Source organism: Aureimonas altamirensis (assembly GCF_001463885.1).
In the GTDB taxonomy this organism is placed as follows: domain Bacteria; phylum Pseudomonadota; class Alphaproteobacteria; order Rhizobiales; family Rhizobiaceae; genus Aureimonas; species Aureimonas altamirensis.
The window spans coordinates 1-56795 of sequence record NZ_BBWQ01000015.1 but is presented as its reverse complement, the minus strand read 5'-3'; the positions used below and the strand labels follow the sequence as shown (position 1 = coordinate 56795).

Annotated in this window: 53 protein-coding genes and 1 tRNA gene (1 of these 54 running past the window's edge); 24 read left to right on the top strand and 30 right to left on the bottom strand. The window is 64.8% G+C overall.

Translation table 11 applies throughout. The features are described 5' to 3' along the window. From AUL31_RS11630 to AUL31_RS11620, 4 genes are all read left to right on the top strand, one after another. Nucleotides 1-266 carry the 3' end of an NAD-dependent epimerase/dehydratase family protein gene (locus AUL31_RS11630; protein WP_060606375.1) on the top strand. It extends 691 nt beyond the left edge of the window, so the window shows 266 of its 957 coding nt (coding positions 692-957); the start codon falls outside the window, past its left edge; the stop codon is at nt 264-266. Beyond that, complete coding sequence (locus AUL31_RS20505; protein WP_192842523.1) at nt 263-430, top strand: hypothetical protein; 168 nt, start codon at nt 263-265, stop codon at nt 428-430. The genes AUL31_RS11630 and AUL31_RS20505 overlap by 4 nt, the downstream gene beginning before the upstream one ends. Nucleotides 431-520: 90 nt before the next feature. Then, a complete protein-coding gene (gene hemA / locus AUL31_RS11625) occupies nt 521-1801 on the top strand; it encodes a 5-aminolevulinate synthase (protein WP_409359964.1) in 1281 nt (426 codons plus the stop codon). A 41-nt stretch (nt 1802-1842) separates the two neighbouring features. Next, entirely contained in the window at nt 1843-3486 is a 1644-nt protein-coding gene (locus AUL31_RS11620) for a Na+/H+ antiporter (RefSeq protein WP_060606371.1), read from the top strand. Nucleotides 3487-3504: 18 nt separating this feature from the next. Here the strand turns inward: AUL31_RS11620 and AUL31_RS11615 are convergent, their stop codons facing one another. The 3 genes from AUL31_RS11615 to mscL all read right to left on the bottom strand — a co-directional run bounded on the left by AUL31_RS11615 (nt 3505) and on the right by mscL (nt 6471). Further along, nucleotides 3505-4626: an AbrB family transcriptional regulator gene (locus tag AUL31_RS11615; RefSeq protein ID WP_244489390.1), complete on the bottom strand. Its 1122-nt coding sequence runs from the start codon at nt 4624-4626 to the stop codon at nt 3505-3507. Continuing rightward, complete coding sequence (locus AUL31_RS11610) at nt 4623-5792, bottom strand: pyridoxal phosphate-dependent aminotransferase (protein WP_060606851.1); 1170 nt, start codon at nt 5790-5792, stop codon at nt 4623-4625. The genes AUL31_RS11615 and AUL31_RS11610 overlap by 4 nt, the downstream gene beginning before the upstream one ends. A gap of 202 nt (nt 5793-5994) precedes the next feature. Then, a complete protein-coding gene (mscL, locus tag AUL31_RS11605) occupies nt 5995-6471 on the bottom strand; it encodes a large conductance mechanosensitive channel protein MscL (RefSeq protein ID WP_039189432.1) in 477 nt (158 codons plus the stop codon). 277 nt (nt 6472-6748) lie between these two features. Between mscL and AUL31_RS11600 the strand changes: the two genes are divergently transcribed. The 4 genes from AUL31_RS11600 (at nt 6749) to AUL31_RS11585 (ending at nt 10143) form a co-directional block, all read left to right on the top strand. Next, on the top strand, nt 6749-7753 hold the full coding sequence (locus AUL31_RS11600; protein ID WP_060606368.1) for an alpha/beta hydrolase: 1005 nt from the start codon (nt 6749-6751) through the stop codon (nt 7751-7753). 25 nt (nt 7754-7778) lie between these two features. Continuing rightward, nucleotides 7779-8132 carry a DUF952 domain-containing protein gene (locus AUL31_RS11595; protein WP_060606846.1) on the top strand — a complete coding sequence of 118 codons (354 nt, stop codon included), beginning with the start codon at nt 7779-7781 and terminating at the stop codon, nt 8130-8132. After that, nucleotides 8129-9244, top strand: coding sequence for a quinone-dependent dihydroorotate dehydrogenase (locus AUL31_RS11590; RefSeq protein ID WP_060606365.1), 1116 nt, complete (start codon nt 8129-8131; stop codon nt 9242-9244). The genes AUL31_RS11595 and AUL31_RS11590 overlap by 4 nt, the downstream gene beginning before the upstream one ends. 62 nt (nt 9245-9306) lie before the next feature. After that, on the top strand, nt 9307-10143 hold the full coding sequence (locus AUL31_RS11585) for a histone deacetylase family protein (protein WP_082646915.1): 837 nt from the start codon (nt 9307-9309) through the stop codon (nt 10141-10143). Between the two features lie 2 nt (nt 10144-10145). Here the strand turns inward: AUL31_RS11585 and AUL31_RS11580 are convergent, their stop codons facing one another. From AUL31_RS11580 to AUL31_RS11560, 5 genes are all read right to left on the bottom strand, one after another. Continuing rightward, nucleotides 10146-10991, bottom strand: a complete 846-nt coding sequence (locus tag AUL31_RS11580; RefSeq protein ID WP_060606359.1) for a DMT family transporter — start codon at nt 10989-10991, stop codon at nt 10146-10148. Further along, entirely contained in the window at nt 10988-11260 is a 273-nt protein-coding gene (locus AUL31_RS11575) for a DUF6460 domain-containing protein (protein WP_060606355.1), read from the bottom strand. Before AUL31_RS11575 ends, AUL31_RS11580 begins: the two co-directional genes overlap by 4 nt. Before the next feature lie 85 nt (nt 11261-11345). After that, a complete protein-coding gene (locus tag AUL31_RS11570; RefSeq protein ID WP_060606352.1) occupies nt 11346-12989 on the bottom strand; it encodes a cisplatin damage response ATP-dependent DNA ligase in 1644 nt (547 codons plus the stop codon). A gap of 13 nt (nt 12990-13002) precedes the next feature. Next, a complete protein-coding gene (locus AUL31_RS11565) occupies nt 13003-13830 on the bottom strand; it encodes an exonuclease domain-containing protein (RefSeq protein WP_060606350.1) in 828 nt (275 codons plus the stop codon). Between the two features lie 43 nt (nt 13831-13873). Next, on the bottom strand, nt 13874-14893 hold the full coding sequence (locus tag AUL31_RS11560) for a hypothetical protein (RefSeq protein WP_073469322.1): 1020 nt from the start codon (nt 14891-14893) through the stop codon (nt 13874-13876). A 155-nt stretch (nt 14894-15048) separates the two neighbouring features. Here AUL31_RS11560 and AUL31_RS11555 point away from each other — a divergent pair, with 155 nt between their 5' ends. Beyond that, entirely contained in the window at nt 15049-16011 is a 963-nt protein-coding gene (locus tag AUL31_RS11555; protein ID WP_060606345.1) for an NAD(P)H-dependent flavin oxidoreductase, read from the top strand. Nucleotides 16012-16096: 85 nt separating this feature from the next. Continuing rightward, nucleotides 16097-16172 (top strand) — tRNA-Thr (locus AUL31_RS11550). Nucleotides 16173-16182: 10 nt separating this feature from the next. On the opposite strand, the gene AUL31_RS11545 is transcribed toward AUL31_RS11550, so the two are convergent. From AUL31_RS11545 to AUL31_RS11530, 4 genes are all read right to left on the bottom strand, one after another. Then, nucleotides 16183-17793 (bottom strand): TerC family protein, encoded by a 1611-nt coding sequence (locus tag AUL31_RS11545; RefSeq protein WP_060606340.1) that lies wholly within the window; start codon nt 17791-17793, stop codon nt 16183-16185. Nucleotides 17794-17849: 56 nt separating this feature from the next. Further along, nucleotides 17850-18503 (bottom strand): DedA family protein, encoded by a 654-nt coding sequence (locus AUL31_RS11540; RefSeq protein WP_060606337.1) that lies wholly within the window; start codon nt 18501-18503, stop codon nt 17850-17852. A gap of 143 nt (nt 18504-18646) precedes the next feature. Continuing rightward, the gene (locus AUL31_RS11535; protein ID WP_060606334.1) at nt 18647-19423 is read right to left on the bottom strand and encodes an anti-sigma factor family protein; all 777 of its coding nucleotides are present in this window, start codon (nt 19421-19423) and stop codon (nt 18647-18649) included. After that, nucleotides 19413-19952 carry a sigma-70 family RNA polymerase sigma factor gene (locus tag AUL31_RS11530; RefSeq protein WP_060606330.1) on the bottom strand — a complete coding sequence of 180 codons (540 nt, stop codon included), beginning with the start codon at nt 19950-19952 and terminating at the stop codon, nt 19413-19415. The genes AUL31_RS11535 and AUL31_RS11530 overlap by 11 nt, the downstream gene beginning before the upstream one ends. Before the next feature lie 438 nt (nt 19953-20390). Here AUL31_RS11530 and AUL31_RS11525 point away from each other — a divergent pair, with 438 nt between their 5' ends. The 3 genes from AUL31_RS11525 to AUL31_RS11515 are packed head-to-tail and all read left to right on the top strand — an operon-like array spanning nt 20391 to nt 23781. Then, entirely contained in the window at nt 20391-21344 is a 954-nt protein-coding gene (locus AUL31_RS11525) for an ABC transporter permease (RefSeq protein WP_060606843.1), read from the top strand. A 2-nt stretch (nt 21345-21346) separates the two neighbouring features. After that, nucleotides 21347-22162, top strand: coding sequence for an ABC transporter permease (locus tag AUL31_RS11520; RefSeq protein ID WP_060606328.1), 816 nt, complete (start codon nt 21347-21349; stop codon nt 22160-22162). Then, nucleotides 22159-23781, top strand: a complete 1623-nt coding sequence (locus AUL31_RS11515) for an ABC transporter ATP-binding protein (RefSeq protein WP_060606325.1) — start codon at nt 22159-22161, stop codon at nt 23779-23781. Before AUL31_RS11520 ends, AUL31_RS11515 begins: the two co-directional genes overlap by 4 nt. 2 nt (nt 23782-23783) lie before the next feature. Here AUL31_RS11515 and AUL31_RS11510 read toward each other — a convergent pair whose 3' ends face one another. Beyond that, nucleotides 23784-24254: an Lrp/AsnC family transcriptional regulator gene (locus AUL31_RS11510; RefSeq protein WP_060606840.1), complete on the bottom strand. Its 471-nt coding sequence runs from the start codon at nt 24252-24254 to the stop codon at nt 23784-23786. Between the two features lie 283 nt (nt 24255-24537). Here AUL31_RS11510 and AUL31_RS11505 point away from each other — a divergent pair, with 283 nt between their 5' ends. Together AUL31_RS11505 and AUL31_RS11500 are read left to right on the top strand one after the other, a co-directional pair. After that, nucleotides 24538-25797 carry a trans-sulfuration enzyme family protein gene (locus tag AUL31_RS11505; RefSeq protein ID WP_082646914.1) on the top strand — a complete coding sequence of 420 codons (1260 nt, stop codon included), beginning with the start codon at nt 24538-24540 and terminating at the stop codon, nt 25795-25797. 111 nt (nt 25798-25908) lie between these two features. Then, nucleotides 25909-26805: a homocysteine S-methyltransferase family protein gene (locus tag AUL31_RS11500; RefSeq protein ID WP_060606837.1), complete on the top strand. Its 897-nt coding sequence runs from the start codon at nt 25909-25911 to the stop codon at nt 26803-26805. Nucleotides 26806-26864: 59 nt separating this feature from the next. Here the strand turns inward: AUL31_RS11500 and AUL31_RS11495 are convergent, their stop codons facing one another. From AUL31_RS11495 to AUL31_RS11455, 9 genes are all read right to left on the bottom strand, one after another. Next, a complete protein-coding gene (locus AUL31_RS11495; RefSeq protein ID WP_060606833.1) occupies nt 26865-28064 on the bottom strand; it encodes a M20 metallopeptidase family protein in 1200 nt (399 codons plus the stop codon). Between the two features lie 65 nt (nt 28065-28129). Next, nucleotides 28130-29695 (bottom strand): ABC transporter substrate-binding protein, encoded by a 1566-nt coding sequence (locus tag AUL31_RS11490; protein WP_060606321.1) that lies wholly within the window; start codon nt 29693-29695, stop codon nt 28130-28132. Between the two features lie 175 nt (nt 29696-29870). Then, on the bottom strand, nt 29871-31163 hold the full coding sequence (locus AUL31_RS11485) for an NAD(P)/FAD-dependent oxidoreductase (RefSeq protein ID WP_060606319.1): 1293 nt from the start codon (nt 31161-31163) through the stop codon (nt 29871-29873). Between the two features lie 65 nt (nt 31164-31228). Further along, entirely contained in the window at nt 31229-32545 is a 1317-nt protein-coding gene (locus AUL31_RS11480) for an NAD(P)/FAD-dependent oxidoreductase (RefSeq protein ID WP_060606317.1), read from the bottom strand. Next, on the bottom strand, nt 32545-33684 hold the full coding sequence (locus AUL31_RS11475; RefSeq protein ID WP_060606314.1) for an NAD(P)/FAD-dependent oxidoreductase: 1140 nt from the start codon (nt 33682-33684) through the stop codon (nt 32545-32547). The genes AUL31_RS11480 and AUL31_RS11475 overlap by 1 nt, the downstream gene beginning before the upstream one ends. 145 nt (nt 33685-33829) lie before the next feature. After that, nucleotides 33830-34420 (bottom strand): exopolysaccharide biosynthesis protein, encoded by a 591-nt coding sequence (locus AUL31_RS11470; RefSeq protein ID WP_073469324.1) that lies wholly within the window; start codon nt 34418-34420, stop codon nt 33830-33832. Nucleotides 34421-34444: 24 nt separating this feature from the next. Beyond that, entirely contained in the window at nt 34445-34897 is a 453-nt protein-coding gene (locus AUL31_RS11465; protein ID WP_060606308.1) for a DUF1284 domain-containing protein, read from the bottom strand. After that, nucleotides 34894-35466 (bottom strand): biotin transporter BioY, encoded by a 573-nt coding sequence (locus AUL31_RS11460; protein ID WP_060606305.1) that lies wholly within the window; start codon nt 35464-35466, stop codon nt 34894-34896. Before AUL31_RS11460 ends, AUL31_RS11465 begins: the two co-directional genes overlap by 4 nt. A 132-nt stretch (nt 35467-35598) precedes the next feature. Continuing rightward, nucleotides 35599-36474, bottom strand: a complete 876-nt coding sequence (locus AUL31_RS11455; RefSeq protein ID WP_060606303.1) for an MBL fold metallo-hydrolase — start codon at nt 36472-36474, stop codon at nt 35599-35601. Nucleotides 36475-36597: 123 nt separating this feature from the next. Between AUL31_RS11455 and AUL31_RS11450 the strand changes: the two genes are divergently transcribed. The 3 genes from AUL31_RS11450 to AUL31_RS11440 all read left to right on the top strand — a co-directional run bounded on the left by AUL31_RS11450 (nt 36598) and on the right by AUL31_RS11440 (nt 39337). Continuing rightward, on the top strand, nt 36598-37062 hold the full coding sequence (locus AUL31_RS11450; protein ID WP_060606301.1) for an Lrp/AsnC family transcriptional regulator: 465 nt from the start codon (nt 36598-36600) through the stop codon (nt 37060-37062). 144 nt (nt 37063-37206) lie between these two features. Then, a complete protein-coding gene (locus AUL31_RS11445) occupies nt 37207-38643 on the top strand; it encodes an aminotransferase class V-fold PLP-dependent enzyme (protein WP_060606830.1) in 1437 nt (478 codons plus the stop codon). A 94-nt stretch (nt 38644-38737) separates the two neighbouring features. Further along, complete coding sequence (locus tag AUL31_RS11440; RefSeq protein WP_244489389.1) at nt 38738-39337, top strand: DUF2076 domain-containing protein; 600 nt, start codon at nt 38738-38740, stop codon at nt 39335-39337. A 45-nt stretch (nt 39338-39382) separates the two neighbouring features. On the opposite strand, the gene AUL31_RS11435 is transcribed toward AUL31_RS11440, so the two are convergent. The 3 genes from AUL31_RS11435 to AUL31_RS11425 are packed head-to-tail and all read right to left on the bottom strand — an operon-like array spanning nt 39383 to nt 42010. Beyond that, entirely contained in the window at nt 39383-40750 is a 1368-nt protein-coding gene (locus AUL31_RS11435; RefSeq protein ID WP_060606298.1) for an APC family permease, read from the bottom strand. Between the two features lie 54 nt (nt 40751-40804). Then, a complete protein-coding gene (gene gph / locus AUL31_RS11430; protein ID WP_060606295.1) occupies nt 40805-41491 on the bottom strand; it encodes a phosphoglycolate phosphatase in 687 nt (228 codons plus the stop codon). A gap of 24 nt (nt 41492-41515) precedes the next feature. Further along, nucleotides 41516-42010, bottom strand: coding sequence for a MaoC family dehydratase (locus AUL31_RS11425; protein WP_060606292.1), 495 nt, complete (start codon nt 42008-42010; stop codon nt 41516-41518). Nucleotides 42011-42158: 148 nt separating this feature from the next. Between AUL31_RS11425 and AUL31_RS11420 the strand changes: the two genes are divergently transcribed. The 3 genes from AUL31_RS11420 (at nt 42159) to AUL31_RS11410 (ending at nt 46966) form a co-directional block, all read left to right on the top strand. Next, the gene (locus AUL31_RS11420) at nt 42159-43934 is read left to right on the top strand and encodes an N-acetylglutaminylglutamine amidotransferase (protein WP_060606290.1); all 1776 of its coding nucleotides are present in this window, start codon (nt 42159-42161) and stop codon (nt 43932-43934) included. Nucleotides 43935-43939: 5 nt separating this feature from the next. Continuing rightward, complete coding sequence (gene ngg / locus AUL31_RS11415; protein ID WP_060606288.1) at nt 43940-45730, top strand: N-acetylglutaminylglutamine synthetase; 1791 nt, start codon at nt 43940-43942, stop codon at nt 45728-45730. A gap of 69 nt (nt 45731-45799) precedes the next feature. Beyond that, on the top strand, nt 45800-46966 hold the full coding sequence (locus tag AUL31_RS11410; protein ID WP_060606284.1) for an osmoprotectant NAGGN system M42 family peptidase: 1167 nt from the start codon (nt 45800-45802) through the stop codon (nt 46964-46966). Nucleotides 46967-48168: 1202 nt separating this feature from the next. On the opposite strand, the gene fdhD is transcribed toward AUL31_RS11410, so the two are convergent. Further along, a complete protein-coding gene (gene fdhD, locus AUL31_RS11405; RefSeq protein WP_060606281.1) occupies nt 48169-48969 on the bottom strand; it encodes a formate dehydrogenase accessory sulfurtransferase FdhD in 801 nt (266 codons plus the stop codon). A gap of 133 nt (nt 48970-49102) precedes the next feature. Between fdhD and AUL31_RS11400 the strand changes: the two genes are divergently transcribed. Both AUL31_RS11400 and ribB read left to right on the top strand, forming a co-directional pair. Then, entirely contained in the window at nt 49103-49738 is a 636-nt protein-coding gene (locus AUL31_RS11400) for a TerC family protein (RefSeq protein WP_060606279.1), read from the top strand. Between the two features lie 32 nt (nt 49739-49770). Next, nucleotides 49771-50892 carry a 3,4-dihydroxy-2-butanone-4-phosphate synthase gene (gene ribB / locus AUL31_RS11395; RefSeq protein WP_060606277.1) on the top strand — a complete coding sequence of 374 codons (1122 nt, stop codon included), beginning with the start codon at nt 49771-49773 and terminating at the stop codon, nt 50890-50892. A gap of 19 nt (nt 50893-50911) precedes the next feature. Here ribB and AUL31_RS11390 read toward each other — a convergent pair whose 3' ends face one another. Both AUL31_RS11390 and trhO read right to left on the bottom strand, forming a co-directional pair. Next, entirely contained in the window at nt 50912-52240 is a 1329-nt protein-coding gene (locus tag AUL31_RS11390) for an MFS transporter (protein ID WP_060606274.1), read from the bottom strand. A 62-nt stretch (nt 52241-52302) separates the two neighbouring features. Further along, on the bottom strand, nt 52303-53184 hold the full coding sequence (gene trhO, locus AUL31_RS11385; protein ID WP_060606827.1) for an oxygen-dependent tRNA uridine(34) hydroxylase TrhO: 882 nt from the start codon (nt 53182-53184) through the stop codon (nt 52303-52305). Nucleotides 53185-53250: 66 nt separating this feature from the next. Here trhO and AUL31_RS11380 point away from each other — a divergent pair, with 66 nt between their 5' ends. Further along, entirely contained in the window at nt 53251-54225 is a 975-nt protein-coding gene (locus AUL31_RS11380; protein ID WP_073469325.1) for an MBL fold metallo-hydrolase, read from the top strand. Here the strand turns inward: AUL31_RS11380 and AUL31_RS11375 are convergent. Further along, the gene (locus AUL31_RS11375; RefSeq protein WP_060606270.1) at nt 54155-54988 is read right to left on the bottom strand and encodes a DUF1499 domain-containing protein; all 834 of its coding nucleotides are present in this window, start codon (nt 54986-54988) and stop codon (nt 54155-54157) included. The two genes, AUL31_RS11380 and AUL31_RS11375, sit on opposite strands and share 71 nt — an antisense overlap. Nucleotides 54989-54994: 6 nt before the next feature. Further along, on the bottom strand, nt 54995-56795 hold a 1801-nt coding region (locus AUL31_RS11370), incomplete at its 5' end, for a putative PEP-binding protein (protein ID WP_060606267.1).

Sequence of the window (56795 nt, the reverse complement as noted above, 5' to 3'; positions counted from 1 at the left end):
ACGACGCCCCGACGACGCTGTCGGAGCTGGTCGCGGCCATGCGTGGTGCGCGGGGCCGGTCGCCCGGGCTGTTCGCCATGCCGGTGGGCCTGCTGCGCCTTGTCGCGCGGCTGGCCGGCAAGTCCGAGATCACCGACAGGCTCTTTGCCGAGTTCGTGGTGGACACGGCCAAGATCCGCCTGCGCACGGGCTGGCGGCCGCGCCTGTCCACGCATGAGGCGCTGACGCTCTACAACCGTGCCGACGACAGGGGCAATGGCGGATGAGTTCCCACAAGCCTATCGAACCCGGCAAGGTGCAGCGGCAGAAGCGGCTCGAGGAGCAGCTTCGCGACAATCTGAAGAAGCGCAAGGCGCAGGCCAAGGCGCGCCGGTCTCTGATGGACGAGCCGGATGACGCGCAGGACGAGGCCCGCCCAGAGGCGGATTGAGCCGTATTGGACAGAATGTCCAAGGCACCGTTCCGGGCATGGACTTGGCGCGCTCAGGACCTTAGAACCCTTCTTACGAAGGAGTTCCGGATGATCGATTATCAGAGCCACTTCAGGTCCGCCATCGAGGCGCTCCACGCCGAGAAGCGTTACCGCGTCTTCGCCGACCTCGAGCGGATCGCGGGCCGTTTCCCGCAGGCGATCTGGCGGCATGACGGCAAGGCAGAGGAAATCACCGTCTGGTGTTCCAACGACTATCTCGGCATGGGCCAGCACGATGCGGTCGTCACCGCCATGCGCGAGACAGCCGGCATCATGGGCACCGGCGCGGGCGGCACGCGCAATATCTCCGGCACCAACCACCCGCTCGTCGAGCTTGAGCAGGAGCTGGCAGACCTGCACGGCAAGGAGGCCGCGCTGGTCTTCACCTCCGGCTTCGTCTCCAACGAGGCGTCCATCTCCACCATCGCCCGCCTGCTGCCGGATTGCCTCATCCTGTCGGACGAGCTCAACCACGCCTCGATGATCGAGGGCGTGCGCAAGGCCGGCGGCAAGAAGCAGATATTCCGCCACAACGACGTGGCGCATCTGGAAGAGCTGTTGAAGGCGGCAGAACCCGGCCGCCCCAAGCTGATCGTGTTCGAGAGCGTCTACTCGATGGATGGCGACATCGCGCCCATCGCGCAAATCTGCGACCTCGCGGATCGCTACAACGCGATGACCTATATCGACGAGGTGCATGCGGTGGGCATGTACGGCGCGCGCGGCGGCGGCATCTCCGAGCGTGACGGTGTCGCGGCCCGCATCGACGTGATCGAGGGTACGCTGGCCAAGGCTTTCGGCGTCCTCGGCGGCTACATCACCGGCTCGCAACATCTGATCGACGCCGTGCGCTCCTATGCGCCGGGATTCATCTTCACCACCGCCCTGCCCCCCGCCCTCGCAGCGGCAGCGACGGCCTCCATCCGCCATCTGAAGCAATCGCAGGCCGAGCGGGACGGGCAACAGCGGCAGGCATCGCGCGCCAAGGCCGTTTTTGCTGCCGCGAACCTGCCGGTCATGCCGTCGGACACGCACATCGTGCCGGTGCTGGTGGGCGACCCCGACCTTTGCAAGCAAGCCAGCGACCATCTGCTGACGCGGCATGGCATCTATATCCAGCCGATCAACTACCCCACCGTGCCGCGTGGCACCGAACGCCTGCGCATCACGCCGACGCCGCTGCATGGCGACGCGCTGATCGATACGCTGCGCGATGCGCTGGTGGAAACCTGGATCTCGGTGGGCATTCCCTTTGCCGGCGACCGGCCCGCACAGGGCGAGGCAGACATGCCGGCAACACCACTGGTCGTATCCAAGGCAGGCGGATAAGCTGCCGCCGCAAATGCGGCATCGCCTGTCTGGATAGTTGAATGGAATCGGTTCTACCCGTACTTGTCCTGCTCGTCGCCGTCGCGATCAGCGGCACGATCACGCGGGCGCTGCCGCTACCCATACCGTTGCCGCTGGTCCAGATCGCGCTTGGCGCCACGATCTCGGCAAGCTTCGATTTCGGCATTATCCTGCAGCCCGAAATCTTCATGCTGCTGTTCCTGCCGCCGCTCTTGTTCCTGGACGGCTGGAGAATTCCCAAGGACGGCCTGTTCCACGACGCCAGAACCATTCTGGCGCTGGCCTTCGGCCTCGTCGTCTTCACCGTGGTCGGCCTTGGCTTCTTCCTGAACTGGCTTATCCCCTCCATGCCGCTGGCCGTGGCCTTTGCGCTGGCCGCGGTCGTCTCCCCGACCGACCCGGTCGCCGTGTCGGCCATCGCGTCGCGGACACCCATACCCACGCGGCTCATGCACATTCTGGAAGGCGAGTCGCTGCTCAACGATGCCTCCGGCCTCGTCTGCATGCGGTTCGCGGTCGTCGCCGCCGCAACGGGCACCTTTTCGCTGGCAGATGCTTTCGGCAGCCTTGTCTGGATGTCGGCCGGCGGGCTGGCGGTCGGCATCGTGCTCACCTACGCGATCACGCGGGCCAAGCGCTTCACCTCGCTGCGCTACGGCGAGGAAACGGGATCGCAAATCCTCATAAGCCTGCTGACGCCCTTCGGCGCCTATCTCCTGGCGGAGCATCTCGGATGCTCCGGCATTCTTGCCGCCGTGGGCGCCGGCATCAGCATGAGCTATGTCGAGCAGTGGGGCCAGGCGCTTGCCATGACGCGCGTTCGCCGCGCCTCCTTCTGGGATACGGTCCAGTTCGCCGCCAACGGCATGACCTTCGTGATCCTCGGAGAGCAGCTTCCGCGCATCGTCGATGGCGCCGCTGGAGTCGTCCGCGACACGGGCCACCACCAGCCGGCATGGCTGGCCATATACATCCTGGCGATGACCGTGGGTCTGGTGCTTCTTCGCTTCGTCTGGACCTGGACGGCGCTTCGCTTCACCATGTTTCGTGCGGCGCGGCGCGGCCATAGCGTGACGGCGCCCAACTGGCGCCTGGTGGTTGCCACGGCGCTGGCCGGCGTGCGCGGCTCCATCACGCTTGCCGGCGTCATGAGCCTGCCCTTGCTGCTGCCGGACGGCTCGCCGTTCCCTGCGCGCGATCTTGCCATCTTCCTTGCCGCCGGCGTCATCATCCTGTCGCTGGTGATTGCCAGCATCGGCCTGCCGACGGTGCTGTCCGGGCTGCATCTGCCGCCGGAACCGACCCACCGGAAAGAAGAAGACCGTGCGCGGCTGGCAGCCGCGCAGGCCGGCATGAAGGCGGTGGAGACGGCGCAATACCGCCTCAGCGGCAAAAGCGCAGACGAAGCCGACATCTATGCGGATGCGGCCGCCCATATCATGGACGTCTATCGCCTGCGCCTGCAGCGCGGCACCTCTACCGGCGAAGACGCGGAGGCGATGCGCAGGATGGAGGCGATCGAACGCGATCTGCGGCTGGCCGGCATCGAGGCCGAGCGCAACACTTTCTACCACCTGACGCGCACGCACCGCCTGCCGGAAGACATCATGCGCAAGCTGGTGCGCGAGCTCGACCTTCTGGAAACGCGCCTGCGCGGCGGCTGACGCGTTGTGCCGGCCGGTTCAGTGCTCGCGGCCCGTGGCTTCGGTATCGTGGGCGGCCGATGGCAAGGTCGCCTCGGACCGCACTGCATCGGCCAAGGTGGGGGCACGGCGTGGCAGGCGGCGCGCCAGAACGGGCACCAGCAGCACAATGCCGACGAAGCGCACGACATGGTGGGCGGCAACATAGGCGGGGTCGATGTCGAACTGGTAGGCCAGCACCGTCAGCGCCTCGAGCGCGCCGGGCGCATAGGCCAGCGACACGCGGCCGATGTCGAGCCCCAGGGCCCAGATCGCGGCAAGGCCCGACAGCGTCATGATCGACAGTCCGATGACGAACGCGCCGATCGAGGCCGGCAGAAGCTGCGGCAGCGCACCCCTGTCCTCGCGCTGCAGCCGGGAGCCAATCAACGCCCCCATGGCGACAAGACCCGGCGTCGCAATCAAAGGCGGCACGCCCACCGTCACCACGTCCACGCCATGCAGGACGGCGCTGCCGACGAGCGCACCGAGAATGAGACCCCCTGGCACACGGCTGCGGACGCCGGCCCACGCAGCGACCGCGCAGACGACCACCAGAAGCGGATATTGCCACACGGCATCGCCATGGGCGGCCATGGCGGGCACTCTCGATTCATCGCCTTCCAGCCATCCCAGCAGCGGCACCAGCACCGCGATCAGGAAAAAAAGCCGCACTGTCTGCAGCACCGTGATGCGCGTCATGTCGGCGCGCGTCTCGGACGCTGCCGCAAGCACGAAGGACAGCGCCCCCGGCAACGACGAGAAGAGGGCCGTTTCCCTGTCCCATCCGAAGGCGCGCTCCAGAAACAGCATGGTGACCAGCGCTACCACCACCACGCCCGCCATCTGGATCGCGAAGGATAGCGGCCAGAGGGCGAGCTGCTCGATGACCGCAGGGGTGACGCCGGACCCGGCCTGGATGCCAAGGATGAAAAAGGTGATGTCGCGCAGCCAGTTCGGCAGCGATGGCTTGAAGCCGCACAGCACGCTGGCCAGCGTTGCCAGCATGGAGCCCAGCAACCATCCTGCCGGCATTCCGGCCAGATGCGCGACCGCCCCTCCCGCCGCACCGAACAGGAGCGTCAGGGGCAGTCGGGCCGCTTCCGGCATTCCGGACGTCACGCCGCCTGCCGCACCCAACGGGCGATGCGGGCGGCGGCTTCCTCGACTTCGTCCAGGCGCCGGTTGAAGCAGGCGCGCATATAGGGTGCCGCGCTATTGCCGAAGGCGGCGCCCGGCGCCAGTCCGACGCCGGCCTCATCCACGATGCGGATGGCCGCGGCCCGCGCATCGCCGACGCCGTCTATGGCGAAGAAGGCATAGAACGCGCCGGCCGGCATGGTCAGCGCAACACGGTTGGTGGCGCGCAGCGTCTCGCAGAAGATGTCGCGTGCCGTCCGGGCGCGGGCGACCTGGCCTTCCACGAACGCCTCGCCCTCGCGCAGGGCCGCGATGGCGGCCCGCTGCATGAAGGGGGCGACGCCGGAATTGGAGTATTGGACAAGGTTCTCGATGACGTCGCCGAACTCGGCCGGCGCCTCGATCCAGCCCACCCGCCAGCCCGTCATCGCCCAGTTCTTGGAGAAGGAGTTGACGAAGAGGATCGCATCGTCCGGCTGCATCACGTCGTGGAAGGACGGCGCCCGGCCGCCCTGATAGAAGAAGCGCCCGTAGATTTCGTCGGCGATGATGAAGATGCCGGCCGCCCGCGCCATGTCCAGAATGGCGCGCAGCGTATCGAGATCGGCCGTCCAGCCCGTGGGGTTGTTGGGGCTGTTGACGAAGATCGCCTTTGTCCGTGGCCCGATCGCCGCCTTGAGGCGGTCGAGGTCCAGCGACCACATCCCGTCCCGCTCATCCAGGAGCACCTCGACGGCCCTGGAGCCGGAAAGATCGGCGGCGGCCGCGAAGTTGGGCCAAAGCGGACCGATATAGACGAGTTCGTCGCCGGGGCCGGCCACGAGATCGACGGCGATCTGGATGGCGTGCATGCCGGAGCCGGTGACGAAGAAGCGGTCGGCGGTCGGCTCGAATGCGTACAGGTTACCGACATAGTCGGCCAGCGCCTGCCGAAGCTCGGGCAGGCCCCGCTGCCAGGTGTAGAAGGTTTCGCCCGCATCCAGGCTGCGCCGGGCGGCATCCGCGATGAAGGATGGTGTGGCGAGGTCCCCTTCGCCGACCCAGAGCGGAATGAGCCCCTCGCGGCCGCGCGCATAATTGACCAGCGATACGATACCGCTCTCCGGCGCCGCCAGGGCGCTCGTGCTCAGCTTTTGAAGAAGTGTCATGTCCGATGCCCCGGGGCGCAGGATGCCGCTTGAGCGGCCCGATGGTTTGCCATGGGCAGTGCGCCAAACGAGGGTGTCCGTCAAGGGATTTGGATTAATTGCGCGCATGCCGTCAGCCCGGGCGGCAAGCACGCCGTGCCGGCGTCGGGAACCGGCATCCGGATGGCGGGGGGAGCCGCTCGGCTCCCCCAACGGTCGTGGATCAGAAGTCCGTACCCGGAATGCGGCCCGAGCCCGGCGTCGTGCCCGGCCGGTTCGGGTTGCCGGCGGCAAGGATGTCGCGGATCTCTTCGAGAAGCTTTTCGTCGCGCGGGACTTCGGCGGCCTCCGGCGGCTTTGCCTCTTCCTTGCGCTTCAGCCTGTTCATGCCCTTGACCACCATGAACAGCACGAAGGCGACGATCATGAAATTGATGAGCAGCGTCAGGAAGGCGCCATAGGCCAGCACGGGCCCCTGTTCGCGCGCCTGCGCAAGACCGGCCGCCGTAACGTTGCTGGACAGCGGAATGAAGAGGTTGGAAAAGTCTACGCCGCCACCCGTGAGCAAACCGACGAGCGGCATGATGATATCGGCGACGATGGAGTTGACGAGGCCCGAAAAGGCCGCACCGATGATGATACCGATGGCCAGATCGACCATGTTGCCCTTGAGGGCGAACTCCCGAAACTCCTTGAGCATGCGTACCCCTCTTCAGCCCCTGCACTACGCGACACGCCGATGTGATCGGCCGTTGAAGATGAGACAATGTTCTCCGATGCCGACGGATGCAACTCGAAATTGCGTCGCAATACGCTGCGCGGCCCTGCCGCAGCTTGCCAGCGCGCACCGCAATGGTTAAACGCAGCCGCTTTCGCGTGAGACGGCACGCCGGCGCCTCGATGGGCCGGGCGGCGCTTCCCCTGCGGCAGGAAAGGCTTTAGAACGTGCAGACTTGGCGTATGGCGCACGAGGACAAATGACGGGCCAATCGATCGTCATCAACCGGGCAATGTTCGATAAGGGGCTTGTTTCCGACGAGTTGGCGGAACTGAATGCCTCTATCGTCGCATTTCAGAAAACGCGTCCCAGCCCATGGGATTTCCCCGAGGAGGTCGTCCGTGAGGCGCGCCGCGAGGGGAAAGGCGTTTTCCCGCCTGTCGCCCCCGATCCGGATGCGATCACGCGCAGAGTTCGCGGCCGCGACGGCAACGACATTACGCTTCGAATCCTGATGCCGGCAGGCGGCAAGCCGCGCGGCACATACCTGCATATCCACGGCGGCGGCTGGGTATTCGGCGAAGCGGTCGAAAGCGATGCTGCCCTGCGGCGGCTGGCCGACGCGACGGGCCTTGCAACGGTGTCGGTGGATTACCGGCTGGCGCCCGAACATCCCTTTCCGGCCGCGCCCGACGATTGCGAGGATGCCGCCCTTGCCCTGGTGCGCGGCGAAATCGAGGGAGCGCCGACGGATTTTCTGGCGATCGGCGGCGAATCCGCCGGGGCGCATCTCAGCGTGCTGACGCTGCTGCGGCTTCGGGACGGGCATCGCCTGGTGCCGTTTTCCGCCGCCAACCTGAATGCCGGCTGCTACGACCTGTCGCTGACGCCCAGCGTGCGCAATGCCGGCACGGAACGGCTTGTCCTCAACACCGAGGACATCAAGGAATTCGTCATGCGTTTCGTGCCCGAGGCGTACAGCCTGCGCGATCCAGCGATATCGCCGCTTTATGCGGACCTGTCCGGGCTGCCGCCGGCGCTCTTCACCGTCGGCACACAGGACCTTCTTCTCGACGACTCGCTGTTCATGGCTGCACGCTGGATGGCCGCCGGCAACGTATCGGACCTTTCCGTCTGGACGGGCGGCTGCCATGTCTTCCAGGCATTCGGCCGGAAGGCCGGTGAAACCTCGATGAGTGAAATGTCGAAATTCATCGGCGGCATCGCCGATGTCGCGCTGGCCGGTTCGACCGCTGCCCGATGACGTCCCCTTGCATTTCGGACAACCGATGAACCGCAACGAACCCATCTATAAGCTCGTCCCGGCCCAGATCTGGGCACAGGCCGAGGAATCCGGCCGCTTCACGGGCCTGCCCGTCGACCTGCAGGACGGCTTCATCCATTTTTCGACCGGCTCCCAGCTACGCGAAACGGCGGAAAAGCACTTCAAGGGCCAGCGCGACCTGCTGTTGGTGGCTGTGGACCCGCGCCGGCTTGGAGCGGAACTGCGCTGGGAACCATCGCGCGGCGGCGCGCTTTTCCCTCATCTCTACGGCGACCTTGCCATGGACAGCGTGATCTTCGCCACCGAGATTGGGCTGTCCGAGGATGGTCGCCACGCATTTCCGGAGTCTATCCGATGAGCGTCGCCTATCGCTGGGCCAAACCATTGCTGTTCCGGCTGGACCCGGAGCAGGCCCATACATTGTCCATCCGCGCCCTGAAGACCGGGCTGCTGCCGCGCATCGAAGTGCCGACAGACCCGCGCCTGAAGGTTGAGCTGGCCGGGCTGTCCTTCCCCAACCCGCTGGGGCTGGCGGCAGGCTACGACAAGAACGGCGAAGTGCCCGACGCCATGTTGAAGATGGGGTTCGGCTTCATCGAGGTCGGCACCGTCACGCCGCAGCCGCAGGAAGGCAACCCGAAGCCACGCATCTTCCGCCTGCCCGAGGCCGGCGCCATCATCAACCGGCTGGGCTTCAACAATGACGGCCACGCCGAAGTTGCCGCCCGCCTGAAGAAGCGCGTGCGCAAGGCGGGTATCGTCGGCGTCAACATCGGCGCCAACAAGGACAGCGGCAATCGCATCGCCGACTATGTCGCCGGCGTTCACTGCTTTGCGCCGCTGGCCAGCTATCTGACCGTCAATATCTCGTCGCCCAACACGCCGGGCCTGCGCACGCTGCAGAAGGGCGACGAACTGGTCGAGCTGATGCACGCGGTGGCCGCAGCGCGCGACGGCGCGGCCGCGCTGGCCGCCGTGCCCCCCTGCCCGATCTTCCTGAAGGTGGCGCCCGACCTGTCCCTGCCGGAAATCGGCGCCATCGCCGACACGGTGCGCAAGTACAAGCTGGATGGCCTGATCGTGTCCAACACCACCCTGTCGCGCTACGGCGTGGAAGGGCGCGAACACGGCGAAGAATCCGGCGGCCTCTCGGGCCGGCCGTTGATCAGCCGGTCCAGCTTTGCGTTGGCGGCTTTCCGCAAGGCGCTCGGGCCGGACTTTCCGCTGATTGGCGCGGGCGGCGTGGAAAGCGCCCGCACCTGCCTGGCCAAGATGGAGGCCGGGGCAGATCTCGTGCAGTTCTACACCGCCCTCGTCTATGCCGGGCCTCGCCTGCCGCTGCGCATTCTCAACGGCCTCGTGCACTATCTCGACAAATCGCGCGCGCCGAACCTCAGGCGTATCCGCGATACGCGCGTGGATGAAATACTGGAGCGCGGGCCGCCACCCGCCGAACAGGTCGGCAACTGACGCCGCCATTCATCCACCATCCTGCCTATGATGCCCTTTTCGATACGGGGCACCGCTTCCCGATGTCGAAATTCTCCAGGATCGCGCAGATCCTGCGGGAGGACGGGGTCGTCGGGCCCGAGGGGTTCCACCCTGCCGCGCCGGCTCTGGAAAGCTGGCTGGAGCGCGCGCACGACCCGGGCTATGTGCAACGCATCGTCACCTGCACCACCACCCCGCAGGAAGACAAGGCCATCGGCTTCACCGTGGACGAGCGCGTCGCCAGGCGCTCTCTGCACGCCACCGGCGGCACGGTGATCGCGGCGCAGCTTGCGCTGGATGTCGGCCTTGCCTGCAATACGGCGGGCGGCAGCCACCATGCCTCCCGCAGCGGCGGAGCGGGGTTTTCCGTCTTCAACGATGTGGCCGTCGCCGCGGCCACCCTTCTGGCGGATGGTGACGTCGCCCACATCCTCGTCTTCGATTGCGATGTCCACCAGGGTGACGGAACCGCCCGCATCTTCGCGGATGATGACGCCGTCTTCACCCTGTCCATGCATGCGGCACGGAACTATCCTTACGAAAAGGCCGTCTCCGACCTCGATGTCCCCCTGCCGGACGGCATGGTGGATGCCGCCTATCTGGCGATGCTGCCGGCCCTTCTGGACGAAGCGTTGCGCCGCGCCCGCCCCGACATCGTCTTCTACAATGCCGGGGTGGACCCGCATGCCGACGACAGGCTTGGCCGCCTGGCCCTCAGCGACAATGGCCTTGCCGAACGCGACCGGCGCGTCATCGGTTTTTTCCGGCAGCGGAACATACCGGTGGTCGGCGTCATCGGCGGCGGTTACAGCCGCGACATCGACACCCTGGCACGCCGGCACACCATCCTGCACCGCGTGGCGCGCGAATTTAGCTGACGCTACTTGGCGGCCCGCAGCAGAAGAACGCCCATCAGCGTCACGAAGGACGAGGCGATGCGCCGCCAGTCCATCCGCTCGCGCAGGATGAAGGTGCCGATCAGGATTGCGAAGACGATGGAAATCTCGCGCAGGGCGGACACCATCGCGATAGGCGCCTGCGAGAAGGCCCACGTCACCAGCGCATAGGCGATAAAGGACACCGGCCCGCCGATCAGCAGCGCCCGCCGCCCGGTGGTGAAGCTGTTGCGGATGGCGGGCGGATGCCGCCAGCCGATATAGGCCGTCAGCAACACCGCGTTCAGCGTAGCGGATGCGCCATAGAAGGCGAAGCTGTTGCCGGCCAGGCGCGCGCCGATGCCGTCATTGACGGAATAGGTGGCGATGATGGCGCTGGTGGCCAGCGCCCAGAGCAGGCCGGCGCGCGTCAGCCGACGGCTGCCCCGGCCGGCAAAGACGAGGCTCATGACGCCGCAGGCGATGACCATGACCGAGGCCGTCTGCAGCGGCGTCAGCACCTCGCCGACCAGCAAGGTGCCGGCAATGGCCGTGATGACGGGCGCCGCGCCCCGCGCGATGGGATAGACCTGCGTAAAGTCCGCCGCGCGATAGGCATTGAGCAGGCAAACGAAGTAAAACGTGTGGATCAACGCGGACGAAGCGACATAGGGCCAGCTTTCCGCCGCTGGAAGGCCCGCGGCCAGAAGGCAGGCCACGGCCAGCGGCACACCGCCGACCGAGACACCGAGCGCGCCGGCATATTTGTCGCTTTGCGTCTTCAGGAGGGCATTCCACAGCGCATGAAGAAGCGCCGCGGCAATGACCGCCGTAAAGACGAGTGGCGTCATGAGCGCTTGCCCATCTTGGCAAGCCGCGAGATCAGGAAGATCGGCACCACGATCACCGCGCCGAGCAGGAAATAGTCGATGGCGCGGTTGAGCGAGCCGAAGACGGAATTCCAGAGATAGCGCCCGAAATCGACCACCCAGTCGACGAGTTCGACGGGCCGGATGTCGAACCAGCTCATCAGGATACCGACGAGCAGCGACAGGATCGCCAGCCGCACGATGACCGACAAAGGCGATCCACCCAGAAAATTGGAAACTGAACCCGGCATGGACACCCTCGTCTGTCTGTTCGGCCTCACTTATGCGTGCCTTGCGGCAGAGGCAAGGCGATCTACCGCGCGAAACCTTTCGTCATCATTGCAGCATCGCCTGCAACGTATCCAGCCGGTCGGCCTCGAAGGCAGGCTTGTCCCAGCGCAGGCGCGAGACGCGCGGAAAGCGCATGGCCACGCCGGAGCGATGGCGGGCCGACTTCTGCAGCCCCTCGAAGGCGACTTCGATGACGAGGCCATGGTCGGGCTCTGCCCGGACGGATCGTACCGGGCCGTAGCGCTCTATCGTATTGTCGCGGATGTATTTGTCGAGCCGGCGCAACTCCTCGTCGGTGAAGCCGAAATAGGCCTTGCCGACCGGCACCAGTTCCGGCGCATCCTCCGGCCCCGTCCAGACACCGAACGTGTAGTCCGAATAGTAGCTGGAGCGCTTGCCATGGCCACGCTGCGCATACATCAGCACGGCATCGATAAGATGGGGGTTCCGCTTCCACTTGAACCATGGCCCCTTCGGGCGCCCCGGCACGTAGGGCGAGGTGAGTTGCTTGAGCATCAGCCCCTCGATCACGCTGTGGGGCGGCTCTGCCCGCATCGCCGCCAACTCGCCCAGGCTGCTGTAGGCGACCTGGTGCGACAGGTCGAAGCGCGTCGGCTCCAGATGGACCAGGAACGCTTCCAGCCGGCGGCGCCGCTCGGTATAGGGCAGCGCCCGTATATCCTCCGCGCCATCCTGCAGAAGGTCGTAGGCACGCAGGAACACAGGATATTTGCGCATGACGGCGGCGGACACGGCCTTGCGGTTCAACCGTTGCTGGAGATCGGAAAAGCTCGCCGCAACGATACCGCCGCCTTCGACAGCCGGCTCGTCGGGCAAGGCCGCGCGCGCCACCAGAAGCTCGCCGTCCAGCGTGCCGTCATAGGTCATGTAATCGACAAGATCCGGAAACGAGCCGGAGATATCGTCGCCCGTGCGTGAATAGAGCCGTCTGACGCCGCCATCCACCGTGGCCTGCACGCGGATGCCGTCCCATTTCCACTCGGCGGCATAATCCTCTGGCTTGATACGGGCCTGGTCGCCATCCTCCAGCGGCTGCGACAGCATGACCGGGCGAAACGGCGCGCGGGCCGCCGATGCCGGCTTGTCCGCCCGCCCCTCCAGCCATGCGAACAGATCCTCGTAGGGCGGTGTCAGCCCGTGCCACAACTCCTCGATTTCGGCGACGTCGCGCGTTCCGAAATCGGCAAGCGCCTGCTTGGCCAGCCGCGAGGAAACGCCGATGCGCAACGAACCGGTGACAAGCTTCAGCAGGGCATATCGCCCCTGCGATTCCAGGACGTCCAGCCACGCTTCCACCAAGCGCGGGCCTTCCGCACGCGTGGCGCCGTCCAGCGCGTGGATCACCTCCGCCAGACCGGGTGGCGCAGGCAGCGGCCCCGAAGCACCCGCCGGCTCCCGCTCGGGCCATGCCAGGGCGATGGTTTCCGCCAGGTCGCCGACATAGTCGTAGGAATAGCCGAACAGCACCTCGTCCATCCGCTCGGCCATCAGCGCGCGCAGCATGGCGGGCTTGACGCTTCGTATGTCCAGCCCACCGGTGATGGCCGCCAGCGCATAGCCGCGCTCCGGGTCCGGCACGTGCCGGAAATAATCGACGAGGAGGCGCAGCTTGCCGTTACGCTGCGGTGTCAGGAGCAAACGGTCGAGAAGCTCGGCGAAACGCTCCATCCCGTCGCGGCCTTCAGGACGCGATCGCGGCGATGACGGGGCCGCGCGCGATGCGCTGAAGCTGCTCGGCCTGCCGGCGCTTCAGATGGTGGCGGGCAGTATAAGCGGCGTCCGCCTCCATGTTGGGCTGCATCACCACCCATTCCAGATAGTCGGTCGGCACGTTGCCGAGGGCGATGCCCTTGTGCTTGCCGAAGCGGAAACGCGCCAGCAGCGCCGGCTCCAGCGTAACGCGCTCCGCGCGCTCGATAAAGTCGTCGAGGCCCTGGCAGAACGGCAGGAGCTGCTCCGAAATCCGCCGCATCAGGATGGCCGTGCACAACGCATCGTACAAAGCGCGGTGCGGATGCAGCCCCTCGAGCTGGCCCTGCACTTCCGACAGATCGAGAGGCAGGTATTTCACCAGGGATTGCAAGCCGTGCGATCGCACGTCCGGAAAGGCGCGCAGGGCAAGCTTGTAGGTGCAGAACCAGCGTCCGGTGAAGCGCAGCCTGTCCCGGTCGAAGCTGGCACGCTGCGCGGCATAGGTTTCGACCCCTTGCGTAAAGGGTGCGGCGGCCTCGGCAAACGGCGGGGCGCCGACCAGCATCTCATCGGTGATTCGGTGCACGCGCCTTGCGTGCTCGGTGATGATGACGCCGCCCGGGTCTGCCAGGGTCTGCATGGGGTTGAAGATGCGGCCGGTGGCGAGGTCGAGGTCGACGGAGCCGATTTCGATGACGGCATCCTCGGCCACGCGTGCCTGACCGGCCGTCTCCGTATCGATCACCCGAACCACCGGGTTGCCCGGTTCGGCGAACAGCGACAGCGTCTTTTGCGAGGCGGGGAACAACTCTTCCATCGCCTCACAAAATGGGGAGATGCCGGCACGAAGGCAAGTAAAATCAGCCTCCTACGGTCAAGGCCCAGAAGAATGTCGGGTCTTCCTGCTGGAAGCCGCGCTGCTCGCTGGAGAAAACGTAGAGACGGCCGTTACCTGCTGTCGCCAGGCCGACCACATTGCCGAAATTGTCGTTGCCGGCATTGGCCGGGTTGGCCGAATCGTACTGCCGCTCTTCCTGGTCGGCCAGGAAGTTGCGGCCGATGACGGCGGAGAAGCCGTCGGTCAGCGGGCGCAGTTCGGCGCGCAGGCGTTCGCCCGTGGTCTTCTCCAGAAGCAGGCCGCCGCCTTCCAGCGCCGAAACGGTGCAGGTGTGGTTTCCAACCAGCTTGGCCGGCTCGTTCATGAAGCCGTAATAGTAGATCGAGCACGGCACCTTGCCCGGCATCGCGGAGCGCGGGGCCGCCAGGGTATCGGAGGGGGTTCCGGCCACCAGCTCGCTGAAAGACAGCGCAACATCGCGCACGCTGTCCACACCGGCGATGCCCGTGCCTTGGGGATGCTCGAGAATCGTCTGGGCGATCACCTGCGGAAGCCGCGTGACCTTGCGCTGGTCGCCCGCATCCAGCAGCGACAGGGTCGCCTCGCATTCTTCCGTGCATTGGCCGCCGAACGGCGCGACGACGCCGGCGCTCGTCCCCCGGTCGACACGCGCGGATTTGCCGGTTTCCTCGGCAAGGCCGGGCGCTTCGCTTGTGGCAAGGTCCAGCGGCGCGCTGACTTCTGCCGTCCGGGATTGCTTGTCGAAAACGCAGACCACCGAGCGCACATTGGCAGAGCCCTTTTCCATGCCCGTCATCAGTGCGTATCCGAAGGTTTCCGAGCCGAACGGGTCGATGACGATGGCCGGTGTTTCCACCAGTTCTTCGCCCTTCGTCAGGCACGTCTTGCGGACATCGGCACGGAATTCGTCCCATGCCTCCTCGCTTGCCGCCATCGCCGCCCCAGCGCTCAACACCGCACCGGCCAACGCGCCGGCCCAGACTGCGGTGCGGCGGCTGCGCCCGTAGAACCTGCAATTCATGTAACCAGTCCCCTCTCGTCACCTGCCCGACAGAAACCTTGGCCGGGATCGACGGTTCCAGTGTTGACCATGGGAGATGGGCAAAGTCTTGACCTTTCGGGCCGCGATCGATTTGGTGGCCTGGCAACTTACGTTTACGTCAATCGGGAGGAACGATGTCATTGCCGGCCAGCATGCAAGCGCTGAGGTTGCCCGTCATCGGCGCACCCCTGTTCATAATATCCAATCCGAAGCTGGTTCTGGCGCAGGTGACTTCCGGCATCGTCGGGGCGTTTCCGGCGCTGAATGCCCGGCCGGAATCGCTGCTGGACGACTGGCTGGACGAGATCGCCTCGGGAATCGCCACCCATGATGCAGCCAATCCCGACCGGCGCGCGGCCCCTTTCGCCGTCAACCAGATCGTCCACCGCTCCAATACACGGCTGGATCGCGATCTGGCCCTTTGCGTCAAGCACCGCGTGCCGATCGTCATCACGTCGCTCGGCGCGGTGGAAGAGGTGAATCAAGCCGTGCACGGCTATGGCGGCATCGTGCTGCATGACGTGATCAACGACCGCTTCGCGCACAAGGCCGTGGAAAAGGGCGCCGACGGCCTGATCGCGGTGGCGGCGGGCGCCGGCGGCCATGCCGGGCAGCTATCGCCCTTTGCGCTGGTGCAGGAGATCCGCCGCTGGTTCGACGGGCCTTTGTTCCTGTCCGGCGCCATCGCGACCGGCGGCGCGGTGCTGGCGGCGCAGGCCATGGGCGCGGACGGCGCCTATATCGGGTCTGCCTTCATCGCGACGGAAGAGGCCAACGCCTCCGACGCCTATCGGCAGGCCGTCGTCGACGCGCATGCCAGCGACATCGTCTATTCCAGTTACTTCACCGGCGTATCGGGCAATTATTTGCGGGCTTCCATCGAAGCGGCCGGAATGGACCCGGATAACCTGCCCGAGGCGGACAAGAGCAAGATGGATTTCGGCGCTGCCGCCGGCGGCGACAAGGCAAAGGCCTGGAAGGATATCTGGGGTGCGGGCCAGGGAGTCGGCGCGGTCGATGCGGTCGTGCCTGCGGCCCGGTTGGTGGACAGGCTTGCCGGCGAATACGAGGCGGCGCGCCGGCGGCTGGCGCTTTAGCACGGCCGAGGGGGCTGGTTTCGCAAAATAAGGCTTGAACGGCGCCCGGATGGGATGTATCAGGGCGCCGTTCCTACAGGAACCAGCCGCTTTAGCTCAGTTGGTAGAGCACATCATTCGTAATGATGGGGTCAGGTGTTCGAGTCACCTAAGCGGCACCACTCATCCCCTTCACATTGCTGTCGATGCCTGCACCTGGAGCGGCTGGGTTTCCACCTCCTGCGCTGCATTGCCGTCTGACGATGCCTCCCGAATGCCCACCTTGCCGATGGTCCGGCCCGCGAGGGACCGCACAGTGAAGACAAGGCCGCCGTCCTCGAACGTCTCGCCGACGCCCGGCAGATGGCCAAGCCGCGTCAGGACGTAGCCCGCCAGCGTGGAGTAGCGGTTGGCGTCGTCGACAAAGTCGCGATCGAGGATGCCGGAAAGCTGCCGGATGTCCATGAAGCCATCCACCTCCCAGGATCCATCGTCCTGCCGCAGGGCGACGGCGGGCGCTTCGTCGGTGTCCGGGAACTCGCCGGCGATGGCCTCGAGAACATCGGTGGGTGTCGCGATGCCGTCGAAAGATCCGTACTCGTCGACGATGATCGCCATCTGCACCGGAGAGGCGCGGAGCTGCTCCATGACGCGGAGGACATTGGTGCGCTCGTGGACCACTACGGGCTGGCGTGTCATGCGCGGCCAGTCGATCGGCCGACCGTCCGCCAGCGCCAGCAGCAGGTCCTTCACAAGCGCAACGCCGACGAACGCGTCGACCTGGCCACGCGCCAGGATCACGCGGCTGTGCGTCAGGGCTCGAATGTCTTCGGCAAGCTCTTCGGCGGTACCGTCCAGATCCAGCCACTCGACCTCGCCGCGTGGACTCATGATAGAGGCGACCGGGCGTCCACCCAGCCCCAGCACGCCGCGGATCATCTCCTTCTCCTCGGTCCGGAAGATCTCGCCGCCGGCGGTCTGTTCGGCGATGACGTCGATCGTCTCCGACAGCGCCGCATCGTCCGAGCGACCGCCAAGCAGCCGCAGGACCGCCTGCGAGGTGCGCTCGCGAAGATCGTTGGTGGTGACCACCTTCTCGCGGTTGCGGCGCGCGAACTGGTTGGCCGCCTCGATCAGCACCGAGAAGCCGATGGCCGCATAGAGATAGCCCTTCGGGATGTGGAAGCCGAAGCCCTCGACGACGAGCGAAAAGCCGATCATCAGCAGGAAGCCGAGACACAGGATAACCACGGTAGGATGCTTCGAGACGAAGGCCATCAGCGGCTTCGAGGCGAGCAGCATGACGGTTATCGCAACACAAACCGCGGTGATCATCACCCAGAGCTCGTCCACCATGCCGACGGCGGTGATGACGCTGTCCAGCGAGAAGACGGCGTCGAGCACGACGATCTGCGCGATAACCTGCCAGAAGACGGCGTGGACGACCTTGCCTTCCTTCGGCTTGTGCACGCCCTCCAGCCGCTCGTGCAACTCCATCGTGCCTTTGGCAAGCAGGAAGACACCGCCGAAGATCAGGATCAGGTCGCGTCCGGAGAACGCCCAGCCGGCCAGCGTGAACAGCGGCTGCGTCAGCGTCACGATCCAGGAGATCGAGAACAGAAGGATGATGCGCATCACGAGCGCCAGCGACAGGCCGATGACGCGCGCCTTGTTGCGTTGGTGGGCCGGCAGCTTGTCGGCGAGGATGGCGATGAAGACCAGATTGTCGATCCCGAGCACGACCTCGAGCACGATCAGCGTGGCAAGACCGATCCAGATTTGGGGATCAGCGAGGAATTCCATGGTGGTTGCGTCCTGAAAGTGGCGAAGGGCGATAAGAGGAAGTGGATGTCAGGCCGTCAGCGGTCGATGCCGGCGCGAATGCGGCGCGGCCGACGGCTGGTGAGGAAGCGCTTGCCGCCCCATACGGTGGCAACGAGCGTGATGGCGAGAGCGAGCGCGACGATGCCGAGGCCGCCCTCGCCTGCAACGGTTCCGACTTCGCCCGCGCCACGCGCTCCGAGATAGCCGGGCGCCAGCATCAGCGGCGCCCAGAGGACGGCCGAGGCGACGTTCGCCAACTGAAAGCGGGTCTGGCTCATGGCCATCATTCCGGCGACGAGCGGCACAGTAGAGCGGATCGGCCCCAGGAAGCGGCCCAGGAACACGGCGGCAAAACCATATCTGCGGAAAAACAGCCGCGTTCTGGCGATGGCGTGCCGGTATCGCCGCAGCGGCTTGCGGTACACGACACCCGGCCCCAGCCAGCGGCCGATTCCATAAGAAAGGATGTCTCCGAGAATCGCGCCGAGGATCGCGCCGCCCAGCACGGGAATGGGATCGACGACGCCCGCTCCGACCAAACCGCCGAGCAGGAGCATGATCGCCGTGGCGGGGATCAGCAGGCCGGCGAGTACGAGAGACTCACCCAGGCTGATCAGGGTGACGATGGGGAACGCCCAGGCCTGATGCGTGCGGATAAGGTCGCCGAGGTCGGCAAGAAAGGAGTCCATCGAAGTCCCTGTCATGATTCATGAAACCGGCCGGAACCAGTGGTTCGGGCCCCTCCGTGTCGCCTTGCAAGGCCGGGCACGAAGTGAAAAGGAAAGTGGAAGGATGCGCACAAGCAGCGCTCAAAGCGTCGTTCATGGGTCGCTCAGCGGAGCCCGGCCGCGATGCGTTCGCCCTCGTACTCCAACGCATCGCGGGTGACGCCGCGGCTCACCAGCGCATAGGCGACCTCGCCGACCTGCCAGTAGGCGGCCGTGGCGTTGCCTTCCACGAAGGCGCCGACCGGCAATCTGTCCACCGTGCCGGGGCGGGTAGCGAACAGAGAGACGTTGCCGAGCTCTGGCGAGCCGAGCGCCATTTCGAGGCTCGGCCCGAAGGTCGACGGAAAGACCTGCACGTCCAGCACCGTCCAGTCTTCCGGCAGGTCGGGCACGCGTATGGCGGTAGCCGAAAGGATTTCGACCGGGTCATAATCGGCGGTCTCGACCTGGGAAACCATGGCCGCACGGATCGCGCTGGTGCCGTGCGAGCGGATCGCGTCCGCGACGAAAGGCGGTGGCGGCGCAGAGGCAACGCTTTCCCGGATACCGAGCGCGTTGAATTCGGCATGTGCAATCCAGCCGATGCCGAGCATCAGTGCCAAGGCCGCAACACGCGAGAGACGGCGCAGGATGCCACGCCGCGCCATCGACCGCCCCAGCCAGGCGGCCTCCTTGTCCATGCGCGGGTCCGAGCGAAGCGGGACGGACGAGATCGCGATGCGAAGCTCGTCGCGGGTCCGCAGCTCGTCCATCATCTTTGCCGCCTCTTCCGGGCGGCCAGCCAGATAGGCCTCGACATCGATCCGCCGATCGACCGGAAGCTGGTCGTCGACATAGGCGGCAAGGTCGAAATCGGTGATCGGATCGACATCAGAGCGCATCGCGTCGTCCTCCGGCGGGGAACGGCAAGACCCGGACGTCGGACGGCCCGTCCTCCAGTTCGCGCAGGCGGGCGCGGCCCCGCGACAACCGGGAAACCAGCGTGCCCACCGGAATGGAAAGCGTCTCGGCCGCCTTTTCGTATGAAAGTCCCTCGACGGTAACCAGGTGCAACGCGGCGCGTTGCTCTTCCGGCAGGGTCAGGAAGGCGCGATGGACGTCCGCGAGCCGTGTCGACCCTTCCTGCCTTCCGCTCACCGAAGGTTCGATATGCAGGGCGATGGCCTCGTCGCGATGGCGTTCCGATCGCTTCCGGCGCGCCTGGTCGACGAAGCGATTGTGCAGGATCGACATCAGCCATGGCCGCAGACTGTGCCCGGATTTGAACTGGGCGCGCTGCTCGAAGGCACGCAGCAGGGTATCGTGGACGAGGTCTTCCGCCTCACCCACGTCGCGCGTCAAAGACAGCGCGTAGCGCCGCAGGGGGCCCAGCAGCCCGATGACATCGTTGTCGCGCTTATCCTTGCTCATGATCGGTATACGAACGGCAGCGTGTTTCCATCCCTTCGCCTTCCGATTCTTTTTCGAGCGCCGATCAGGTTCCGCCCCCGGTACGATGCCCGTTGCCGGGCGGGCGGCAGGCGGGACTGCGCACATTGACTATCGCGCCGTTCGTGACATTAACGCTACTCCTCGGGTGCCAAGGCGCGGAGTTGCGGCAGGCGGACGACATTTTCGCGGAAATTCTGCGAAAAGGGTTTTCTACTGTTCTTCACTCGCTACACGGAACGACGCCCACTGCGGGTACTGCCAGGCCGAGGAGCGGTTCAGACACGGCGACTGCCGTCGATGCTCCGACATCGCGCCTTGATTCTGGAAGGTATTGAAGACCCAATGTCAGACCAACTCTACAGTGCAGGACCAACCGAGCTGGAGCTGGCTCCAGAGCGCGTCAGCCGCCTGGCCGGCATGACCCTGGGTGACATCGTCCTGCGCCGCGTGATGTTTGGACTGATCCTCCTTCTGGCTGCGACGCTGGTCATCTTCCTCGGCACGCAGGTGCTTCCGGGCGACGTCGCCACGGCCATCCTCGGCCAGCAGGCAACGCCGGAAGCGGTGCAGAACATCCGCAACGCGCTGGGGCTCGATCAGCCGGCGATGCTGCGCTACCTCCAATGGCTGGGCGGCGCTCTGACCGGCGATCTCGGCACCAGCTACTCCAATGGCCAGCGCATCGCGGACGGACTGTTTCCAAGACTGGCCAACACGCTTTCGCTGGCGGCCATGGCCGCAGCGGTTGCCGTTCCCACTGCGATCATACTGGGGGTCATCTCCGTTCTCTACCGGGACCGTCTGTTGGACAAGGCGATCAACATCGTCACCCTCGGCGTCATCTCGCTTCCGGAATTCTTCGTCGGCTATCTGCTGATCACCTACGCCTCCGTCCAGTACGGCCTGGCGCCCAGCAGCGCCGTGGTCCATGACGGGATGTCCTTCGGCGAACGGCTTTGGACCATGGCCCTCCCCTGCGCAACCCTGGTCATGGCCGTGCTGGGCCACATGATGCGCATGACGCGCGCCGCGCTTCTCAACGTCATGGAAGCCCCCTTCATCGAGACGGCACAACTCAAGGGCCTTCCCGCCTGGCGGATCCTTTACCGGCATGCCTTGCCGGCAGCGCTCGGCCCCATCATCAGCGTGGTGACCCTGAACCTCGCCTATCTGGTCGTGGGCGTCGTGGTCGTGGAGGTCGTCTTCGTCTATCCGGGCCTTGGCCAGTACATGGTCGATCATGTCGCCAAGCGCGACATACCCGTCATCCAGGCCTGCGGGGCGGTGTTTGCCGCCATGTACATCTTCCTGAACGTGCTGGCGGACATCGCGATCACCCTGGCCAACCCCCGCCTCCGCTACAGGAGATGAGCATGCGCGCGCAGAGCCCCTTCACCATCGCAGCGGCCGTCATCCTGGCCGGCTTACTGGTCATCTCCATCTTCGCGGGCGTCATCGCGCCCTACGATCCGACGGCAGCCGTCGGCTCGGTCTGGGAGCCGCCATCGGACATGTACAGGCTGGGCACCGACAGCATCGGGCGGGATATGTTTTCCCGCATCGTGTGGGGTGCCCAGATCACCTTTCTCGTTGCCATCGCGGCAACGCTGCTGGCCTTCCTGATCGGCGGCACGCTCGGCTTCATAGCGGCGGTCCGGGGCGGATGGGTGGATCAGGTGCTGTCGCGTCTCAACGATCTGTTGATGGCGATCCCGACGCTCATTCTGGCACTCGTGGTGCTTGCGGTTCTGCCGAAGACGATCACGGTGCTGATCCTGGTGGTCGCGACATTGGAATCCACCCGCGTCTTCCGCGTCAGCCGTTCGATCGCGTCAGAGATCGCCGTCATGGATTTCGTGGAAGTGGCCCGTGCGCGCGGCGAAGGCTGGACCTACATCATCGTCCAGGAAATGCTGCCCAATGCGCTGTCCCCGCTTCTCGCGGAACTCGGACTGCGTTTCGCATTCTCGGTGCTTTTCCTTTCCTCCCTGTCGTTTCTCGGGCTCGGCATTCAGCCGCCGCTTGCCGACTGGGGCATGCTCGTCAAGGAAAACAAGGACGGCCTGATGTTCGGCATCGCCACCGCGCTCATCCCCGGGGCGGCCATCTCGCTTCTTGCCATTTCCGTCAACCTCGTCGTCGACGGGCTCATCAACCATACCTCGCGCCTGAAAAGGAGAAGCGCATGACGCCAGCTCCCCTCCTCAACGTGCGCGGCCTGACTCTTTCGGCCGGGCCGGACCGCGCCGGTGCCGCGACCATCGTCGACAACGTTTCCTTCAGCCTGGAACCGGGAAAGGTCATCGGCCTGATCGGGGAAAGCGGAGCCGGCAAGTCGACCCTGGGCCTGGCTTCGATCGGCCATCTGCGGAGCGGCATCCACCACGTCTCCGGCTCGGTCGAACTGCAGGGACAGGATCTTTACGCCCTGTCGCCGCGCGCCCTGCTCAAGCTGAAGGGCGACACGGTATCCTATGTCGCCCAGTCGGCGGCCGCCGCCTTCAGCCCCAACCACCGCTTGATCGACCAGGTCATAGAGGCGGCGGTATGGCATGGCACGTTGACGCGTCAGCAGGCGCTGGCCCGGGCAAAGGAGCTGTTCGCGCTTCTAACGCTTCCCGACCCCGAAAACTTCGGCAACAAATATCCCCATCAGGCCTCGGGCGGACAGTTGCAGCGGGCAATGACGGCCATGGCGCTGTGCAGCAATCCGGCGCTGGTCGTGTTCGACGAGCCGACGACCGCTTTGGACGTGACCACACAGATCGACGTTCTTCTGGCAATCAAGAACGCGATCAGGATCACCCGCACCGCGGCGGTCTACATCACGCACGATCTGGCCGTGGTTGCGCAGATCGCCGACAACATCATGGTGCTTCGGCACGGTAAGACCGTGGAATACGGCTCCACCGAGGACATCATCGAAAGGCCGCGTCAGGACTATACGCGCGCGCTCGTTTCGGTGCGGCGGCATCGGCACGATGCGTCCGACACCTCGGCCTCGAAACGCCTTGAGATTTCCGGAATCGCGGCAAGCTACGGCAAGATGCCTGTTCTCCACGATGTCAGCGTCTTCGTCGAAGAAGGGCGCACCTTGGCGATCGTGGGGGAGTCAGGCTCCGGCAAGTCTACCCTGGCGCGGGTGGCCATGGGCCTGATGGAGCCGACCAAGGGTCACATCGTTCTGGATGGCAGGCGTCTGCCGGCATCGGTGACGAAGCGCAACCGGGACGATCTGCGCCGGGTCCAGATCATAAACCAGATTCCCGATGTCGCCCTCAATCCGCGCCATACGATCGAGCGGATCATATCCAGACCCCTTAAGCTCTATTTCGGCATGCGCGCGGCCGAACGGCGCGCCCGTGTGCGCGACCTCCTCGCCGAGATCGAGCTGCCGGAATCGATTGCCCATCGCTTTCCGGCCGAGCTTTCGGGCGGCCAGAAGCAACGCGTGTGCATCGCGCGGGCCCTGGCCGCGCAGCCCGACGTCATCGTCTGCGACGAGCCCACCTCCGCACTCGATCCGCTCGTGGCCGATGGCGTTCTGAAACTGTTGCGCAAGCTGCAGGTAGAGCGCGGCGTCTCTTACCTTTTCATAACGCACGATCTGGAGACGGTGGAGGCGATCGCCGATTCCATCGCGGTGATGCGGGAAGGCCGGCTCATCCGGTTCGGAAGCAAGCAGGCCGTCCTGTCGCCCCCCTTCGACAGCTACACCGCGCAATTGCTGGAGTCGGTACCGAAGATGCAACGCGGCTGGCTCGAGACCGTGCGGCCGTCACCGGCCCTCGGCGCCGTGCCGGCATAGGATCAGTCCGGTACGGGTACGAACAGGCCGACCTTCAGCTCCTTCAGGACGACATTGGTGTGCATGCGCTTGATCTGGGGGTTCTCGGCCATGATATGGGCCGCGATGGCGTCATACTGCATGACATCTTCTGCGGTGATGATGGCGATCAGATCGAAAGTGCCCGTGACGTAATAGACCTGCTGGATATGGGCCTGCCGGTCGGCCCAGAGCCGGAATCTGGAGAGCGCATCATAGTTCTCCCGCTCGATTTCCATGCCGGTGATGAAGGTCATGAACTTGCCGATGGCCTTGCGGTCGACCACCGCAACCTCTGCGGCGATGATGCCCGCCTGCCGCATACGCTTGAGCCGGCGTTGAATGGCAGAAGGAGAAAGGCCGACCATGTCGGCAATCGCCTCGGCCTTGAGCTGGCAGTCCTTCTGAACGATCCTCAGGATCTCCCGATCGAATTTGTCCAGTTGCTCCGTCATCGGCATCTCCATGGCTTGTATTCGTCACGATAACGGCAAAGCATGCGGCCGTCCCGCATCGCGGTGCCATGTGCCGCGGATTCCCTCTCAAGGACACTGCCCGGCTCTGGCGGCCCCGAACGGTGTGGGCGCTTGCCGGAACCGCGAGCCGGTTTGCGTGCCGCCAACCCGCATGCCTGCCGCCGCGCAAAGGTTTTTTCTCCGTCACACGTGCCCAATTGGCCGAAGATCCTTCGTCTGCCTCGGCTAGGTTCGACGCGCAAACCTGCTTGAAGGGCAAGTCATGTCTGAACGATTATCCCGTGCCGCTGTGGTGCCTGGCTCCGATACGGGACAGGTTCGCCCCCTGCACGGGCAAACGCTGGCGCTCGATGGCGGGCTGACGGCCGATCCGTTCACCAGGGCAATCGCACCGAACATCTCGATGTCGGTGAACAACGTGCTGACGCCGGGCGACGGCGCCTTCTCCGCCGATGGCGTCGAAGACCTCGCGGATCTTCCATTTCTCTACGCACGATGGACCAATCCGACCGTACGCCAGCTCGAAAACCGCATGGCCGCTATCGAGGGAACGGAAGAATCCCTTGCCACGGCAACGGGCATCGCCGCCATTGCGGCGATATTCTTCACCTTCCTGAAAAGCGGCGACCACCTGATCGTCAGCGACGTCTGCTATGCCGGTGCCAACGAACTTGCGAGACGCATTCTTCCCGACTACGGCATCGAAGTGACAGCCGTCGACATGTCGGATCATGAGGCGGTCGCGGCGGCGTTTCGTCCCAATACCAGGGTCGTTCATTGTGAAACGCCCTGCAATCCGATCCTGCGCATCACCGACCTCGCCTTCGTCACCAGGCTCGCCCATGCACATGGCGCGCTCGTTTCCGTGGACTCCACCTTCGCGACGCCCGTCGCCACGCGTCCGGCCGAGTTCGGCGCCGATCTGGTCATGCACTCGCTGACGAAGTTCATCAACGGACACGGCGATGCGCTCGGCGGCGTGGTCTGTGGCAGCAAGCATCTGATTGCCCGGATTCGCGCCCGCGCGGGCGTCTATCTCGGCGCCTCGCTGTCGGCGCAGAATGCCTGGCTGATCATGCGCGGTATCGATTCCCTCTATCCCAGGATGAAGACCATCTCGGACAGCACGCTCATCGTCGCCCGGGCGCTCGCCTCGCATCCCGACGTGACACGCGTCATCTATCCCGGGCTGGAATCCCATCCGCAGCATGCGCTGGCCAAGCGGCAGATGGATGTGGGCGGCGGCATGATCTCCTTTCAGGTCCGCGATCCCCGCGCCACGGCGTTGCAGCTCTCGGACCGGCTGAAGGTCATTCATTACGCCTTCTCGCTCGGCCATCAGCGCAGCATCGTCGTGCTTCTCGACACGGAAGAGATGATGCAATCGACCTATCGGCTGGAGGGCAAACAGCGCGAGGCTTACCGCGCGTTCGCGGGGGACGGCATCTTTCGACTGTCGATCGGACTGGAAGCCCCGCAGGACCTGGTCGCCGACCTCGGCCAGGCACTCACCGGCCGATGACGCCAGCCTCGCCACGGCGATCATCCAGGGTTATGGGGATGTCCGCCACGGGCCGCATTCGATCGATGGACCACCAGCGCCCAGCGCGGACAAAACAGCATGGAGCATGCGATGACTGAAGTGACGATCCTCGACGGTGGCATGAGCCGCGAACTTCAACGGCTCGGCGCTCGGCTGCGCCAGCCCGAATGGTCGGCGCTGGCCCTGATCGAAAGCCCGGACATCGTCAGAAACGCGCATACGGCCTTCATCGACGCCGGCGCCGATGTCGTCACGACCAACAGTTACGCCCTTGTGCCGTTTCATATCGGCGAAGAAAGATTTCGCCGCGAGGGCGCGGAGCTGATCGCGCTGTCCGGCCGGCTTGCGCGCGAGGCCGCCGACGCTGCCGGCCGCAAGATCGTCGTTGCCGGCTCTCTCCCGCCGATCTTCGGCTCCTACGAGCCCGAACTGTTCAGGCAAGACGACGTGCAGGACTATCTATCCGTCCTCGTCGACAATCTCGATCCTTACGTCGATGTCTGGCTTGGAGAAACGCTCAGCCTGATCGCGGAAGGACGCGCCGTCAGCACCGCCGTCGCCGCCACCGGCAAACCGTTCTGGATCTCGTTCACCCTGTCCGATGGCCCCGGGGCCGAAGCGGAAGAGCCCACGCTGCGCTCCGGCGAGAGCGTGCGGGACGCGGCCGTCTGGGCGGTCGAGGCGGGTGCGGCAGCGCTTCTGTTCAATTGCAGCCGCCCGGAAGTGATGGGCTGTGCCGTAGCAACAGCCGCGAAAATCATTGCGGATGCCGGTTCGGCCATGAAGCTGGGCGTCTATGCCAACGCCTTCGAGGCCACCTCCGACGGCGCGGCAAACGAAACCCTGACGGAGTTGCGCACCGACCTCACCGACGATCGGTACAATCGCTTCGCCTGCGAATGGGCCGAGGCCGGCGCCACGATGATCGGCGGTTGCTGCGGCGTCGGCGCCCATCACATCCACAGCCTGCGCCAGGCGATGCGTTAATGACGTTCCCGGGCCGTGTTCGGGTGCCGAACACGGCTCAGCCTGTCAGCGTGGCCGTGTCAAAGTTGCGGGCTCGACAGGAAGCTGCAGGCGGCCAGCGTCAACCCGACGACCCCGTTGCGGATGGAGCGCTCGTCCGGCTGGTAGTCGGAATTATGCAGCTTGTCATCGCGGCCCGGCAGCCGCGATCCCACACCGAGCTGGAAGGTCGGTACGCGCTCGGAGATGAGCGCGAAGTCCTCGGCGCCCAGCGTCGCATCGCGCCTGCGTATAGCGCCCTGCCCGAAATGATCGGCAATCGCCTGCATGGTGCGCGTGGTGACCTTCTCATCATGAACCATCGCAGGCACGCCGCGCACCATGGTGAAATCGCAGCGGACATTCATGGACGTGGAGATACCGTCGCACTGCCTGCGAATGGCGTCTTCGATCAGATCGCGATTGGCGGGAAGCTGGGTTCTGACCGTGCCGATCAACCGCACCGTATCGGGAATGATGTTTTCGGCCATGCCGCCGCTGATGCCGCCGATCGTCAGCACCGCAGGGTGCATCGGGTCGACCTCGCGGGAAACGATCGTCTGAAGCTGCAGCACCAGCGTCGCCGCCGCGATGATCGGGTCGGCGGCCAGATGCGGGCGCGCCGCATGTCCGGACCGCCCTCGCACGAGGATGCTGAATTCGTCGGACGATCCGTTCGAGATACCGGGAATGTAGCTGAATGTCCCGACGTCCTCATCGGGCTGGTTGTGGAAGCCCAGGGCCACATCCACGCCATCGAGGACGCCATCCTCGATCATCGCCCTGGCGCCGCTTTCCGACGTTTCTTCCGCCGGCTGGAACATAAGCCGGACCGTGCCGTTCAGGCGCGGCGCCAGATCGCGCAGAAGGATGCCGACGCCGATCAGGGTGGCCGTGTGCAGATCGTGGCCGCAGGCGTGCATCTTGCCGTCGACCGTGCTGGCGAAGTCGAGGCCGGTCATCTCGTGGATGGGAAGCGCGTCCATATCCGCGCGCAGAAGCACGGTCGGGCCTGGCCGTCCGGTTTCGATGGTTCCCACTACACCCGTACGGCCGACGCCCGAGACGACGTCGATGCCGGCGGCCTTCAACTGGTCGGCCACCAGCGCGCTGGTCCGTATGGTGTCGAAGCCCGTTTCGGGATGCGCATGGATATCGCGCCGGATGGCCACCAGCTTCTCTTCGATCCGGCCGGCGGCGGTATCGATCTCGGGGCCAATATCGTTTGCAAGCATTGCCATGCCTCTCAGACGCATTTCCGGGGTGGCGGGCGCAGCGGGCCGCACCGGGCGGCCCGCCGGCGACATCAGCTTTCGAACCAGACCTTCTCGGACAGGCGATAGCCGCCCATGTCGCCGCCGCCCGGGATGCCCTTGATGCCCTGGATGCGGTCGGTGCTGGCATTCTGCTGGTCCACGAAAATCGGGATCAGCTCGCCGGCCTCCTGCGCCAGAATAACCTGCGCGTCGTGATAGATCGCCTTGCGCTTCGTCTCGTCCAGCTCGGCACGCGCGCTGATGATGAGCTGGTCGAAGGCCGGATTACTCCAGTAGGTTTCGTTCCAGGGTGCGCCGGTCTGCAGAATGAGCGACAGCATGGCATCCACGGTCGGACGGACAGACCAGTTCGACGCGCAGAAGGGCTTCTTCATCCACACCTCGTCCCAGTATCCATCGGAGGGAACGCGGTTGACGGTGATGTCGATGCCGGCGGCCGAAGCCGAATTGCGGAAAAGCTGCGCCGCGTCGACGGAGCCCGGAAACCCGTTATCGGAAACGGACAGCTCGATGGGCCCGCTGAAGCCCGCCTTCTGGATAAGGGACCGGGCTTTGTCGGGGTCGTAGCTGTTCTTCGGCACATCGGCGGAATAATAGGGGCTCCAATTCGGGATGGGCGTGTCGTTTCCGACAATGCCCGCGCCGCCATAGCCGTTCTTCAGGATAATCTCGCGATCGATGGCGTGCTTCATGGCCTGGCGCATGTCGACATTGTCGAATGGCGCCATGTCGCAACGCATCGGGAAGCAATACATCGTGTTGGCCGGCGTGCTGAAGACTTTCACGCCCGACATCGACGCAAGGCGGCCGGCCATCTTCGGATCGACGCGATTGATGATGTGAACCTGGCCACTCACCAATGCCGCCATGCGGGCGGTCGGATCGCTCATGGCCAGCGTTTCGCACGAGTCGACGAAACCGCGGTCCGGGTTCCAGTGGTTCTCGAACCGTTTGGTCAGCGCGCGGACACCCGGCTGGAATGTTTCGAGCGTATAGGCGCCCGTCCCGATACCCTTGGTGAAGTCGCCGCCGTCGGGGCCGATCCCGAGATGATAGTCGGTCAGCGTATAGGGGAAATCGGCATTGCCGCCCACCAGCGTGATCGTCACCTCCATCGGCCCGGTGGCCTTGATTTCGGTGATCGCCTCCAGGCTCCCCTTGGCGCCGGACTTGGAGTCCGGCCCGCGATGATGGTTGATGGAGTAGATCACATCGTTCGCGTCGAGTTCCTTGCCGTTGTGGAACTGCACGCCCTTGCGGATCTTGAAGCGCCATTCGGACCCGTCGGGGCGTGTCGGCTCCCAGGATTCGGCGAGCGAGGGCACGAGTTCGCTCGACTCGCCGATCTCCACCAGCGTGTTGAACAGTTGGAAGCCCACCGTATACATGTAGGACTCGGTGTAGAATGCCGGGTCGATGCTGTCGGAACTCGAGGCGGTATCGAGCCCGAAGACCAGGTGACCGCCCCGCTTGGGGGTCATCTCCTGCGCTCTCGCGCGTCCGCCCAAAGCGCCAACGGCAAGCATGCCGGCCGAGCCGAGAAGGAGCGCGCGTCGAGAAAGACCCAGCGCGTCGGTTAGGACATCATTCTTCATGTTTTTCCCCTTTCCATCGGTCCAGCAAGCGGTGTTGCAACTGTCAGCCTAGGGCGGCGCGCTGCCTGGTTACCGCATTGCACTACTGGTTAGCTGGGTTTTGACGCGATAACGATGCCGATTTTGACGTTTCCTGCATATTTCCTCAGGCCGCCGACGGATCGCGGCCAAAGCGTCAGGAAAACCGGCTCAACGACAAGTCCGAGGGGTCGACGATGGGCGTGCGTCCAAGCACGAGATCGGCCGTCAATCGCCCGCCGCCGAAGCTCAGGCCGAATCCATGGCCGGAATACCCGGTCGAGACCGTCAGGCCGGGCACGGCGGCAGCGTGGGAAATAACCGGAACCGCGTCGGGCAGCACATCGACGTAACCGGCCCAGCGATCCGTATAGCGCACCTGGTCATACCCCTCCATCACCCGGGACAGGGTTGGTCCGACCGCATCCACGATCGCCACCGGCGATGGATCGAGGACGCGCTCACGCTCGAACGGTGTCGCACCGCCCCGCCGCCACCACCGCTCGTAGCCGAGCTCGGTCAGCATCCGGCGTCCGAGCCTGAGCTTCATGTCCTTCCCCTGCTCGCGGATGACAGGCAGGAAATCGCGCAGGTAGCGGAAGCTGTCGGGCACGATGTCGGCGACGTAGCGCCCGCCATGCTCGATGGACAGGCGTCCGTCCGCGCAGCGGCGACTGGATAATCCCTCCACCCATATCGACGACTGATGGCCAGCCGGAAATGGCTGCGTCTTGGCCATGGATACCATCGCCTTGAGCTGCGGCAGGCGAATGCCGAGAGAGCGCAACAGCAGCGACGACCAGGCGCCGGCCGCCACGACCACGCGGCTGCAGGCGACGCTGCCGCGCTCGGTGACAACTGCGGACACGGCGCCGGCGCTGCGCTCGATGCCCTTTACGGCGCAGCCCTGCACGACCCGGACGCCCAGACTCTGGATATGTTCGGCAATTGCCGGGGCGGCAAGCTCGGGCTCTGCCCGCCCGTCGGATGGCGTGAACAGGCCAATGGGAAACTCCCTCTCCAGCCCGGGGGCGATCCTGCGCACTCCGTCGGCGCCGAGCACCTCGAAAGCAAGCCCGCATTCCCGTGCCCTCGCCATCCAGGGCGCGTAGGCCTGAAGTTCCGCATCGTTGCGGAAGCCATAGAGCGAGCCGCACACCGCAAAGCCCGTAGCATTGGACAGTTTCCGGCTGGTCTCTCCCCAGAGGCGGAGGCTTTCGATCGAAAGCGGAACCTCCCGCACATCGCGGCCCTGCTGGCGCACCCAGCCGGCATTGCGCCCGGATTGCTCGGCCCCGACGCGGCCCTTCTCGAAGACCACGCATGTTTGCCCGGCCTCGGCCAGGAACATGGCCGTCGTCAGTCCGATGAGCCCTCCTCCGATAATGACCACATCGGCCGACGCGGGGATGACACTGCTGCTGCTGACGTGTCGAACGGGAGGCACCATCGGTTCTGTTTCCGCAAGAGGTCTGGGTGGGATCGCATAAGGCGAGAGTCGTTAACAGGGCGCAATCATATCCTGCCGACCTCGTGCCGCTCGCCGACCCCGAACCGGGATAGCCTGTAAGGGGCGGGATCGACAGGCGGATCGTCGCCAATGACCATCCGCGACAGAAGCGAGGCCGCTCCCATGGACAAGCCGAAGCCATGGCCGGAAAATCCGGTTGCCACGAACAGGCCGGCAACCTGGTCGACCCGGTCGATGACGGGTACACCATCGGGCGTGGCATCGATGTAGCCTGCCCACCGCTCCAGGATGTCGGCCTTGGCGAAGACCGGCATTTCGCGAACGACGTCGCGGTGCAGCCGGTCGAGAATGGCATGGTCGGGAGCTGCCTTGAGTTCGCGCATGTCCTGTCCCATCGGACCGGGTGTAACGAGGGCGCGGCTCTGTCTGAAATCTTCGACAAAGCGCCCGTTGAGGCGGACATGAAGATCGTTCCACCCGGCACGCACGGCCGGCAGGAAGTCGCGGGCGTACCGAAAGGAATCCAGCCCCAGATCGGCGATGATCTTGCTGCCTTGGGTCACGGTGTAGCCGCCGTCCAGCCGCTTGCGCATGGAGATGCCGGGCGCCCAGACGCAAGGCGAAGGGCCGTCCACGCCCGATAATCGCATGGCGGAGATGCGCACCTTCAACTGCGGCAGCCGTATCCCCGCGCCTCGGAGCAGACGGCTCGACCAGACGCCGCCGGCAACGACAACGGCGCCGGCCCGGATGATGCCGCTTTCGGTCTGCACCCCATGGACGCGTCCAGCCTGCACATCGATCGCGTGGACGCAGCATTTCTGGACGATGTGGCCTCCAAGGTCCTGGATGCCCTCTGCCAGCGCAGGCGCCGCGATCTCGGGTTCTGCCTTGCCGTCGCTGGCCGTGTAGAGGCCATGCTTCCAACGACGTCCGAGAGACGGCGCCAGAGCCGCCACCGCATCGGACTGCAGCAATCGGGTATCGAGGTCGAAGCCTTTCGCAGCCTCGATCCACCCTGCGTAATGCGCGTGGTCTTCATCCGTATCGAGCAGATAGAGGCTGCCGCACTGGCGATAACCGACATCGCGCCCCAGTGCCTTCGAAAGCCCGCGCCACAGCCTGAGGCTTTCCACGGCCAGGGGCAGCTCCCGCAGGTCGCGACCCTGCTGTCGGACCCACCCATTGTTCTGGCTGGACTGCTCGCCGGCAACGAACCCTTTCTCAAGGACGGCCACATGCAGACCGCGCGTCGCCAGTAGGTAGCCGATCGCCGTTCCGACGATGCCGCCGCCCACGATGATCACGTCATACTGGTCCGAACGGTTCGGAGAGGACCGCACATCGGCCGGCGATGGCATCACATGCCGCCCTTGTATCGCTTCACTGAAATGGCCTGAGAAGAGAAACGGCCCGGCCTGAAGCTTGCAAGTTCCGGGCAGGTTTGGCCAAGGACCGTCTCCCGCGCGACGAGATCCCCGATGATCGGGGCAAGCGTCACGCCGCTGTGGGTAACTGCGATATAAAGACCGGGAAGATCGTCGATGGGGCCGACCGCACTCAGACCATCACCCGGGATCGGCCTTTCGGTGATGCGGACCGCCTCCACCGGAACGTGTCGCAGTTGCGGCAAGACCTCTCTTGCGCGCGCGATGACGGATTGCGCTGTCGGTCCGTCCGGATGCGGATCCAGCGTGTCGCGCGGCATTTCATCCAGCCTGTCGCGGCGCAGCAGCAGCCGGCCGGCGCCATCGGGGCGAATATCGATGTCCGGCCCGTGCAGAGGCCGCGATACCATCACCGGCGCCGGCCTCGTGAAGGCCAGGTAGCCAACATTTCGCACCAGGGGTAAGGTGAAGTCGGTGTCACGCAGCAGATCGTTGACGCTTGTCCCCAGACAGCCGATCACAATGTCCGCCTCGACATGGCGACCGTCGGCGCAGGTCACGCCGGAAACACGGCCCTGTCGCGCGGTCACGCCTGTCACTCTCGTCCCTGTCTGCAGGGATAGCCCATGCTGCCTGACCGCGCGATCGACCAGCCATCCACAGTAAACGACCGGGTCGACCCAGCCTTCCCCGGGAGAAAGGGCAATCAACGCATCGGCAAGCTCGTTCGCGTCGATGCCGGGCTCGAGCTCGATCGCCTCATCGACCGATATCTCCCGGATCGGGTAATCGAGGTCCTGGAGGTCGGCGATGCGCTGTGCAAGCGAATCGGCGTCGGTGCCCTTGCGCCACTCGATGCTGCCCGATCGGTGCATCCACGGCTCTCTGCCCAGCTCGGCCGCCAGCAGGCTGTAGCCTTCGATGCCCCGAACGTTGAGCGCGTGATAGTCCGCGGGTGGCTTGCCGTTAGAATTCGTCCAGGCAAAGCTGGCCGAGGACGCTCCGGAGCCGGGATACTCCTTGTCGATCAGTGTCACGGCCGCACCGGCCCGGGCCGCAAGATACGCAACCGATGACCCAACGATACCGGCGCCCAGAACGACCACTTTCATCAAACTGTCTCCATCATCCGCTTCACGCCGGCTGGCGGCACCACGATGGCACGATCATCCGGCAGAGTTTCGCAAATCAGCGGGGGCAACGCGCCTGAACTCCCTGAATTTCGGGGGTTTTCCGCGGCGCGCAAGCGGCAGGGGCTCAGCCCGCCACGAGCGCCCATGCCGCATAGGCCATTCCACCGGTGGCAGCGAGACCAAGGATCATCAGGAGGCCATCGCGCAGAGTGATTGCAAGGGCAAAGATGGAGATGACCAGCCCGGCCGTCGTTGCCATGAAGGGCAATATCTCAAGCGGCGGCATGGTCGCCGCCGTCAGAAAGCAGATCAGCGCCGCCCCACGCAGGGCGATGCTGCTTGTCGCGAAGCGAAGACGCGGGCGCACCACCCGGTCTATCCAACCGGCGGGCCGCCGCATGAAGCCCAACACCTTGTGGACGCGCTCGGTCGACAGCCGGGCATTGGCCAGGCGCTTCGGCAACCATGGCTCCCTTCGTCCGAGCGCAAGTTGCGCGGATAGCAACATGACGATGATACCAACCATGGTCGGCACCGTCGGGATGCCGGACAAGGGAGATACGGTTACAAGGGCAGGCAGCAGGATCATCGCGCCGAAGGCCCTGTCGCCGGCGATGTCTCCGATGACGCCCATCGACAGGCCGCCATCGGCCCTGTTGCGCTCTTCGACTGCGTCCAGAAGTTCGGTCAACGTTTGTATCTGGGCGTCAGCCATCGATGCTCCGGCCTGGAAAAAGGATCAAGAACCGCAACACATGGCCTTGGCGCCGCCTTCGGCAAGCTGCACGCGGGCGCCGGCAAACCCGTCCCGCGCCACCGCGCTGCAAAGCGCTTCCCATTCACAGCCGGCACAGGCGCCCCGGCTACGCCCGGAAGCGAAGGCAGTCCTCATATCCGAAAGCGTTGCCGGGTCGAGCGACAGTGTGTCACCAACCCCGATGGCAAGAATGCCGGCAATATCATGCAAGGCATCCGCGTCGCGCGCCGTCACCCCTGCCCGGCGGCAATGGGCATCCGGGTCGGTCAGCAACGGCGCGCAGATATCGTCCGGCCCATCGACGACCATGATCGCTTCGCCCATGGACAGACGCTGCGCGATCCTGTCGTAATTGCGGATGAAGGCATCCCCGTACCCCTTGCCCACATAGGTCAGGAGGCACAGGAGATGATGCGGCCGCAGATGGATCGTCATGCGGCCTTGCGCAAGCGGCGGTGGGCGATGACCACCAGAAGCGCGGCGCCCAGGCCCGACTTCAGCACCGCCCCGACCAGGAACGGCGTAACCCCGAGTGCAACCGCCTGCGTCGGACCGACAATGCCCGCCAGCCACACGCCGCCGAGCGCAAGACAGATAAGGTTTGCGGCCAGCATGCCGGCAAAGGCTCGCAATGGCTTGCGGCCGGCCCACCCATTTTCGGCAAGCCAGCCCATCATCCAGGCCATGATCGGGAAGGCCACGAGATAGCCCGCGGTCGGACCGGCAAAATGGTGGATGCCGCCGGCGCCATTGGCAAGGACGGGCAGTCCGGCCATCGCCTGCGCCAGCCACGCCATCACGGTGATCGCTCCCAGACGGCGTCCCAGAAGCGCACCAACCATGGTGACCGCCAGCGTCTGCATCGTCACCGGAACGGGCACCATCGGCACAGCGATATAGGATGACAGCGTCAAAGCGATGCTGCCCACCGCGACTGCGGCGACCTGCCTTGAAACCCGGCGCATACGGGTACCGGACAATACCGACACTGCAAGCTCAACCATGCGACACCTTTTATCTACAAAATTTGATTCTTGTCGCTATAATTTAGGTCCGGTTTTTCGATTTAGGCAACCGAGTTCTGTACTAGAGATTTTTTGTAGATTTTCATGGGAGCAGATTTGGCGCCTTGGCGCTCAAAGGCCGTTCAGTGGCACCTTGAGGTAGCGCCGGCCTTCGGGGTCGGCCGCCGGCAGCCGGCCGGCACGCATGTTGACCTGCAATGCCGGCAGAATGAGCCTTGGCATCGGCAGGGTCGAATCCCGTGCGGTGCGAAAGGCGATGAACTCCTCACGGGAGCGACCGCCACCGACATGGATGTTGGCGGCCCGCTCCTCTCCAACGGTGGTCTCCCACCCTATATCGCGACCGTTCGGCCCGTAATCATGGCACATGAACAGTCGCGTTTCGTCCGGCAGGGCAAGAATGCGCTGGATGGAATCGTAGAGTTGCCCGGCGTCACCGCCCGGAAAGTCGGCGCGTGCGGAACCGCCATCCGGCATGAAGAGCGTATCACCGACAAAGGCCGCATCGCCGACCCGGTGCGTCATGCAGGCCGGCGTATGCCCCGGCGTGTGCAAGGCCAAGGCATCGATCCGGCCTATGGTGTAGCGGTCGCCGTCGGAAAAAAGGACATCGAACTGGCTGCCGTCGCGCTGGAACTCGGTCCCCTCGTTGAAAATCTTGCCGAAAGTTTCCTGCACGGCCACGATATCCGCACCGATGGCCAACTTGCCACCGAGCTTTTCCTGGATGTACGGCGCGCCCGACAAATGGTCGGCATGCACATGGGTCTCGATCACCCACTCGACGGTCAGGCCATGTGCACGCACATGGTCGATCATCCGGTCGGCATGCTCGAACGCGATGCGGCCGGCTGCATAGTCGATATCCATGACCGCATCGAAGATGGCGCAGGCGCCAGTCTCCGGGTCTGCCACGACATAGGCGATCGTATGCGTCTGCGGGTCGAAGAAGCCGGTAACATCCGGCCGACCGTTCAATTCACTCATGGCGCTTCTCCTGAATCGGCCCTCGATCGTCCGGACCTCGAAATAATGGTAACATGCCAAAATCGGTAAACCGTCACAGGCTGTTGGCCTAAATCGCACGATCGATGAGGAGTTGAACGAAAGATGGCCCTAAAGATCGATCATATCGATGCCAGGATCATCATGGAGCTGCAGGAGGACGCCAGCCAGTCTCAGCGAGACCTGGCCGACAAGATCGGCCTTTCGCAGAATGCCTGCTGGCGGCGTATCAAGCAGTTGCAGGAAGACGGCGTTCTGAAAGGTCAGACGGCTCGGATCGACCGGGAACTGCTGGGGCGCGGGCTGGTCGTCTTTGCCATGATCCGCACGCGAAACCATTCCGCTGAATGGCTTAAGAAGTTTCGCTCACATGTCACATCGATTTCCGACATCACCGATTTCTACCGCATCGGCGGCGACTACGACTACATGTTGAAGATCGTCACGCGCGACATGAAAAGCTACGACGAGGTCTACCAGCGCCTTATCGAGAAACTCGACCTGGAAAACGTCACCTCGTATTTCACGATGGAAGCCATCCTGGAAAACCGCGCGATTCCCATCCGCTGACTGCATGTTGTCATTACCGTTCCATTTTTTTCTTTATGCGATCAAACCTTGCATACTTTCTGATCAGACCGGGTCAGATCGGTGAAAAATCGCCAGCGATGTCCATTATCGTTCATTCCAATCCTGGTGGGGCGGAGCATGGCGATGGGCATTCTTGCAGACTTCAGAAACGATCTGGCATCCGGTGACACCGTAGCGCGGTTGCGCGGCGGTCTTATCGGCAACGGCGCGCGTTTCGACGCCGGCTGCGGTCCGCAATCGCTTCTGTACGCCGATTACGTGGCGTCGGGGCGCGCCCTGCGTCAGGTGGAGGAGTTCGTCACCGAGAACGTCCTGCCCTGGTATGCCAACAGCCACACCGAAGCGTCCCACTGCGGGGGCACCATGACGCGGCTTCGGGAAGAGGCGCGCGGTGCGATCGCCGGGCTCGTGGGCGCCGGGGCCGATTGCCATGTCGTCTTCACCGGCTCCGGCGCGACAAACGGGATCAACCGGATCGTGCGACTTTTAGAGGTGGAAAGGCGGGTTGCCGGGGGCGACCGCGTCGTGGTTCTGTCGGGGCCTTACGAGCACCACTCCAACATTCTGCCGTGGCGCGAAAGCGGCGCACGCGTTGTGGAGATTGCCGAGGCAGAGTGTGGCGGCGTCGATCTTGCCAGCCTGGATGAGGCCCTCGAGGAGGCCGCGGGCGCAGACCTGATCATCGGCAGCTTTTCCGCCGCGTCCAACGTCACGGGCATCGTTACCGATGTCGACACCGTGACGCGCCGCCTCAAGGCGGCCGGGGCCCTCGCGATCTGGGATTATGCGGCCGGCGCCCCCTATCTGCCGATGGACATGGGGGATGGCGCTGCAGCAAAGGATGCGATCGTCTTGTCGCCGCACAAGTTTCCCGGCGGTCCGGGCGCATCCGGCATCATGGTGGTGCGCGACAGCATCGTGCGGCGCACGACGCCGACGCTGCCCGGAGGCGGCACGGTCGCTTTCGTCTCACCCTGGGGCCATGCCTACAGCGCCCGCGTCGAGGCGCGGGAAGAGGCTGGCACGCCCAATGTCGTCGGCGATATCCGCGCCGCGCTGGTGATGCTGGTCAAGGATGCCGTCGGCACCCACGCCATTCTGGAGCGAGAGGAAGCGCTGCGGCAGCGCGCCGTCGATCGCTGGACGCAGGTGCCCGGCATCCGCCTTCTCGGCCAAAAGCCCGGCATGACGGCATTGCCCATCTTTTCCTTCCAGGTCGTGGATCCACAGGGCACCCTCGTTCATCACCAGATGTTCACGCGGATGCTGAGCGACATGTGGGGCATACAGGTGCGCGGCGGCTGCGCCTGTGCCGGGCCCTATGCCCACCGCCTGCTCGGCCTGGACGACGCGGCATCGCAGGCGCTGTTCCTGCGGCTTGGAGCCGGACACGAACTCGAAAAGCCCGGCTGGGTGCGCTTGAACTTCAGCTATCTGCATTCTGATGCCGAGGCCGAACGCATCCTCGATGCCGTCGCCGAACTCGCCGACACGGCTGCACAGCTTGCAAGCCGCTACGTGGCAGACCCGCGCACGGCGCGCTTTCGGCCCGCGGCCTGAGGTATCACGGCGCGATCACGAAAACTCCATGGCCTTCATGCCGCCGCTGCGACTTCCTATCTGGACAGGCACTGCAACTTCGGGAGTCCCGGAAATGAGCATGAATGCTGAAGAGAAGCGCCTGATCGAAGGACTGTTCACCCGGCTCGGCACGGTCGAGCGCGAGGCTGCCCCGCGCGATGGCGAAGCGGAGGCTTTCATCCAGAAAAGGCTCTCCGACCAGCCGGCGGCGCCCTATTACATGGCGCAGACCATCATCGTGCAGGAGCAGGCGCTGGAAGCGGCGCAGGAGCGTATCCGCCAGCTCGAATCCCAACCGCAACAGGGAGGCGGCGGCCTGCTCGGCGGTCTATTCGGCGGTGGCCAGCGCGGCCAGAGAGCAGCCGAGCCCTCGCCGCAGCAGGGGCGCGTCGGCGGCGCGATGCCGGCCGGCACGCCATGGGGCGGCGGCGCATCCGGTGCACAGGCTCAGCCGGCCGCACGGCAGGGTGGCGGCTTCCTGGCCGGCGCCGCGCAAACGGCCGTCGGTGTCGCCGGCGGCATGATGCTCGGCTCCATGCTGGGTTCGATGTTCGGTGGGGCGGGTGACGCCATCGCGGGTGAAGTCGGCAATGCTGCCGACGGGCTGGCCGAGGATGTCGGGATGGACGGCTTCGACGACGGCGGCGGCTTCGACGGTTTCGACGACATCTGATGCGAAGGATCGGGCCCGGTGAAAACCGGGCCCAAATTTTTTAGGTCAGGAATCGCGCTCGCTCGCCAGGAACTTCTCGATGCGCCCCTTGTCACCTGCGCCCGTTACGAAATAGAGGATGACGATCGCGACCACGAGGCCACCGGCGATCAGCGGTGCGGTCCAGTCTCCTTCCGCAATACGCACGATCAGCAGGGCTGCACAGGACAGCGCGCCCAGCGCCGGCACGATGGCCGGCACCTCGAACCTGCCCGGCTTGTCGTCCGGCCGCCGCTTCAGAACGATCAGCGCGACGTTGACGATGGTGAAGACCATCAGCAGCAAGAGCACGGTCGAGGATGCCAGGGCCGCGATGTCGCCGAGCAACGACAACAGGATCACGATGGCCAGCAGCACGAAGATCGCGACATAGGGCGTGTGACGGGCCTTGTGGACGCGGCCGAGCGGCGCCGGCAGCAGGCCCTGCCGCGACATGCCGTATAAAAGGCGCGAGGCCATCACGTAGTTGACCAGCGCCGTATTGGCGACGGCGAAGATGGTGATGGCGGCGAACACCCCCACGGGAAACCACGGCGCGGCCCGCTCGACGACCAGCGTCAACGGCCCGGCAGCTTCGGCCAGTTCCTGCCAGGGCACCACCGATACCGCCGTTATGGATACCGCGATATAGATCAGCGTGGCGGCAAGGATCGCCAGGATGAAGGCCAGAGGCATGGTGCGCTCGGGGTTCTTCACCTCTTCCGATACATTCAGCATGTCTTCGAAGCCGATGAAGGAAAAGAAGGTCAGGACGGCGCCCTGCATCACCAGAAGCGCGACCGGGCCCTCTATCCCGCCCCCGCCATCGGAGGGCGGAAACTCAAGCAGATTGGCGTTGCCCCAATAGCTGACACCGACGGAAATCACGAGGATCAGACCGAAGGCCTCGACCAGCGTGCAGACGGCGTTGAGCCACAATGATTCCGAAATGCCGCGAAACAGGACGCCGGATAGCAGCACCAAGAAGCCGATGGCCAGTAGCCAGTGCGGCGCGCCGACGCCGAAGGTCTCGGCTATGTTCGCCGCGACGACATTGGACTGCGTGGCGATGGATGTCAGACCGGAGCAGACCACGGCCAGCCCTACGACATAGCTGACCATCGGTCGGCGGTAGGCCATCTGCGTCACGTAAGCCGCGCCGCCGGCACGGGGATAGCGCGAGGCGATGGAGGCATAGGAAAGCCCCGTCAGGAGTGCCGCCACCATCGAAACGAGAAAGGCAACCCAGACGGCGCTGCCCAGTTCGCCGGCCGCCTTGCCGATCAGCCCGTAAATGCCCGCCCCGAGCATACTGCCGAGGCCGAATAGTGTGATTTGCGTCAGGCCCGCCGCCCGCTTGAGCTTCGGTTCGCCTTGCGCTTCCTGAACCGCCATGCGGCTTCCCTCCCCCTACGCCAAGAACACGCGGGGGGAGCCTTCACGTCTTGCTCACACCGCCTTTATCGACATGATAGCCTGCGGCAATTGGTCAAGTCGCTCCAGTACATAATCGGCGCCCAGCGCTTCGGCCGGTATGGACGTGTAGCCACCGCGCAGGACCGCGACCGCCATGCCGGCCGCCTGCGCCGCTGCGACGTCGTTTTCGCTGTCGCCGACGAACATCGTATCGGAAGGCGCGACACCGAGCCTTTCGCACGCCAGCAGCAGAAGATCCGGCGCCGGTTTTTTCGCCGGGCCGGCGTCGCCGCCGACCACGATATCCATCGCATCGGACAGGCCGAAATGCGAAAGGATCGTCGCCGTCTCTGAGCCCGGCTTGTTGGTGACGACGCCAAGTCCGTAGCCCGCATCGTCCAGCTGACGCACGATGGAACTTGCGCCCGCGTTGAGGGTCGTCAGTTCGGTGGCGCGCGGCCCGTAGATGGCAAGGAAGCGCTCCACCACCTTGTCGCGGCTGGCCGGATCGATGGGCTTGTCGAGCGCCGCATAGGCACGCTCGATCAGCTTCGGCACACCCTGCCCGACAAAGCCTGTCACGGCCTCCAGGGTAAAGGGCGGCTCGCCGTAGCTGGCCAACGTATCGTTCAGCGCCGCATGGATATCGGGGACGGAGTCCACAAGCGTTCCGTCGAGATCGAACAGGATGGCCTTCGGCCAGGTCGGGCTATCGCTCATGCACTCTCCCTCATGCACTCTCCCTCATGCAGGCTGGATCATTGAGACGGTGATCCACTCGGCCGTCAATGCGGGCTTTGCCGCCCCCTCGACCTCCACGGTCGTCTCCCAGGTGGACTGGATCGTCACGGCCCTCTCGTTCAGGCCCTTGAGGCGGAAACAGCCCCGCACCCGCGCGCCACTGCGCACCGGCGAAACGAAGCGAACGCGCTCGAACCCGTAATTGACGCCGATGGTAGCCCCCTCGACAAAGGGCATGGCGCGATAGGCAAGTGTCGACAGCAGCGACAGCGACAGGAAGCCATGCGCTACCGTGCCGCCGAAAGGCCCCTCGGCCTTCGCACGTGCAGGATCGACATGGATGAACTGGTGATCGTGCGTCGCATCCGCGAACGTGTCGATCATCGCCTGGTCTACCGTCAGCCAGTCGGACACGAACGCGTCGCCGTCGACGTAGCCTCGATAGGTTTCCAGAGGCACCAGCCTTTGCCTGAGATCGGCCTCCGACACTTCGCTCATTCGGCAACCCTTCCGCCCGTCGTCCCGTTCGCGTCTTCCTATGCCCTGTCCAGGCCGCCGTTGCAAAGCATCGGGGGTGGGCAGCGCAGCATCGTGGCCCATATGTGCAGGCACCAGACGGAAATCCAAGGAAAGGCAGGGACGATCCATGTGCGGAATTTGCGGTGAAATTCGCTTCGATGGAAGGATGGCCTCCCCGGAGCGGATCGAACGCATGGGCAATTGCCTTGCGCGGCGCGGTCCCGACGGAGCGGGTCAGGTCGTGCGCGGCAATGTCGGCTTCGGCCACCGCCGCCTGAAGATCATCGACCTGTCGGAAAAGGCGCAGCAGCCGATGGTCGATGCCGATCTCGGCCTCACCCTCGCCTTCAATGGCTGCATCTACAATTATCCGGCCCTGCGGGCCGAACTCCTGGACATGGGGTACCGGTTCTTTTCGCACGGCGACACAGAGGTGATCGCCAAGGCCTACCACGCGTGGGGTCCGTCCTGCGTGGAGCGGTTCAAGGGCATGTTCGCGTTCGCCATCCACGAGCGGGATACCGGCCGCGTCATGCTGGCGCGCGACCGCTTCGGCATCAAGCCGCTTTACCTGTCGCAGACGCCGGAACGGCTGTACTTCGCCTCGTCCCTGCAGTCGATTTTGAGGACGGGCGATGTCGATACGTCGATCGACCGCGAGGCCCTGCACCATTACATGACGTTCCATGCCGTGGTGCCGGCACCGCTGACCATCATCAAGGGCGTGCGCAAGCTTCCGCCGGCGACCGTGCGCCTGATCGAGCCCGACGGCTCCTTCGAGGACACGGTCTACTGGAACCCCTCCTACGGCCCGCAGCCGGGCGACGAGGCGATGACCGCCGACGACTGGCGGGATGCGGTGCTGGAATCGCTGCGCACCGCCGTCGAGCGACGCATGGTCGCCGATGTTCCGGTTGGCGTGCTTTTGTCCGGCGGGGTCGACTCGTCGCTGATCGTCGGCCTTCTGGCCGAGGCCGGACAGACGGGCCTCAGCACCTTCTCCATCGGCTTCGAGGATGCCAATGGCGAGGTCGGCAACGAGTTCGAGTATTCCGACCTGATCGCCCGGCACTACGATACGAAGCATCACAAGATCTTCGTGCCGGGCTCGGAACTGATGGAGAACCTGCCGGGCGCCATCGCCGCCATGTCGGAGCCCATGGTCTCCTACGACAATATCGGCTTCTACCTCCTCTCGCGGGAAGTCTCGAAGCACATCAAGGTCGTGCAGTCGGGACAGGGCGCCGACGAAGTCTTCGGTGGCTACCACTGGTACCCACCCCTCGCCGGCGCCAACGATCCGCTCGCCTCCTATTCGAAGGCCTTCTTCGACCGCAGCGACGAAACCCTGCGCCGCCAGTTGTCACCGGAATGGCATGCCGGCAGCGATGTCAGCCTGGACTTCGTCCGCACCCATTTCGGGCTGCCGGGTGCCGACGATCCGGTCGACAAGGCGTTGCGCCTCGATAGCCGCATCATGCTGGTGGACGATCCCGTGAAGCGCGTCGACAACATGACGATGGCCTGGGGGCTGGAGGCCCGCGTGCCGTTCCTTGACCACGAGCTGGCGGAGCTGGCAGCTCGCATCCCCTCGGCGGAAAATTTGCGCCAGGGCGGCAAGGGCGTGCTCAAGGAGGCTGCGCGGCAGGTGATCCCCTCCGAGGTGATCGACCGCAAGAAGGGCTACTTTCCGGTTCCCCAGCTCAAATACATCCAGGGCCCCTATCTGGATATGGTCCGCGATACGCTCACCAGCGACAAGGCACGGCAACGCCAGCTATTCCGCAAGGATTACCTGGACGACCTCTTCGCCAACCCGACCGATCGGATCACGCCCCTGCGTGGATCGGAGCTCTGGCAGGTCGCGCTGCTTGAGCTGTGGCTGCAGAGCCAGGAGATCTGAGGCCGATGTCAGGCGACGACCACGGCAAGGCCGCAGCCGGTTACGAACGGCGTCTGAAGCGCATGCGCACATTCGCCAAGGAGCCGCATGCGGCGGCAGACGACACGGCGCAGCCCGACGCCTCGGTCGACTGCGGATGGGGCCGGCTGTTGTTCGGGCAAACCTTCGACGATCCGTCGGCACTGGTAAAGCGGCTGAACGAAGAAGGACCCGACCGGCGCGACATCGCTTTCTATGTCCGCGATCCGCACGTCCTGATTTCCTACGCGCCGCAGGAATTGTTCCTCGATCCGTCCCATACCTACCGGCTGGACCTCAGCACCTACCGGCCCAGTCGCCGGCGGCCGGCAGGCTTCCGCATCCGCCGCCTGGCGTCGGTGGCCGATGCGGCGGAGATCAACCGTATCTACCAAAGCCGGCGCATGGTGACTGTGGATCCGGACTTCTTCTGGCAGAACCGCGACAGCCGCGCGCTGACGTGGCTGGTGGCCGAAGACGAAACGACGCGGCAGATCGTCGGCACGGTAACCGGCGTCGACCACGCACGCGCCTTCGACGATCCGGAGAAAGGGTCGTCCCTCTGGTGTCTGGCCGTCGATCCGCAGGCCCAGCATCCTGCCATCGGCGAGGCGCTGGTGCGCCAGCTTGCCGAACACTTCCAGGCGCGCAGCTGCGCCTACATGGACCTGTCCGTGATGCACGACAACCAGCCCGCGATCGGGCTGTACGAGCGGTTGGGGTTCTATCGCGTCCCCTTCTTCGCGGTGAAGCTGCGAAACCAGATCAACGAACAGCTCTTCACGGGCGCGGGCGACGCCTTTGACGATCTCAATCCCTATGCCCGCATCATCGTCGACGAAGCCCGCAGGCGCGGCATATCGGTTGACGTGATCGACGCATCCGGCGGCTTTTTCCGGCTTACCTATGGGGGCAGAAGCGTCCGCTGCCGCGAGAGCCTGTCGGAACTGACATCGGCCGTCGCCATGTCCATCTGCGACGACAAGAGCGCCACCCGCCGCCTCGTGGAAGGAGCCGGTGTTGCCGTACCGGCGCAGATAACCGCGCCGGAGAGCGAGGAGGACCTCGCTTCCTTCATCGAGGCGCATGGCTCCATCGTCGTCAAGCCAGCCCGGGGCGAGCAAGGCCGCGGTATCGCGGTTGGCGTTGAGACGCTCGACCACGCCAAGGCCGCGATCCGGGATGCGCGTGAGCAATGTGAGCGGGTCCTTCTGGAATCCTGTTTCCAGGGAGACGATCTGCGACTTGTGGTCATCGATTTTCGCGTCGTGGCCGCGGCGATCAGGCGCCCGCCGGTGGTAGTCGGCGATGGGCGCCATTCCATCAGGGACCTCATCGAACGCCTGTCGCGCCGCCGCAGCGCCGCGACAGGCGGCGAAAGCCGCATCCCACAGGACGACGAGACGGAGCGTTCGGTGCGCAAGGCAGGTTTCGGCCTGGATGACGTCCTGCCCGAAGGCGTGGAGGTCAAGGTCCGCGGAACCGCCAACCTGCACACGGGCGGCACGATCCACGACGTGACCGGCATGGTGCATCCGCAACTGGTGGAGGCCGCCGTGGCCGCCACACGTGCGATCGACATACCGGTTTGCGGGGTCGACCTGATGGTCAAGGATCCGCGCCTGCCCGACTATGTGTTCATCGAAGCCAATGAGCGCCCCGGCCTTGCCAACCACGAGCCGCAACCCACGGCGGAGCGTTTCGTGGACCTGCTCTTCCCGCTGTCCATCCCCGCCTCCGTACGCAAGGCGCAGCAGCGCAAACGCAAAAGAGTCTAGATCCGTCTCGCAAGCGCCTCGTGAAATCAGCTATAGGCCGCATACAACGTAGCGGCGCAGGAGTTCATCGTGCCCCGGCTTTCGATCGACAGCCATTATCTGACCGACCAACTCAAGGCCCTTCTGCGTATACCGAGCCCGACGGGCTATACGGATACGATCGTGCGGCACGTAACGCACGAGTTGCAGCGCCTCGGCCTGCGCGTGGAGCTGACACGGCGCGGCGCCATTCGGGCATTGCGGCAGGGAAGCCGCCGCGCTTCGGCGCGCGCCATCGTCAGTCACGTCGATACGCTGGGTGCACAGGTGAAGGCGCTGAAGCCCAATGGCCGCCTCGAGCTTGTGCCGATCGGGCACTGGTCCGCGCGCTTCGCCGAAGGCGCCAGAGCCACCATCTTTGCCGATACGGGCTCCTATCGCGGCACGATCCTGCCGTTGAAGGCGTCCGGCCACACATTCAACGATGCCGTGGACAGCCATCCCGTCGGTTGGCCGCATGTGGAGCTGCGCGTCGACGCCCTGTCACGCGATGGCCGCGAACTGGCGCGACTGGGCATAGAGGTGGGCGATATCGTCGCGATCGATCCACAGCCCGAATTTCTGGACAATGGCTTCATCGTCTCGCGCCACCTCGACAACAAGGCCGGCGTGGCCATCATGCTCGCCGCAATAGAGGCGCTGGAGCGCGAGAAGACCGTGACGCCGGTGGACATCCACTGGCTGTTCACCATTGCCGAGGAGGTCGGGGTCGGCGCATCGTCCATCCTGACGCCGGATGTCGCCTCCATGGTGGCGGTGGACAATGGCACGACTGCACCGGGGCAGAACTCTTCGGAGTTCGGCGTCACCATCGCCATGGCCGACCAGACCGGACCGTTCGACTATCATCTGACCAAGAAGCTCGTCCGGCTCTGCCAGGACGAGGACATCCGGTACCAGAAGGACGTGTTCCGCTACTACCGCTCGGATTCCGCTTCGGCGGTGGAGGCCGGGCACGACGTCCGCACCGCGCTCGTCACGTTCGGCGTCGACGCCTCGCACGGGTGGGAGCGCATTCACATCCATGCCTTGCGCTCGCTGACGGAGCTCATCACCGCCTATGCCACCTCACCGGTGGAGATCGAGCGGGATCGCAACCTGCATGCGGGGCTTGAAGGGTTCACCCGTCAGCCGGCAGCAGAAGCCGCACAGGAACTGGCGGAAGATTCCGACCCGGGCAGCGAAGACCGCGACTGACGACAAGCTACTGGTAGCCAGCGGCTGGTGACGAATCAAAACTGGATAGGATAGAGGATTCATGCGCGCGGCGTCCTGCCCCGTGCAGCCGAAAGGGGGTGATGTTTGTGAAACTTCGGAAAGTGGTACTTCGGATCAGGGTGTTCGGTTGGCGCCTGACACTGGTCTGGAAGTAACCCAGAAGGGGCCGGCGCGAATGCCGGTCCCGACCGAAGCAGGGCAACATCACCCCCTTGGCATGAATATTATCACATCCGCGTGGACGTTCAAGAACGCTGTTGCGCTGCGTCGACGCCTCTCTGCGCCGCCTGTGCCGTGCTTTCTATGAAACAGCTACTGACAAATCAAAAATGGATAGGATAGAGGATTCGTGCGCGCGGCGTCTTGCCTGGTGCAGCCGAAAGGGGTGAAGTTTGTGAAACTTTGGAAAGTGGTACTTCGGATCAGGGTGTTCGGTTGGCGCCTGACACTGGTCTGGAAGTAACCCGAAAGGGGCCGGCGCGAATGCCGGTCCCGACCGAAGCCGGGCAACATCACCCCCTTGGCATGAATATTATCACATCCGCATGGACGTTCAAGACGCGGTAGGCCTGCGCGAACGATCCGCTGCGCCGCCAATGCGGCACCCTCCATGAATTGGCTGCTGACAAATCAAAACTTGATAGGATAGAGGATTGTCGCGCGCAGCATCCTGCCGCGTGCAGCCGAAAGGGGGTGATGTTTGTGAAACTTCGGAAGGTCGTACTTCGGATCAGGCTGTTTGGTTGGACCCTGACACTGGTCTGGAAGTAACACAGAAGGGGCCGGCGCGAATGCCGGTCCCGACCGAAGCCGGGCAACATCACCCCCTTGGCATGAATATTATCACATCCGCGTGGACGTTCAAGAACGCTGTTGAGCTGCGCCGACGCTCCTCTGCGCCGCCAATGCGGCACCTCCATGAATCGTCTACTGACAAACAGAAACTCGATAGGATAGAGGATTTTCGCTCGCGGCGTCCTGCCGCGTGCAGCCGAAAGGGGGTGATGTTTGTGAAACTTCGGAAGGCGGTACTTCGGATCACGTTGTTCGGTTGCAGCCTAACACTGGTCTGGAAGTAACCCAGAAGGGGCCGGCGCGAATGCCGGTCCCGACCGAAGCCGGGCAACATCACCCCCTTGGTATGAATATTATCACATCGGCGCGGACGTTCAAGAACATGCTCAGCCTGCGCCCACGATCCGCTGCGGATGGGTAAAGATTTCGAAGGCCTCGCCGCGCGCAACGGCTACCACGGTGATGCCGGCCATGTCCGCCTCGCGAAGCGCAAGCGCGCTCGGCACGGATATGGCGGCAATCAGGCCGCAACCCATCATCGCCGCCTTCTGCACCAGCTCGACGGAAAGTCGGCTGGTGATCGTCAGGAAACCGAGTGCCGGTTCCGCGCCCGAGGCCGCAAGATGGCCCGTGACCTTGTCCAGTGCATTGTGCCGGCCGACATCTTCGCGGATCACGATGCAGCCCATCCCCTGCCTGTGGAACGCCGCGGCATGCACCGCGCGGGTGCGGCGACCAAGGACCTGGCCTTCCGCCATCTCCTCCATCGCCTGGGAAATCTGCGCCGGCTCCACCGCCAGCGTATCGCGGGCCTTCGGCAGGGAAACGGTGGCGTATTCGAGCGATTCCACGCCGCACAGGCCGCAGCCGACCGGGCCCGTCATCTGGCGACGGCGCGCCACATAGGTCGCTGCCCGCTGCGGCACCAGCCAGAGACGGCAGTCGTAACCGCCATCGACCGACTCCATCTCAAGCCGCTCGACTTCGTCGATCGTGCGGACGATCCGCTCGTTCAGCGCCAGCCCCAGCGCCATATCCTCCAGGTCTGAGGGGGTCGCCATCATCACGGCGTGTGTCGTCCCGTTGATCGACACGGCGACGGCGGCCTCTTCCGGCACCGGCCTTTCGCTGGCGGCAAAGCGTCCGTCGCGCCAGGCCAGGGTAGCCGCCTTGACGTCCACACTCATTGCGGCACCTCACTTGGACATAAGTGTATCACAAAGTTATCACGCGGACGTGTTCAAACGCGCCGAAGCGCACTATGACCGTAAATGCGCAACCATCGCGCGAGTCACAATCTACATAGCGACAGGTGATGCGTTGAGCGAATCCTTCCTCGCGGCAGAGTTTGCCGCCCTTCTACAGGTCCTCTTCATCGATATCGTGCTGGCCGGCGACAATGCCGTCGTCGTGGGCATGGCAGCGGCAGGCGTCGACAAGTCGATCCGCAGCAAGGTGATTTTCTGGGGCATCGCCGGCGCCGTCGTCATGCGCATCCTGCTGGCGATCATTGCCGTCGAACTTCTGGCGGTCGTTGGCCTGACGCTTGCCGGCGGCATTCTGCTGCTTTGGGTCTGCTGGAAGATGTACCGCGAAATCCGGCAGGGCGGCCACGAGGAGATCGACGAGGAGGCCGCCGCCAGAATGCCGAAGAAGAGCTTCGGTCAGGCACTGCTGCAGATCATCGTCGCGGATATCTCCATGTCGCTGGACAATGTCCTGGCGGTCGCCGGCGCCGCGCGCGATCATATCGAAGTGCTTGTGGCAGGCCTGCTGATATCCGTCGTGCTGATGGGCGCCATGGCCACATTGATTGCCCGCCTTCTCAGCAAATATCGCTTCATCGCCTGGATCGGCCTGCTGATCATCCTGTTCGTTGCGCTCAAGATGATCTACGAGGGCACCGAGCAGGTTGCCTGCGCGGGCTTCCTCCCGGCCCTTTGCCTGGAGCATTGACCGTCCGGCACCCGGAACTGGCGAGGACAGGTATGACGAGCGAACTGGATTGCGTCGAAGATGCGGTGGCCGCGATCGCCGCGGGCGAGCTTGTGGTGGTGGTCGACGATACCGACCGAGAGAATGAAGGCGACCTGATCATGGCGGCGTCGAAGGCGACGCCCGAGAAGATGGCCTTCATGATCCGCCATACGAGCGGCATCCTGTGCGTGCCCATGACGGCGGACCGGGCCCAGCGCCTGAACCTGCCGCCGATGGTGGCCAACAATCTCGATCCGATGCGGACCGCCTTCACCGTGTCCGTCGACTACAAGGTCGGCATGACGACCGGCATCTCCTCGGAAGAACGCGCCAACACGGCCCGGGCCCTTGCCAACGACAATGTCTCGGCAAACGACTTTCTGCGCCCCGGCCATATGTTTCCGCTGATCTCGCGCGAGGGCGGCGTTTTGACCCGATCCGGCCACACGGAAGCCGGAACGGACCTTGCCAAGCTGGCTGGGCTGGAGCCGGCCGGCGTGCTCGCGGAAGTCGTCAACGACGACGGCACCGTCAAGCGCCTGCCCGAGCTCATTCCCTTCGCGCGGGAGCACGGGCTCAAGATCGTTTCCATCGAAGACCTGATCGCCTATCGCATACGCCGCGAAAGCTTCGTCACCTGTGTCAAGGAACAGGAGATGATGATCGGCGGCATGAAGGGGCGCGTGCGCATCTATGAGACGCCGTTCGACGACATGCAGCATGTCGTTGCCCTGTTCGGCGACGTCAAATACGCCGCCCACGTGCCGACGCGCATTCACCGCGAACAGCCGGTCAAGGATTTGTTCGGGCGTGTCCGTGGCAGCCGCACCTGGGTAGAGTCAGCCGTCGACGCCCTGCAGAAGCACCAGAACGGCATCCTGATGCTGCTGCGCACCTCGGAAGCCGACGATTACACGCCGGAAGAGCATGCCAGCCCCGCCGTTGAGGATGGTGAAAAGCATGGCAGCGCACGTGCGCGGATGGCGCGCTGGCGCGAAATCGGCATTGGCGCGCAGATCCTCCGCGATCTTGGCGTGCGCTCCATCCGCATTCTGGCAACGCATGAACGGTCCTATGTCGGCCTCACCGGATTCGGCATCGACGTCGGCGGCACCATCCTGCTGGACGACTAGGGGCAGGACCTGAAGACCCTCAGCCGATAGGCTTCTGCCGCGTTTCAAGATCGACGGCGGCAGCGGCCAGCAGGGCGATGAACAGCAGCGCCGCGAAGAAGCCGACAGCGACCGGAAAACCGATGGCCACAAGCGGCGCAATGGCCGTCGGCGCCAGAAGGCCGCCCAGCCGCGCCATCGCGCCTGCCGTTCCCATGCCGGTCGCGCGGATGCTGGTTGGATAAAGCTCGGGCGTCCAGGCATAGAGCGCCCCCCAGGTGCCCAGCAGCGAGAAGCTCATCATCAGGATCGCACCCGTCACGATGACAGGCTCCAGGCTGATCGCGAAGACGAAACAGCCGATGCACGAAAGCAGCAGGAAGCCGATCAGCGTTTCACGCCGCCCCCATCGCTCCACGCCGTAGGCCGCCAACGCATAGCCCGGTATCTGGGCCAGGGCGACGACGATCAGGAAGCCATAGCCGCGCAGGAAACCGAGCCCCTCGCCTGCGAGCCGGCCCGGCAGCCAGGTGAACACGCCGTAATAGGCCGTCGACACCAGCAACCAGATTGCAAGGATGCAGGCGGTGCGGCGCATATAGGGGGCCGCGAAGATACCGACATGGCCGGCGGGTTGCGGATCGGGCAGCACCGGCTTGTCCAGCCTGGGGCGGCGGTTGACCTCCAGCACCTTGTCGAAGACGGCCTGCGCCTCCTGGGCGCGGCCATTGGAAAGAAGGTAGCGGGGAGATTCCGGTATCCATAGGCGAAGGCCGATACCGAGGATGGCGGGGATGGCTGTGGCAAGGAATATGATGCGCCAAGCCTCCGCCACGCCGTATGCGTGGGCGGCCCAGGCGACGATGGCGACGGCGACCGTGCCGACGGCCCAGAAGCCTTCCAGCATCACCAGCCACCGGCCACGGCTGCGCGCCGGCAGGAACTCGGCCATCATCGCGTAATCCACCGGCAGCGTGCCGCCGACAGCCAGACCGACGATGAAGCGCAGGATCAGCAGCACGGCGAAGTCCGGCGCGAATACGGAAGCCAGGCTGAACAGGGCGTCGAGCGCCACGGTGAACAGAAGGATGCGCCGGCGGCCATATTTATCGGCCAATCGGCCGAAGACATAGGCGCCGATCAGCATGCCGAAGAAGAAAGCGGTGCCGGTCTGCAGGGCTTGCGGTAGCGACAGGCCGAAGCTTGCGGCAATCGACGGCGCGGTGAACCCGACGGCGATGACCTGCATGGCGTCGGCCGCCCAGACGAGACCGAAAATCCCCAGGAGACGCCGTTGGAAGCGGCCCGTTCCGGCGCGCTCCAGGACCTCTTCGACTGCATAGCCCTGCCCGGCTGCCGTCACTGCCATGATTCGCCCCCGCTGTCGCCGCACATACTTATGACGCTGACACCGCGCGCTGAAAAGATGGATTACCCGGGCAGGCGGGTTCTCTCGGCGTGGCGAAGGCGCAGCCCCTCGGCACGCTCCTGTGTCAGGCGGTCGCGGCAATGCGGGCACGATACGCCCGCCTCGAAGCTCGGCGCTTGCGTTTCCTCGGGCGTCAGCGCCGCGCCGCATCCGAAACACTGCGTATACTGCGCCTCGGCCAGCCCCTGGCCAACGGCGACCCGCCCGTCGAAGACGTAGCAGTCTCCGTCCCACAGGCTGTCTTCGGCGGCCACATCCTCAAGGTATTGCAGGATACCGCCCTTGAGATGAAAGACTTCCTCGAAGCCCTCGGCCAGCATGTAGGCCGACGCCTTTTCGCAGCGGATGCCACCGGTGCAGAACATCGCCACCTTGCGATGCTTCGACGGATCCAGCTCGGTGGCGACGAAGCGCTTGAACTGCGTGAAGCTTTCGATCCCCGGGTCGACAGCGCCGCGAAACGTTCCGATGCGCGTTTCATAGGTATTACGCGTATCCACGACGACGACATCCGGATCCGAGATGACGGCGTTCCAATCGCGCGGGGCGACATAGGTGCCGACTCTCAGGGCCGGGTTTGCCTCGGGCGCCCGCATGGTGATGATCTCGGGTCGGATACGAACCTTCATCCGGCGGAAGGGCTTTTCCGAGCTCTGCGAAAACTTCACCTCCCCCTGGCGCACACCAAGCCGCGCATCCAGCAGGTCCACCACCCGCTCGATCGCATCCGGCGCGGCGGCGATGGTGCCGTTTATCCCTTCCGAGGCGATCAGCAGCGTACCGCATGCCCCCTCGCCAAGGCACATGTCCAGAAGCTCCCGGCGCAATGTCGGGAGGTCGTCGATCGTCACGAAACGATAGAGGGCTGCGATGCGATAGCTCATCACCGCCAACTGGCAAAATCGCGGCGGCTTGACAAGCATTTCCAAAAAGCGCGACCCCTTTTCGCGATGGCAGACGAACTCGATTTCCGGACGGACTTCAGGCCCGTCGTTGGCGCGGCCGAAGAAGTGGCTCCCGACATTCTCCGCATCGTGGCGCCCAATGCTGGCGCGATGACCTTTCGCGGCACCAATAGCTACGTGCTGGGGCGCGGCAGTGTCGTTGTGGTGGACCCCGGCCCGGACGATGGCGCGCACCTCGATGCCTTACTACGTGCCATCGGCAATCGCCCTGTCGAAGCGATCCTGATTACGCATACCCACCTCGATCACACGGCTCTTGCGCCAAGGCTGGCCGAACAGACGGGTGCCCCCATCTGGGCGGAAGGGCCGCATCGCCACGAGCGGGCCTTGGCCGCAGGCGAAGAGAACCGCCTGGATGCGGCTTCCGACAAGACACTGCCCATCGCCCGCACGATAGCCGACGGAGAGACGCTGCCTGTCGATGCGATGCGGATCGAAGCGGTGACAACACCCGGCCACGCAGCCAACCACCTGTCCTTCGCCCTGCCCGACCAAAGCGTGCTTCTGTCAGGCGATCATGTAATGGGGTGGGCGACATCGCTGGTGGCGCCGCCCGACGGCGCCATGGGACCCTATCTGGCCTCGCTGGAAAAACTGATGCACCGCCACGAGGCGCTCTATCTGCCCGGCCATGGCGATCGGATTCTCGATCCGCAGAAATTCCTGCGTGGCCTGCGCGCGCATCGCCTGATGCGCGAGCGGGCCATACTCGAGCGGTTGTCGGAGGGAGATACCAGCGTCGCGTCGATCGTCGCCTCCATCTATCGCAACATCGATCCAAGGCTTGTCGGCGCAGCCGCGCTGAACGTCCTGTCGCATCTGGAGTTTCTCGAGCAGAAGGGGCTTGCCCGTTCCAGCGGCCCGGTCGGGCCGAACGCCCGCTGGATGGCTACTCCTCCACAACCCCGCTCTGCGCCATCTCCATCGCACTCTCCAGCCGGTCCAGGAAAGCCGCGATAAAGCGACGGTTCTGGCCAAGATCGCGCGGCACGTCGCGCGATACGGAGCGCGCATCCACAAAGGTCGAACCGCCATCCTCCTGGATTCGGATGGTGATGTCGCTCGGCAGGCCAACCAAGGGCGCGGATGCAACGGCGTTGATTGTATAGTCCTGGGCATCGATTTCGGCGAAACGGTCGTAGGCGGCTGCGGAATCAACGGTCGAGCGCAATGTCGGCCTGGCAATGCGCACCGTGCCTTCGACGCCGAGATCGCCCGCGGCGGGCTGGGGCAAGGCCGATGATTCCACCGTATCGACCTGCCATCCAAGGTCGTCGGCAACCTGCCGGGCGGTGCTGTAGACTTCCCGCCCCGTGGCGGGAAATTCCCGCCCGAGCATCAGCGTGCTGCCGGCGGGTGCGGTCGACCCGTCCGCCACCATGCCGGCCGTGTAGGCGGAGTTTCCATCGGGGTTGTCGAATGCCAGCATCGCACCGACGGCGAACGGAATGCTGACGAGGAGACCAAGAAACAGGGCGGCAAGCGCGCGCCCTCCTCCCGGGCGGCCGGCAATCCAGACCATCGCGATGGCATGGATTGCCAGAACGAGGGCAAGTGCCAGAAGACCCGCGGCCAGCCCAATGACGCTGCCGAAATCATCCAGCCGCGTCAGGCCCATGCGGAACAGGAGAAAGCCCATGAACAGAAGGGCTCCGGCAAAGCCGGCGAGCGCGAATGCCCAGTCTGCCGTCCAGACCCGTTTGCGGATGTAATGCCCCGTCACCCCGGCTCAACTCCGTCCGCGTGCCTTGGGGGGCGCTGCCGTACGCAGGCCCCTTTGCAGCCGGATGGCCGCTTGGGCGGCCGCAACGCGCGCGATGGGCACGCGGAACGGAGAGCAGGACACGTAATCGAGGCCCACCTGCTCGAAGAAGCTGATGGAAGCCGGATCGCCGCCCTGTTCTCCGCAGACGCCGAGGGTTATGTCGGGCCGGGTGCGGCGCGCCTTCTCCACGCCCATGGCGATGAACTCGCCGACGCCTTCCGCATCGATCGATTGGAAGGGATCGCGCTCGATGATACCGGCGCGCTGATAGGTGCTCATGAAATTGGCCGCGTCATCGCGCGAGATGCCGTAAACGGTCTGCGTCAGATCGTTGGTGCCGAAGGAGAAGAAATCCGACACCTCGGCGATGGTGTCTGCCCGCATGACGGCGCGCGGCAGCTCGATCATCGCGCCGACATGGTAGGAAACACGCCGGCCTTTCTCGGCGGCGACCTCGTCCGCCACCTTGTCGATCCGCTGCTTGACGAAATCGAACTCGCGCCGCAGCCCCACCAGCGGCACCATGATTTCGGGCACCACGTCCTTGCCCTTGCGTCCACCGGCCTCGATGGCCGCCTCTATGATGGCACGCGTCTGCATCTCGGCGATCTCCGGATAGGAAATCGCCAGCCGGCAGCCGCGATGGCCGAGCATGGGGTTGAACTCCTGCAACTGCTCGATGCGCTGGCGCAGGGCGGCGGCCTCCAGCCCGAGGCTTTCCGCCAGTTCGGTGATCTCGGCTTCGCCCTTCGGCAGGAATTCGTGCAATGGGGGGTCGAGAAGGCGGATGGTGACGGGCAGGCCGGCCATGATCTCGAACAGCTCGACAAAGTCCGAGCGCTGCATCGGCAAGAGCTTCTCCAGCGCGCTCCGACGCCCCGCCTCATCGCCGGCAAGGATCATGTCGCGCATCACGTCGACGCGCTCGCCCTCGAAAAACATATGCTCGGTACGGCACAGGCCGATCCCCTCCGCCCCGAAGGCGCGTGCGGCGCGCGCCTCGATCGGGGTTTCGGCATTGGTCCGCACGCCCAGGCGGCGGGCGCGGTCGGCAAACTCCATGAGGGTGGCGAAATCGCCGGTCAGCGTCGGCCGTCGCAACCGGGCAGCACCACGGATAACCTCTCCGCTCGCACCGTCGATGGTGATCGCCTCGCCGGCGCGGATCACCACATTGCCGGCCGTCAGCGTCTGCGCTGCCAGGTCGATCCGAAGTGCTCCGGCGCCCGTGACGCAAGGCTTGCCGATGCCGCGCGCCACGACGGCGGCATGGCTGGTGGTTCCGCCACGGATGGTCAGCACGCCCTCGGCGACGTGCATGCCGTGCACATCTTCCGGCAGGGTTTCGTTGCGCACCAGGATGACGTTACGCCCCTCGCCCGTCAGGCGCACGGCCTCCTCGGAGTTCAGGACAACGATGCCGGTCGCCGCGCCGGGAGAGGCAGGCATGCCGCGTCCGACGACTTCCACCGCATCGCCATGCTCGATCGTCGGGTGCAGCAGCTCGTCCAGGGCCATCGGGTCGATGCGCAAGATCGCCTCGGGCTCGTCGATCAGGCCGTCGCGCACCATCTCCACCGCGACCCGGACGCCTTCGGCGACGGTTCGGCGGGCCGGACGCGACTGCAGGAGATACAGATCTCCATCACCCACCATGAAGTCGACTTCGCAGGCATCGGCCATATGGTGCTCGATACGCCGGACATAATCGGCGAGCGCCTCCACATCGGCGGGAAACGTTTCGCGGGCGCGCTCCGTACCAAGT

Coding starts and splice junctions, on each gene's coding strand:
- AUL31_RS20505 (WP_192842523.1), top strand. CDS start 263: ATGAGTTCCCACAAGCCTATCGAACCCGGCAAGGTGCAGCGGCAGAAG.
- hemA (WP_409359964.1), top strand. CDS start 521: ATGATCGATTATCAGAGCCACTTCAGGTCCGCCATCGAGGCGCTCCAC.
- AUL31_RS11620 (WP_060606371.1), top strand. CDS start 1,843: ATGGAATCGGTTCTACCCGTACTTGTCCTGCTCGTCGCCGTCGCGATC.
- AUL31_RS11610 (WP_060606851.1), bottom strand. CDS start 5,792: ATGACACTTCTTCAAAAGCTGAGCACGAGCGCCCTGGCGGCGCCGGAG.
- mscL (WP_039189432.1), bottom strand. CDS start 6,471: ATGCTCAAGGAGTTTCGGGAGTTCGCCCTCAAGGGCAACATGGTCGAT.
- AUL31_RS11600 (WP_060606368.1), top strand. CDS start 6,749: ATGACGGGCCAATCGATCGTCATCAACCGGGCAATGTTCGATAAGGGG.
- AUL31_RS11595 (WP_060606846.1), top strand. CDS start 7,779: ATGAACCGCAACGAACCCATCTATAAGCTCGTCCCGGCCCAGATCTGG.
- AUL31_RS11590 (WP_060606365.1), top strand. CDS start 8,129: ATGAGCGTCGCCTATCGCTGGGCCAAACCATTGCTGTTCCGGCTGGAC.
- AUL31_RS11585 (WP_082646915.1), top strand. CDS start 9,307: ATGTCGAAATTCTCCAGGATCGCGCAGATCCTGCGGGAGGACGGGGTC.
- AUL31_RS11580 (WP_060606359.1), bottom strand. CDS start 10,991: ATGACGCCACTCGTCTTTACGGCGGTCATTGCCGCGGCGCTTCTTCAT.
- AUL31_RS11575 (WP_060606355.1), bottom strand. CDS start 11,260: ATGCCGGGTTCAGTTTCCAATTTTCTGGGTGGATCGCCTTTGTCGGTC.
- AUL31_RS11570 (WP_060606352.1), bottom strand. CDS start 12,989: ATGGAGCGTTTCGCCGAGCTTCTCGACCGTTTGCTCCTGACACCGCAG.
- AUL31_RS11565 (WP_060606350.1), bottom strand. CDS start 13,830: ATGGAAGAGTTGTTCCCCGCCTCGCAAAAGACGCTGTCGCTGTTCGCC.
- AUL31_RS11560 (WP_073469322.1), bottom strand. CDS start 14,893: ATGAATTGCAGGTTCTACGGGCGCAGCCGCCGCACCGCAGTCTGGGCC.
- AUL31_RS11555 (WP_060606345.1), top strand. CDS start 15,049: ATGTCATTGCCGGCCAGCATGCAAGCGCTGAGGTTGCCCGTCATCGGC.
- AUL31_RS11545 (WP_060606340.1), bottom strand. CDS start 17,793: ATGGAATTCCTCGCTGATCCCCAAATCTGGATCGGTCTTGCCACGCTG.
- AUL31_RS11540 (WP_060606337.1), bottom strand. CDS start 18,503: ATGGACTCCTTTCTTGCCGACCTCGGCGACCTTATCCGCACGCATCAG.
- AUL31_RS11535 (WP_060606334.1), bottom strand. CDS start 19,423: ATGCGCTCTGATGTCGATCCGATCACCGATTTCGACCTTGCCGCCTAT.
- AUL31_RS11530 (WP_060606330.1), bottom strand. CDS start 19,952: ATGAGCAAGGATAAGCGCGACAACGATGTCATCGGGCTGCTGGGCCCC.
- AUL31_RS11525 (WP_060606843.1), top strand. CDS start 20,391: ATGACCCTGGGTGACATCGTCCTGCGCCGCGTGATGTTTGGACTGATC.
- AUL31_RS11520 (WP_060606328.1), top strand. CDS start 21,347: ATGCGCGCGCAGAGCCCCTTCACCATCGCAGCGGCCGTCATCCTGGCC.
- AUL31_RS11515 (WP_060606325.1), top strand. CDS start 22,159: ATGACGCCAGCTCCCCTCCTCAACGTGCGCGGCCTGACTCTTTCGGCC.
- AUL31_RS11510 (WP_060606840.1), bottom strand. CDS start 24,254: ATGACGGAGCAACTGGACAAATTCGATCGGGAGATCCTGAGGATCGTT.
- AUL31_RS11505 (WP_082646914.1), top strand. CDS start 24,538: ATGTCTGAACGATTATCCCGTGCCGCTGTGGTGCCTGGCTCCGATACG.
- AUL31_RS11500 (WP_060606837.1), top strand. CDS start 25,909: ATGACTGAAGTGACGATCCTCGACGGTGGCATGAGCCGCGAACTTCAA.
- AUL31_RS11495 (WP_060606833.1), bottom strand. CDS start 28,064: ATGGCAATGCTTGCAAACGATATTGGCCCCGAGATCGATACCGCCGCC.
- AUL31_RS11490 (WP_060606321.1), bottom strand. CDS start 29,695: ATGAAGAATGATGTCCTAACCGACGCGCTGGGTCTTTCTCGACGCGCG.
- AUL31_RS11485 (WP_060606319.1), bottom strand. CDS start 31,163: ATGGTGCCTCCCGTTCGACACGTCAGCAGCAGCAGTGTCATCCCCGCG.
- AUL31_RS11480 (WP_060606317.1), bottom strand. CDS start 32,545: ATGCCATCGCCGGCCGATGTGCGGTCCTCTCCGAACCGTTCGGACCAG.
- AUL31_RS11475 (WP_060606314.1), bottom strand. CDS start 33,684: ATGAAAGTGGTCGTTCTGGGCGCCGGTATCGTTGGGTCATCGGTTGCG.
- AUL31_RS11470 (WP_073469324.1), bottom strand. CDS start 34,420: ATGGCTGACGCCCAGATACAAACGTTGACCGAACTTCTGGACGCAGTC.
- AUL31_RS11465 (WP_060606308.1), bottom strand. CDS start 34,897: ATGACGATCCATCTGCGGCCGCATCATCTCCTGTGCCTCCTGACCTAT.
- AUL31_RS11460 (WP_060606305.1), bottom strand. CDS start 35,466: ATGGTTGAGCTTGCAGTGTCGGTATTGTCCGGTACCCGTATGCGCCGG.
- AUL31_RS11455 (WP_060606303.1), bottom strand. CDS start 36,474: ATGAGTGAATTGAACGGTCGGCCGGATGTTACCGGCTTCTTCGACCCG.
- AUL31_RS11450 (WP_060606301.1), top strand. CDS start 36,598: ATGGCCCTAAAGATCGATCATATCGATGCCAGGATCATCATGGAGCTG.
- AUL31_RS11445 (WP_060606830.1), top strand. CDS start 37,207: ATGGGCATTCTTGCAGACTTCAGAAACGATCTGGCATCCGGTGACACC.
- AUL31_RS11440 (WP_244489389.1), top strand. CDS start 38,738: ATGAGCATGAATGCTGAAGAGAAGCGCCTGATCGAAGGACTGTTCACC.
- AUL31_RS11435 (WP_060606298.1), bottom strand. CDS start 40,750: ATGGCGGTTCAGGAAGCGCAAGGCGAACCGAAGCTCAAGCGGGCGGCG.
- gph (WP_060606295.1), bottom strand. CDS start 41,491: ATGAGCGATAGCCCGACCTGGCCGAAGGCCATCCTGTTCGATCTCGAC.
- AUL31_RS11425 (WP_060606292.1), bottom strand. CDS start 42,010: ATGAGCGAAGTGTCGGAGGCCGATCTCAGGCAAAGGCTGGTGCCTCTG.
- AUL31_RS11420 (WP_060606290.1), top strand. CDS start 42,159: ATGTGCGGAATTTGCGGTGAAATTCGCTTCGATGGAAGGATGGCCTCC.
- ngg (WP_060606288.1), top strand. CDS start 43,940: ATGTCAGGCGACGACCACGGCAAGGCCGCAGCCGGTTACGAACGGCGT.
- fdhD (WP_060606281.1), bottom strand. CDS start 48,969: ATGAGTGTGGACGTCAAGGCGGCTACCCTGGCCTGGCGCGACGGACGC.
- ribB (WP_060606277.1), top strand. CDS start 49,771: ATGACGAGCGAACTGGATTGCGTCGAAGATGCGGTGGCCGCGATCGCC.
- AUL31_RS11390 (WP_060606274.1), bottom strand. CDS start 52,240: ATGGCAGTGACGGCAGCCGGGCAGGGCTATGCAGTCGAAGAGGTCCTG.
- trhO (WP_060606827.1), bottom strand. CDS start 53,184: ATGAGCTATCGCATCGCAGCCCTCTATCGTTTCGTGACGATCGACGAC.
- AUL31_RS11380 (WP_073469325.1), top strand. CDS start 53,251: ATGGCAGACGAACTCGATTTCCGGACGGACTTCAGGCCCGTCGTTGGC.